Raw genomic sequence first — 57,671 nt, forward strand, 5'->3', positions numbered from 1 at the left:
CCAGGTCCCGACGCACATGATCACGGAGTCCTCGGAGCAGCCGATCGTCGGCATCTGGTCGACGACCCAGCGCAAGAACGCCCAGGGCCACTTCGAGCAGGTCTCGCGGCTCGGCAGCCCCCTGGTCAACGAGGTCGTGAACCCCCTCAAGGACAAGGACAAGTTCAACGCGTCCGCGCCCTGGGAAGACGCCCAGTTCCTGAAGAACGTCACCAACCCCGAGCTGCCGAAGCTCATCGAGGCGATCTACAAGATCCCGGCGCCCGACGAGCCGCGCAACGACCTCGTCGACGTCTTCCTCAAGGGCGTGAAGGGCCTCAACCAGCCGCCGAAGGTGACCCCGTCGGAGATGCTGCGCCTGAACACCTCGATCGAACCGGCCGCCGAACCCAAGCGGCTCGGTGTCCTCGACGGCGACAACGCGGGCTTCCCCAACGGCCGCCGCCTCACCGACGACGTGATCGACGCATCGCTCCAGGTCGTCGAGGGTGAACTGCTCGGCGCCAAGAACGACTTGGGCGACGCGGTCGACAAGAACGACAAGGACTTCGAGAAGGCCTTCCCGTACGTCGCCCTGCCCACCGAGGGGTCCCGCGGCCCGCTCGCCAAGGGCACGGACGGCGAGACCGACGTCCGCAGCCAGCTCGGCGACGCCCTCCAGCCGGCGGGCGCCTCCGGCAGCACCGACAACATGGCCCTGATCGCCGGATCGGCGGGCGCGGGCGCGCTGGGCATCCTGCTGATCGGCGGGGCCCTGATGTGGTGGCGCCGGATGCGGGACCGGGCCTACTAGGCCCACGACAGAGCCGGCGCGGCCCGCGAAGTACTCATCCCCCACGGCGCGGGCCGCGCCGCCGCATGCGACGACAGCCGATCGAGGAGAGGGCATGGCCCCGCAGACGAACGACAGCGAACCCCACCAGCCCGTCCGGCGTTTGAGGACGAGGCCGTCCAGGCCGACGGGGGTCCAGGGGGCAGAGTCCCCTGGCGGGGTCGAAGGGGCGGAGCCCCTTCAGGATGGGACGGGTAGGGGCGGCGGGGGCGAGAAAGCCCGCGAGCAGCGCATCGCCGCCGTACGCCGCGTCGCCGCGGCCGCCCGCCGCAGCAGGGCACTCCACCTGGCCGGATGCTCCGCCCTGCTGGCCATGGCCCTCACCGCCGGCTCCATCGCCCTCAGCGCGGCCCGCGACAGCGACAACCAACGCGTCGTCCCCGCCTCCGCCGCCGTCTCCCCCGGTCTCCTCGCAACCGGCGACCTGGACACAGGCATCTCCTCCCTCCAGGCCCACCTCCGCGACCAGCCGAAGGACTTCACCAGCTGGGCCACCCTCGGCCTCGCCTACGTCGAGCAGGCCCGCACCAAGGGCGACCCCTCCCGCTACCCCCAGGCCGAACAGGCCTTCAAGCGATCACTGGAGCTGAGCCCCGACAACGACCAGGCCCTCGCCGGCCGCGCCGCCCTCGCCGCCGCCCGGCACGACTTCGAGGACGCCCTCAAGTACGCCGACCAGGCACTGAAGGTGAACCCCTACAGCGAGCGCGCCCTGTGCACCCGCACCGACGCCCTCGTCGAACTGGGCCGCTACGCCGACGCCGCCAAGGCCGTGAGGACAGCCGACGACCGCCGCCCGGGCATCCCGGTCTTCACGCGTTACGCGTACGTCCAGGAGCTGCGCGGCGACGTACGGACCGCCGAGCGGGTACTGGAGCAGGCCCTCTCCTCCGCCACCACCCCCGGTGACATCACCTACGTCGCCACCCAGCTCGGCCAACTCGCCTGGAACCAGGGCGACCACGACGCCGCCCTCACCCACTACGCCCGTGCCCTCGCCGCCGACGAGAACTACGTCCCCGCCCTGGAGGGCCGCGCCCGCGCGCAGGCCGCGAGCGGTGACCGGGACGGCGCGCTCAAGGGTCTGAAGGACGTCGTCGTCGGCTACCCCCTCCCCGGCCCCCTCGTCGAACTCGGCGAGTTGTACGAGGCCGCCGGCGACAGGGCCAAGGCCGACGACCAGTACGCCCTGGTGAACGCCTGGACGGCCCTCGCCCGCGCCAACGGCGTCAACGCCGACCTCGACACCGCCCTCGCGGCCGCCGACCACGGCGACAAGGCCTCCGCGCTGCGCGCCGCCCGCGCCGAGTGGGACCGCCGGCGGACCGTGCACACCGCGGACGCCCTCGCCTGGGCGCTGCACGTCAACGGCAAGGACGAGGAAGCCCTCCCCTACGCCCGCGAGGCCACGGCCACCGGCTACCGCAACGCCGCGTTCCTCTACCACCGCGGGATCATCGAGCGCGCCACGGGCCATGCCGAGGACGCCCGCGAGCACCTGCGGGCCGCGCTGGAGCTGAACCCGGGCTTCTCCCCGCTGGGCGCCCGTGAAGCCCGTACGGCGCTCAAGGACCTGGAGGCGGCCGAGTGACCCCCCGTCGTCTCTTCGCCTCCGCCGCGGCCGTCCTCACGACGACCTGCGCGCTCGCCCTGTTCCCCGCCGGCTCCGCGAGCGCACACCCCCTCGGCAATTTCACCGTCAACCGCTACGACGGGCTCGTGGCCGCCCCCGGTGAACTACGCGTCCACCATGTGGAGGACCTCGCCGAGATCCCGGCGACCCAGGCCAAGCCGGACATCGAGAAGTCGGGCATGACGGCGTGGGCCCGGCAGCGGTGCGCGGACGCCGCTCGGGGCAGCGAGGTCACCGTGGACGGCCGTACGGTCGAACTGACGCTGAACAGCAGTCACGCGCGCGTGCGGTCCGGTCAGGCGGGGCTCGACACCCTCCGCGTGGAGTGCCGGCTGACGACGCCGCTCCCGGAGGACACCACGGTCGCCCTCGGCTTCCGCGGCGCGGGCGCGGAAGCCGGCCCCGGCTGGCGGGAGATCACGGCGCGCGGGGACCGTATGACACTCGCCGCCTCCGACGTACCGAAGGAGTCGGTCTCCCGCGAACTGACCGGGTACCCCGAGGAGTTGCTGTCCTCCCCGGCCGACACCAAGAGCGCGTCCCTGCGCGTGCGTCCGGGCGGACCCGCCCTCGCCGAGGCGGAACAGGGCACCCCCGCCTCCTCCGTCCTCCCGCGCGGCGCCGACCGCTGGACGCGGGCCCTGGACGGCCTGGTCTCCCGCCAGGACCTCACCATCGGCTTCGCCGCCCTCGCCCTGGTTCTCGCGATCTTCCTCGGCGCGATGCACGCGCTCGCCCCCGGCCACGGCAAGACCCTGATGGCCGCGGTGGCGGCGGCCCGCGGCGGCCGGGCCCGCATGAAGGACGTCCTGCCCCTGGCCGCCTCGGTGACGGTTACGCACACCCTGGGCGTGGTCGCCCTGGGCCTCCTGGTCACGGCCGGTTCGGCGGCGGCTCCCTCGGTGATCACCTGGCTGGGAATCGCGAGCGGTGCCCTGGTGATCGCGGCGGGCGCGACGCTCGTACGACGGGCTTGGCACGTCCGGAAGCACGGACACGGGCACGGACACGGACACGGACATGACCACCCGCACGGGCACGGACACGGACACGGACATGACCACCCGCACGGGCACGGACACGGACACGGACATGACCACCCGCACGGGCACGGGCACGGACATGACCACCCGCACGGGCACGGGCATGCTCACGACCACGAGACCGACCACGCCCCCGAGCGCCAACGGGTCCTGGTCGCCGCGCACGCCCACTCCGCAGCGGAGGCCCCCGCACCCGCGGCCGGTCACGCACAGGACCACGACCACCACCACAGCCACCATCACGAGCACGAGCACGACCACAGTCACGCCCCCGCCCCCGCCGCCAGCCACACCCACGGCTCCCTCACCCACACCCACAACGGCTTCACCCACACCCACTCCACCGCCCCCACCCTCCGCGGCACGATCCTTCTCGGCTTCGCCGGCGGGCTCGTGCCCAGTCCTTCCGCGGTCGTCGTGCTCGTCGGCGCGGCGGCGCTCGGGAAGGCGTGGTTCGGGCTGCTGCTCGTCGTGGCGTACGGCGTCGGGCTCGCGCTCACCCTCACCGCGGCCGGGTTCGCCGTCGTGCGGCTGGGTAGCGGAGTGACGAGGGTGCTGGACCGGCAGCCCCGCTGGATGGCCCACCCCCTGACGGTCTTCGTCCGCAGGACCGCACCTCTGGGATCCGCGGTGCTCGTCGTACTGATCGGGGCCGGATTGGTTCTCCAGGGGGCGTCATCCGCCCTCGGCTGAGCTACTTTTGGGTAGAAATCGTGCGGAGTGGAGATTTCACACGGATGCGATGGGGGGACGCCCGTGTCCGAAGAATCTGGCAGTGAACGTCTGATCGCCGGCCGCTACCGCCTTCTGTCCCCGCTCGGCGAGGGCGGCATGGGCACCGTGTGGCGGGCGCGCGACGAGCTGCTGCATCGCGAGGTCGCCGTCAAGGAGGTGCGTGCGCCGCACGGGTTGGCGGGCGCGGAGGTCGAGCGGATGTACGCCCGGCTGGAGCGCGAGGCGTGGGCGGCGGCGCGGGTAGCCAACCGCAATGTCGTCACGGTGTACGACGTGGCCACGCAGGACGGCCGGCCCTGGATCGTGATGGAGCTGGTCCGCGGTATCTCGTTGGCCGAGCAGTTGGACGCCGAGGGCCCGCTGAGTCCACAGCGTGTCGCGCACATCGGCGCCGAGGTGCTGGCCGCGCTGCGGGCGGCGCACGAGGCCGGGGTGCTGCACCGGGACGTGAAGCCGGCCAACGTGCTGTTGTCGAACGACGGCCGGGTCGTGCTGACCGACTTCGGTATCGCGATGGTCGAGGGCAGCTCCGCGCTGACGATGACCGGCGAGGTCATCGGTTCCCCCGAGTTCCTGGCCCCGGAGCGGGCGCTGGGCCGCACGCCGGGGCCGGAGTCCGACCTGTGGTCCCTGGGGGTGCTCCTGTACGCGGCCGTGGAGGGCAACTCCCCGTTCCGCCAGAACACCCCGCTGAGCACGTTGCGAGCGATCGTCGACGAGGAGCTGCCTCCGCCCCGCCGGGCCGGTCCGCTGGCCCCCGTGATCGAGGGGCTGTTGCGCAAGGACCCGGCCGCGCGGCTGCCGGCCGACCGGGCCGAGCAGGATCTGCGGGTCATCGGGGCGGGCGGCACGCCCCGGGCGGACGCCGTGCAGGCGAGCCCGTACACCCCGACCGTCGCGGCGTTCCCGGCTCCGGCGCAGACCGCCCCGCCGGCGGCGGTTCCCCATCCCGCGCCGACCGGGCCCAGTACCGCGGCCGCCCGCACGACCCCCGTCCGCCCCGACCGCAGCCGCCGCACCGCTCTCACCCTGATCGCGGGCATCGCCATCCTGGCGCTGGCCGTGGCCGGGCTGACGTACGCCCTCCTCAACCGCGGCGACGGCGGGGGCGAGGCGAGCGGTGACGACACGACCAGCCAGACCGGGGGCGGGACCTCACCGAAGGAGACCGAGGACGAGAACACCGGGGGTGGCCAGAGCCCGACACCGAGCCCGAGTCCGAGTCCGAGCGACAGCGACACGCCCTCCTCGGCCCCGCAGTCCGTGAAGGTGACGCTGGTGGGCGCGAACCTGGAGTACTCCGGGTCCTGTCCGCCGGCGAGCGGCGACGCCCCCGCCTTCACGGCGACGTTCACCGTGGGGCGCCTGCCGGCGCAGGTGAGCTATCGCTGGGTGTCGAAGGACGGCGACGTCATGGACCAGGGCTGGAAGACCCTGTCGTTCCCGGAGGGGGGCGGACGGACCAAGCAGGACCGGGCGTTCGTGACGACGTACGACGACAGCGGGACGTTCGAGAACGAGATCAGCGTCGAGGTCCGCGACCCGGTGGAGACGAAGTCCGACTCGGTGCCGTTCTCGGTGACTTGTGTGACGGAGACCCCGACGGGCGGGGTCTCGCCAACGCCTACCGAGTCGCCGAGCGCCTAGGCCGTGTCCGCGACCTGGGACCTCAGGCCACGGCGTCCAGCACCGGCAGATAACCACCCGACTGGCCCGCGGCCGTCGGGTGGTACGACTCCGGGATGTTGAGCCAGTTCACGGCGTGCATCCACGAGCTGCCGGAGCACAGCTCGTGCCCGGTGAAGGCCGGCCGCACATCGGCGAAGGTGAAGCCGTGGTCCAGGGCGCGCTTCTCGGTCGCGGCGTCGATGTAGTCAGCGGCGTCGTTGAGTGCCCTGCGCTTGGTCTCGGACAGACCGAGGCACCCGGACACGCCCAGCTTGTAGAAGCGGGGGTAGCCGAGCACGACCACGTGCGCGGACGGGGCCTTGGCGCGGATGGCGGAGTAGACGGCGTCGAGCCTGCCGGGGAGCGACGAGTCGACGAACGCCTTCGCGGTGTTGATGCGGTTGACGCAGGCGCTGTCGCCCTGGAGCACACAGGTCGTCATGATGTCGGCGAAACCGGCGTCGTTGCCGCCGATGGAGATGGACACGAGTGCGGTGGCGGGGCTGAGCGGGGCGAGCTGACCGGCGGTGACATCACCCGTTTGAGCGCCCGAGCAAGCCGTGAAGTCGAAGGACGAGGGTGAGTTCGCGGCGGCCCAGAGGTACGGGTACGCCTTCGTGCTGCGCTTGCAGTCGCCGCTGGCGCTGATGTAGCTGCCCGCGCCGAGGCCTGAGGAGTAGGAGTCGCCGAGGGCCACGTAGCCGCCGATCGCGGCGGTGTCGGCGGCCTGCGCGGAGGCTGCCCCGGTGAAGGCGGTGCCGACGGCGAGGAGGAGTGAGGCGACGTATGCGGAAAGTCGGGAACGTCTCATGGAACCTCCCTATAGCAGGATCTCTGCCATAACCGTCGTACCAACTACGCGTGTTGACGGGAAGTGTCCATGCCAAGACTTTTCCCCTCATCACGGCGCCCGCCCCGCGGATTCGCCCGGATTTGATTTCGTGCTCATGACAGGATTGTTGACAGGTCGTCAACTCCCTTGTCCATCACCGCGAGAGCACAGATCCTTTACTTCGGCCCAGGAACGGGAACGCGACGTTCCAGGCCGTGCGTGCGACCCCACGCACGCACCCCCCCCACATGTGCGCATCACCCCCCATGCGCACCGCCTTGAGGAGGACTCCCTCGTAATGGCACAACTGCGTAGCAACAAGTTCCGGTTCGCCGCGATAACCAGCCTGGCAACCGCCGCCCTCGTCGGCGGACTCACCTCCCTGCCCGCCCAGGCCGCCCCGGCCGAGGGCAAGGTCCTGGCCGGCGGCTCTCCCACGGCGATCAAGGACAGCTACATCGTCACGCTCAAGCGGACCGCGGGCCTGAAGGCCGCCTCCAGCGCGGGCAAAGACCTGATCAAGGAGTACGGCGGGGCGGTGAACAAGACGTTCGGCGCCGCGCTGAACGGCTACTCCGCCACCCTCTCCGCGACCGAGGCCAAGAGACTCGCCGCCGACCCGTCGGTGGCGTCCGTCGAGCAGAACCAGAGGGTCCGCCTGGCCGACACCACCCAGTCCAGCGCCCCCTGGGGCCTGGACCGCATCGACCAGGCCGCGCTTCCGCTTTCGGGCACCTACACCTACCCGGACAGCGCGGGCAGCGGTGTGACGGCGTATGTCATCGACACCGGTGTGCGCATCACCCACCAGCAGATCAGCGGCCGTGCCTCCTACGGCTACGACGCCGTCGACGGCGACACCACCGCCTCCGACGGCAACGGCCACGGCACCCATGTGGCCACCACCATCGCCGGCACCACGTACGGCGTGGCCAAGAAGGCGAAGATCGTCGCGGTCCGGGTGCTCGACAACGCCGGCTCGGGCACCACGGCGGGCGTGATCGCGGGCATCGACTGGGTGACCGCGAACCACTCCGGCCCCTCGGTCGCCAACATGTCGCTCGGCGGCGGCGCCTCCAGCACACTGGACACGGCCGTGCGCAACTCCATCGCCAGCGGCGTGACCTACGCGATCGCGGCCGGCAACAGCAGCGCCAACGCCTCCTCGTCCTCCCCGGCCCGCGTCACGGAGGCCATCACCGTCGGCGCCACCACCAGCACCGACGCCCGGGCGAGCTACTCGAACTACGGCTCGGTCCTGGACGTCTTCGCCCCCGGCTCGTCGATCACGGCGGGCTGGTACACCAGCGACACCGCGACCAACACCATCTCCGGTACGTCCATGGCGACCCCGCACGTCGCGGGCGCGGCCGCCGTGTACCTGGCGAGCCACACCTCGGCCACCCCGGCCGCGGTCGCCTCGGCCCTGACGAGCGGCGCCACCGCGAACGCGGTCACCAGCCCCGGCAGCGGTTCGCCCAACCGGCTCCTGAAGCTCGTGCCGTAACCCCGCATCGCACGATGTGAACCCACCGTTCCCCGGAGACGCCCGCCGTCTCCGGGGAACGCCCTGTTCCGGGGGACGTCTTGACGGCCCCCACGGAGCTGAGCCACATTGAAGCCCGGCATCCGGCGCGTCGGGGGGCAAAGTCGCCAATGCAGACCATAGGTGTCAAGACAGCTGCGTCCGAGGACGCCGAGCGTGCGCGGTCAGGGCCGGGGAGGGACCTGAGGCCGCTGCTCGCGGGCGCCGCGACGGCTGTGGGGGGACTCGGCGCGGTGCTCGCGCTGGTCGATTCGGGCTCGCCGCTGCGCGGGCCGTTCACGCTGTTCTTCCTGCTCGCGATGCCGGCCGGGGCGATCGCCGCGGCGCTGCGCGGGCTGGATCCCTTCGGCCGGACCGTGGCCGCCGTGGCGGGCGCGGTCGTCGTCGACATGCTGGTGGCCCAGGGCATGCTGGCCGTGCACCGGTGGTCGGTGCTCGGCGGGATCGCGGCCGTTACCGCGATCAGTGCCCTCATTCTCCTGCTGGTTCTGGTGCGGCGGCTGCGCGGCCGTACGTCGAGAAGGCGGACTGACTGACGTGGACATCAGCGTGTACCGCCCCGGCGAGCTCAGCTCCGCCGACCGAGCGGCCTGGACCTCTCTACAGTCCAAGGCCCATCTCCAGGGTTCGCCCGAGCTGGGCAACCCGTTCCTCGCGCCCGAGTTCGCGCTCGCGATCGGCCGCTGCCGGCGCGGGGTGCGGATCGCGGTCGTCCGGGAGGGCGGCGAGCCGGCCGCGTTCTTCCCGTTCCAGCGCACGGCGGCCGGCGTCGGCCGGGCCATCGGTCTCGGCGTCTCGGACGCCCAGGGGGTCGTGCACCGGCCCGGGTTCACCTGGGACGCGCGTGAGCTGCTGAAGGCGTGCGGGCTCGCCGTTTGGGAGTTCGACCACCTGGTGGAGGGCCAGACGGCGTTCGAGGCGGAGGCCTCCGGCAGGTTCCCGTCCCCGGTCATGGACGTCGACCAGGGGTACGAGGCGTATCTGAGCCAACTGCGGGAGCGCTCACCGAAGTTCACGCGGACGACGCTGGCCAAGGAGCGCAAGCTGGGCCGGGACCACGAGGGCGTGCGGTACGTGCACGACGAGCGTGATCCGGCGGCCCTGCGCACGCTGATGGCGTGGAAGTCCGCGCAGTACCGCAGGACCGGCCGCAGCGACCGCTTCGCCCAGGAGTGGATCACGCGGCTGGTGGAGCAGTTGTTCCACACCCGTTCCGAGCCGTTCGCGGGGATCCTGTCGGTGCTGTACGCGGACGGCAAGCCGGTCGCCACGCACTTCGGGCTGCGGGGCGAGCGGGTGCTGGCGTGCTGGTTCCCGGCCTACGATCCGGCCTTCTCGAAGTACTCGCCGGGTCTGGTGCTGCATCTGCGGATGGCCGAGGCGGCCGCCGCCGACGGCATCGCCTACCTGGATCTCGGCCGGGGCCAGAAGGAGTACAAGGACTCCCTGAAGACACGCGAGCTGACGGTGTCGGAGGGGTGGGTGACCCGGCGTCACCCGGTCGCGTTCGGACACCGGGCACGGCGTGCCCCGGTCCGGGCGCTGCGCAACACCGTGCAGGCACGGCCGGAGCTGTTCGAACCGGCGGACCGGCTCCTGAAGCGCATGGGGAAGATCCGTTCGGGACACGGGTAACTACCGGTCAAACCAACAAAAATGTGAGGGCTCGTTCCAGCTCTTGCCATACAGGCTCAATCATCAATACCGTCGTACATCTCACCCGCATCGGACTGTCGGCAGCGGCTCCAGGGGAGGGCTCAGGGACCGCGACAGTCCCGGCGCGGGGCGCGGTAGGGGGGTGCTCGGTGAAGGTGCTCGCACTTGTCGTCGAGTCGTGCCGCGCGACCGGCTGCGCATTTTCCAGCGGCCGGCCACACATGCCAGCTCACCGCACGCGCACGCAGAGCCACTCTTTCGTGCCGTGAGATGAGAGAACCCCCCTTTCGAACCGGACATACAGCCGGGCCGCCCAGGGGCGGGCGGTCCACCGGACGAGAGGGACTGACTCATGAGTTCTGTGCTGCGCCCGGCGGTCGCGGACCAAGATCCGTCACCGGCCGGCAAGTATCGGCCCGTCTCCACACACCTGGCCATCGCGCCGCCGGTGAGCGTGGTGATCCCGGCCATGAACGAGGCGGAGAACCTTCCGTACGTCTTCAAGACACTGCCGGACTGGATACACGAAGTGGTCCTGGTGGACGGCAACTCCACCGACGACACGGTCGAGGTCGCCCGTGGGCTGTGGCCGGACGTCAAGGTCGTGCGGCAGCGCGGCAGGGGCAAGGGGGATGCCCTGACCACGGGGTTCGCGGCGGCCACCGGTGACATCATCGTGATGGTCGACGCGGACGGCTCGGCCGACGGCAACGAGATCCTGTCGTATGTCTCCGCCCTGGTCTCGGGCGCGGACTTCGCCAAGGGGTCCCGGTTCGCCAACGGCGGCGGCACCGACGACATGACCTTCATCCGCAAGCTGGGCAACTGGGCGCTGTGCACGGCCGTCAACCGCAAGTTCGGCGCCCGCTACACCGATCTCTGCTACGGATACAACGCGTTCTGGCGGCACTGCCTGGACAAGATCGAACTCGACTGCACCGGCTTCGAGGTGGAGACCCTGATGAACATCCGGGTCGTCAAGGCGGGGCTGAAGGTGCAGGAGATCCCGAGCCACGAGTACCTGCGCATCCACGGCACGAGCAATCTGCGGGCCGTGCGGGACGGGTTGCGGGTGCTCAAGGTGATCCTGCGGGAGCGCTCCAACCGGCGTGCGCTGCGCAGCCGCAGGAACCCCTCCCCGATGCTCGACTCGGTCCGGGGAGAGGCGTCTTGAGCGGTCCCGACATCTCCGTCGTGATCTGCGTGTACACCGAGGACCGCTGGGAGGACATCCTCGCGGCGGTCTCCTCGGTGCGGGCGCAGTCGTATCCGGCCCTGGAGACGCTGCTGGTCGTCGACCACAACGCGGCGCTCCTGGACCGGCTGACCAAGGAGTACAAGGAGTCCGGGGACGGCGCGAGGGAGGTCCGGGTGCTCGCCAACGCGGGCCCGCGCGGCCTGTCCGCCGGCCGCAACACCGGTATCGCCGCCTCCTACGGCGAGGTCATCGCGTTCCTCGACGACGACGCGGTGGCCGAGCGCGACTGGCTGCGGCACTTCGCGGCGGGGTACGCCGACCCGTGCGTGATGGCCGTCGGCGGGCGCACGGAGCCGATCTGGGCATCGGGAAAGCGGCCGGACTGGTTCCCGGAGGAGTTCGACTGGGTCGTGGGCTGCACCTACCGGGGCCTGCCGCGCGGCCGGGTCAAGGTCCGCAACGTCCTCGGTGGCAACGCCTCCTTCCGGCGTACGGCGTTCGACTTCGCGGGCGGTTTCGCGACCGGCATCGGGCGCGACGGCGACCGGCTGCCGCTGGGCTGCGAGGAGACGGAGCTGTGCATCCGGCTGACGCGGGCCCGGCCGGACGCCGTGCTGCTGATCGACGACCGGGCGGTGATCCACCACCGGGTGCCCGAGGCGCGTGAGCACTTCGGATACTTCCGTACGCGGACGTACGCCGAGGGCCTGTCCAAGGCGCTCGTGGCCCGAAGTGTCGGCGCCGACAAGGGACTTGAGTCCGAGCGGCGTTACACCACCCGGGTCCTGCCGGCCGGGGTGGCGCGCGGGTTGCGGGATGCCGTACTGGCCCGGCGGGGCGGTGCGGGACGCGCGGGCGCCATCGTCGCGGGGGTGCTGACGGCGGCCGGTGGGTACGTCGTGGGGAGTGTCCGGGCGCGACGGGGCGACGTCACGTACTCGGTCGCGGGCATGGAGGGAGGCAGCAGATGACCGGCGGACGCGTACCGATTCTCATGTACCACGCCGTCTCCACCTCGCCGAACGACGCCACCGCCGAGCTGTCGGTGGCGCCGGAGGCGTTCGCGGAGCAGATGGCGCTGATCGGCGACCTGGGCCTCACACCCGTGAAGACCGCCGATCTCGCGGCGCGCTGGCGCTCGGGCAAGCCGCTGCCGGAGCGGCCGGTGCTGATCACCTTCGACGACGGCTACGAGGGCGTGCACCGGCACGCCCTGCCCGTGCTCGCCAAGCACGGCTTCCCGGCCACGCTGTTCGTCTCAACGGGCTGGCTGAAGGGCCCGCACGACAACGGCGGCGGCCTGGACTCCATGCTCGACTGGGACCAGGTGCGCGAGCTCGCCGAGGCGGATGTCGAGATCGGGGGGCACAGCCACACGCATCCCCAGCTCGACCAGCTCCCGGACGACGGGCTGCGCTCCGAGCTGATCCTGTGCAAGGAGATCATCAGCGACGAACTCGGCACCGTCCCGGCCTCGTTCGCCTACCCGTACGGCTACTCCAGCCGCCGGGTGCGCGAGGCGGTGCACGAGACCGGGTACGCCCAGGCGCTCGCCGTCAACAACGGCCTCGCGCGGCGGCGACAGGGGCCGTACGCCCTCACCCGCCTCACCGTGCGCCGCACCACCGGTGTCGAGGAGTTCGGGCGGATGGTCGAGGGCCGTGCCATCGCCCGCACCTTCGCCAGGGACCGCGCACTCACCAAGGGGTATGCCGTGGTCCGCAGAGCACGACAGGTCCGCCGGAAGGCCATCCGTTCCCGTGTCTGACACGACGACCACGACCGAGCCCGCATCGACCGACGCGACGGCGCCCGAGCAGTCGGGGCGCCGCCTTCGCCTGCCCGGCATGGGCGGGGCCTCCGGGGGCAGTCAGCTGTTCCGCAACGCCTACGCCCTGATGATCAACACAGGCATCTCCGCCGTGCTGGGGCTCGGCTTCTGGCTGGCCGCCGCCCGCTACTACTCCGAGGCCGCGGTCGGTCAGGGATCTGCCGCTATCGCCGCGATGAAGTTCCTCGCGGGGCTGACGGCCGTGACGCTGACGGGCGCGCTGGCCCGGTTCATCCCGGTCGCGGGCCGAGGCAGCGGCCGTCTGATCTTCCGGACGTACGCGGGCAGTTGCGTCGTGGTGGCACTTGCGGCCGGCGTCTTCCTGCTGACGCTGGACCTGTGGGGGCCGTCGTACCGGTTTCTGAACGGGGCGGCGGGCGGGCTCTTCTTCGTCGTGGCAGTCGTCGCCTGGAACCTGCTCACGCTCCAGGACGGCGTGCTGACCGGGCTGCGCAGTGCGGTGTGGGTGCCGGTCGGCAACACCGTGTTCTCCGCGGTGAAGCTGGGCCTGCTGGTGGCCTTCGCGGTGGCGATCCCGACCGCCGGGGTCTTCGTGTCGTGGGTCGCGGCCATCGCGGTGTCGGTGCTGCCGCTGGGCTGGCTGGTGTTCCGGCGGCTGGTGCCGCGCCATGTGCGGGCGACCGAGGAGCACACGCGCCCACCGTCCCTGCGGGAGATCGGCAGGTTCCTTGCGGGCGACTACACCGGCTCGCTGTTCTCCCTCGCCGTGGTCTATCTCATCCCGGTGATCGTGGCCGCGCAGGTCTCCGCCGAGGACAACGCGTACTTCTACATCACGGCCACGATCGGCGGCACGGTCAATCTGCTGGCCATCAACATGGGCGCCTCCCTCACGGTCGAGGGATCCCACGACCCGAGGCGGCTGGCCGCCAACACCCGGGCCGCGCTCAGGCGCATGGCGCGGATCATGGTGCCGGTCGCCGCGGTCCTGTTCTTCGGGGCGCCCTGGATCCTGGGCGTCTTCGGCCAGGGCTACGCGGACGCGGCGACCCCGCTGCTGCGCTGGTTCGCGGTCGGCGCGCTGCTGCGGGTCGTCATGGAGACGTACTTCGCGGTCCTGCGCGCGCAGAGCCGCACCGCCGGACTGGCCTGGCTCCAGGGCCTGCTGTGCGCGTCGGTGCTCGGGCTGACGCTGGTGCTGCTCCCCCGTATGGGCCTGACCGGCGCCGGCGTCGCCGAGATCGTCTCCCTCTGCGTCATCGTCGCCATCGCCGCGCCCAAGCTGTACCGGACCGTGCGGGCGTCCTCGGCCGAGGTGCCCGAGGACGCGGCACCCGACGGTGATCTCGCCGACCTGGGGGCGCGCGAGGTGCCCGAGGGGGCGCGCAGGCGGGGGCCCGGGTGGGCGCTCGACACCGACACCCTCGCGCTCGGCATCCACGTCGACTTCGACCACCTGGAACGCCGGCCCGACGTCCGCCCGGGGCCCGGTACGCCGCCCACGGGCACGCCGCCGGTACGCCCGGACCACCGGCCCGCCTGGGCACGCAAGCCGGAAGTCGGGCTGCCGGTCGAGGAGCGCCGGCCGGGCTCGGAGGCGTCGCTGGGGCCCGTCGAGGTGGACGCGCCGTTCGAGGCGGACTTCGCCATGCCGGGCGCGAGCGACGAGGCCGTACCGGAGGAGCGCGACGAGGCTGCCGTACGGGAGGAGGCCGTCGCGGGGCAGGAGTCCGCCGTACGGGAAGAGCCGCCCATGCACGAAGAGGCCGTACGACAGCCCGACGCCCCCTCACCCACCTGGCGGGAGCGGCTGCTGCCCACCCGCCTCGGGGTCGTCCTCGGCTGTCTGCTGATCGCCGCGCTGCTGCTGTACTGGGTGCCCGCGCTGCGGCTCGGCGAGGCCGACCTGGACGGGATGGGCGGGCTCGGGATGGTCTCCGTGCTGCCGCTGCCCACGCTGGTCGGGGCCGCGCTGCTGGCGGTGGTGTTCGCCTCGCTGCTGTGGCTGGGCCGCGAACACCGGGCGCTGCTGCTGGGCACCCTGCTCGCGACGGTCGTGTCGCTGCACGCCCTGCCCGCGCTGATCGAGGTCGAGCCGCGGTTCGCCACGGCCTGGCAGCACCTCGGCTTCCTCGACTACATCGACCGCACCGGGTCGGCCGTGCCCGACCTGGACGCGCGCTGGAGCTGGCCGGGGTTCTTCGCGGTGGCCGCGTTCGTCGCGCAGGCGTGCGGGGTCGGCGACCTCACCGAGGTCATCCGCTGGTGGCCGCCGGCCATGCAACTGCTGTACCTGGTGCCGATGTTCCTGCTGGTGCGCTCGATGCGGGCGAGCTGGCGGGCCAAGTGGACCGGCATCTGGGTGTTCGTGCTCAGCGGCTGGGTGGGCCAGGACTACTTCTCGCCGCAGGGCTTCACGTATCTGCTGTATCTCGTCTTCGCGGCGATCCTGCTGGTCTGGTTCCGGGCGCCGCATGTGATCTGGACGAAGCGGCGGCCCGGCGAGGTCGAGGTCGAGCCGGCGAACCGGCGGCAGCAGGCCGTGCTGCTGGCGGTCGTCATCGGGCTGTTCGCGGCGAGTGTCCCGGCGCACCAGCTGACGCCGTTCGTGATACTGGGCGTGCTGACGGGGCTCGTCCTGATCGGCAGGTCCGAACTGCGCGGCCTGCCGATCCTGTTCGGCGTCATGGTGACCGTCTGGATCGGCTTCATGGCCGAGCCGTACTGGTCCGGCCACTTCGACGAACTCTTCGGCGGGGTCGGCGGCGTCGGCGGCAACGTGTCGTCCTCCGTCTCCGGCCGGATCGAGGGCGGCAGCTCCACCCACAAACTCGTCCTCTACACGCGCGTGCTGCTGGCCGGCTCAGTGATGGCCTTCGCCTGCTGGGGCTGGTGGCGCCGCCGCTTCCACCACTACCGGGAACGCTCGCTGCTCGTCCTCACCTTCGTGCCGTTCCTGGGCTTCGGCATGCAGTCGTACGGCGGTGAGATGGCGCTGCGGGTCTTCATGTTCGCCCTGCCCGGCGCGGCGCTGCTCACCGGTCTGGCCTTCTTCCCGCGCACCGGCGTCACCGCGAAGGAGCGCGACAAGGACCGGGTGAGCCTCGCCCCGCTGGCCGCGCTGATGGCGGGCCTGGTGCTGATGGGCGGCTTCCTGGTGGCCCGTTGGGGCAACGAGCCGTTCGAGCGGATCCGGCCCGGCGAGGTCGCCGCCATGGAGTACGTGTACGCCCATGACGATCCGACCGTGCGGCTGCTGTGGCTCAGCGACGACCCGGTGAACGTGGTGACGCCGTCGATGCCGTGGGGCTCGCGGGACATGGAGAAGGTGGAGTACCTGCCGACGCCGGCGCCGGCCGACCCGGTGCTGGTGTCGGGGCTGGTCAAGTCGCTGAAGGACGCGGGCCCGAACTCGTATCTGATGATCAACCGGGGTCAGGTCACCTATCTCCGGATGGACGTGGGCTATTCGGCGACCTGGGAGTCGCGGCTGATCCGGAACCTGGACGAGCGGCAGGAGCTGAAGAAGGTCTTCGCCAACGCCGACGTGACGATGTACGCGCTGCGGAAGCAGCCGGCCGGCGAGGTCGCGAAGGCCGATCCCGGGCCGATCGGGCCGCAGGTGACCTGGACGCCCTGGTCGGTGGTCGGGGGGCTCGCGGCGCTCGCGTTGATCGTGCTGCTGATGGCCCGCGAGATCGTCCGGGTGGCGATGGCGCCGAGCGTGCGGCAACTGCGCTGGTTGCAGAGCAGCTTCTGGTTCTCGCTGCCGCTGCTGGCGGTGCTGCTGGCTTCGCTGGTGCAGCGGTTCCTGACGATCAAGTAGGCGATCAACCAGGCGATCAGGCGGAGGTGAAGCGGCTCAGCGCTTGAGCCACTTCACCTCGTACGCCTGGAGCTCGGCCTTCTCACCGTCGATCGTCGCGCTGGTCTGCCGGTCCAGGGTGTTCACGACCAGGATCGCCTTGTCCGTGGCCAGGACGCGGACGTCGGGCTGGTCCACGGACACCTTCTCGTACTCGGTGCCGGGCCGGAACTCCTTGCCGAACCGGGAGAGCAGGTCGTACATCGGCAGCTTCTCGCCGCCGCTCGCAGTGTCGGTCGGCGTCCACAGGCAGCCGGCGCATTCGGTGCCCTTCTCCTCCTCCGGGTTCCAGTAGAAGGCGGAGGAGGCACCGCCCTTGGCCAGAGCGATCATTCCCGCGGCCTGGACGGCGACGCGGCGGGCCTCGGACCAGCCCTTGCGGTCGTCGTTGCCGTCGGCGGGTTCGACGTAGTACTCGGCCCACCACAGCGGCAGCCCGCCGGTCTGCTTGCGCACCCACTGACCGACGGCCGTGAACTTGTCGGTGGCCGTGAACTCGTCCGGCAGCAGTTCGTCGTCCCGGGTGTAGCTGGAGCCGTCCACGACGACGAAGTCGGCGCCCGCCTTGTGCTCGTTCCAGTACGCGAAGGCGTCGACGGTGCGCTGGTCCAGGGCGCCCCAGGGGCCCTTCAGAGCCGTGGAGGCCTCCGCGGCGCGCGGGTCGACGCTGTCCATCACGAGGTACGGCCCGCCGACCATGATGTCCGGGTTGACCTTCTTCAACGCCTTGTGGACGAGGTTGTAGAGCCGGGTGTAGCCCTCGTGGTCCCAGCGGGCCTCGGCGTCGTTCCAGAAGCCCTTGAACTCGTTCCACACGACGAAGTGGCGTACGTCGGGATAGCGCTTGGCGACGGTCACGGCGAGCGCGGCGAAGTCGTCGAAGTGCTCGGGCTCGGGCGCCGTCTCCAGGGCGGCCTGGCTCCAGTCGGTGTCGTCGACACCGGCCTTGCCGCCCTTCATCCAGTCGGGGGCGCAGCACAGGGTGACGACCGGGGTGCTGCCGGAGGCGCGGACGAAGTCGATGCGGCGGTCCATCGCCTCGAAGTCGTAGCGCCCCTCGACCGGTTCGGGGTTGTCGGCGCCCCAGCCCATGATGTGCTGGATCTGCGGCAGCCCTCCGGCGTCCGCCAGCCGTCCCTCGACGCGCTTCACGGCCGCGGCGGCGCCCTCGTCGGCGCTGTACTGGGTGTGGGTGAACCCCCAGCCGACCTCGGGGTTCGTGGCGTCCGGCGTGGCCGTCGGGCTGCCGTGCACCTTGTCGCCGTCGCGTGTGGTGCCCTCGGTGCTCGCGCCGTTCCCGGGCAGCGTGTTGAACAGGGTCACCACCAGGGCCAGAGCGGCCACGCCCACACCGAGCAACGCGGTGAGCCGCCACCGCCGTGCCCCCGAATTCCACCCATGACGTCCCATCAAGGACAACGGTATCGGCGGTGACAGCCGCTCGGGCGAGTTTCGTCACTCTGGACCGCCCGCGGTACATGCCGGGGAAACCGGGTGCACCGGGCCGCCGTGTGCCGGATCATGGCCGCATGTCTGCGAACCCACACGACGCTCTGCCGATCCGGCTCAACGTCGACGACAGCGACTCGCCGTCCGACGTCGTCGACGCGCTGTTCCTCGGCCGCTTCGCGACGGGCGAGCAGCCGTACTCGCACGCGGCGAACATCGACCGTGTACGGTCCGGTGCGACGCTGCTGCCGCCGGGCGCCCGTGTGCTGCGCGCCGCCCGCGACGACGACCGCAGCGCGACGCTGGCGGAGGGCGACGGCTGGACGCTGCTGATCTCCCGCTGGAACCGCGGCGCCGACGTCACCGTGACCGCGACCAGCGAGGAGCTGGCGGCGCGGGTCCTGGGCGAGGCGACGGACGGCGCGGCGGACGAGCCCGAGCCGCAGCCGGAGAACGTGACCATGGGTTTCTGGTACGTCTCCCCCAGGCGTGGTCCGCACCGCACGACCCGGCAGATCTCAGCAGGCACCTGGGACGAGGTGCGGGCCAACTACACCGCGCCGGTCGCGGACGCGATGGACCGCCTGATGAAGACCACGCCCGAGGACATCGCGGGCCGTCTGCTCCTGCTGCACGGTCCGCCGGGCACCGGCAAGACGTCGGCGCTCAGGACACTGGCCCGCTCCTGGCGGGACTGGTGCCAGGTGGACTGCGTCCTGGACCCCGAGCGGCTGTTCAGTGACGTCGGCTATCTGATGGACATCGCGATCGGCGAGGACGACTCGACGGGCAAGGGCCGCTGGCGGCTGCTGCTCCTGGAGGACTGCGACGAGCTGATCCGCGGCGAGGCCAAGCACACGGCGGGCCAGGCGCTGTCGCGGCTGCTGAACCTGACGGACGGCCTGCTGGGGCAGGGGCGCAACGTCCTGGTCGGGGTGACGACCAACGAGGACCTGGAGCGCCTGCACCCGGCCGTGGTCCGCCCGGGGCGCTGTCTGGCCCGGATCGAGGTGGGGGCGCTGACCCGCCCGGAGGCGACGAGCTGGCTGGGCACGGAGGAGGGCATCGGCCGCGAGGGCGCCACGCTGGCGGAGCTGTACGCGCTGAAGCGGGGCACGTCCCCGACGTCGTTGCCGGACCCGAGGGACGGGGCGGACGCGGGGCTGTACCTGTAGTGCTTTGATGGGGGTATGACCCTGTTCGTCGGCACATCGGGGTGGCAGTACCGGGACTGGAAGGACGTCCTGTACCCGGCCGACGTGCCCATGCGGCTGTGGCTCGAGGAGTACACGGAGCACTTCGCCACGGTCGAGATCAACAACGCCTTCTACCGCCTGCCGACGCGGGAGAACTTCGAGGCGTGGCGGGACCGGGTGCCGGGGGACTTCGTGGTCGCGGTGAAGGCGAGCCGCTACCTGACCCACATCAAGCGGCTACGGGACCCCGAGGAGCCGGTGAGCCGGCTGATGACCCACGCGGAGGGCCTCGGCGACCGCCTCGGGCCGGTCCTGCTCCAGCTTCCGCCCACCCTGCGGGCGGACACCGAACTGCTGGACGCCTGTCTCGCCTGCTTTCCGGCGTCGACGCGGGTCGCGGTCGAGCCGCGGCACGACAGCTGGTGGACTCCGGAGGTCCGGGAGGTGCTTCAGGCCCGCGGTGCGGCCCTGTGCTGGGCCGATGTCGAGTCCCGTCCCGTCACCCCGCTGTGGCGGACCACCGACTGGGGCTACGTCCGCTTCCACCAGGGCCGCGGCCGGCGCTGGCCGCACTACGGCCGCCAGGCCCTGGACAGCTGGGCCCATCGCATCGCGGACACCTGGTCCGACGACGAGGACGTGTACGCGTACTTCAACAACGACCCGACGGGAGCGGCGGTCGAGGACGCGGTGACGTTCGCGAAGGCGGCACGGAGGACGACGGACCTGGTCGTCACCCGCACCCCCTGAACATCCCCACCCGCCGAACCGGCTCACCCCTGCCCGTAAGCCGCCCGCAGGGCATCCCGCACGGCCGCCAACGCCTCGGCCTCCGCGAGCCCGAGCCGCCGTGCCCGCTCCACGTACGTCTGCGCGGCCGACGCCAGCTCACGCTCGGCGGCCGAGCCGGCGGCCGCCACGAACGTGCCGTTGCGCCCCCGCGTCTCGATCACCCCGTCGCTCTCCAGGGCCCGGTACGCCTTGGCGACGGTGTTGGCCGCCAGCCCCAGCGACTCGGCCAGCCCCCGCACCGTCGGCAGCCGGTACCCCACCGGCAGCACCCCCGACCGCGCCTGCTCGGAGATCTGCGCCCGCACCTGCTCGTACGGCGGCGCGGAACTGTCATCGATGTGGATCTTCAAGGTCACGCGGCGATTGTCCCGCACCCCCCGGAAATTGAGAGGCACCCCGGCTCATCTCCCCGTAGCGTGCGCCGTGATGACTATCACCGTGCGCCCCCTGCGTCCCGAGGTCCGAGCCGACGTCGAGGGCTTCTCCCACGTCCGGCATCTGGCGCTCCCCTTCTTCCTGGTGACCCCGGAGTCCATCGCCTACGACGTCGCCCACACCCACCGGGACGCCCACTACCGGCCGCTCGTCGCGGAGGAGGACGGCGAGGTGATCGGCACGGCTCAGGTCGGGCTCGTCAACGACAGCCCGGAGCCCGGCCAGGCCTACGTCAACGTGTACGTCCACCCGGAGCGCACCCGCCGCGGCGCGGGCACGCTGCTGGTCCGCACCGCCGAGGAGTACCTGGCCGAGCGAGGCGCGACCAGGCTGTTCGCCTGGATCCTCGACGCACCGGGCAACCGCGCCTTCGCCGAACGGCACGGCTACCGCGAGGCCCGCTCGGCGCACTTCCTCCGCCTGGACCTGGCGCACGGCACACTGCCCCCGCTCCAGACCCCGCCCCCGGGCGTGGAGCTGCGCACGGCGGCCGACTTCGCGGACGATCCGCGCCCGCTGTTCGAGCTGGACGCGGAGGCGACGTCGGACGAACCGAGCGACGTCGCCTACGAGTTCACGGACTACGAGGCCTGGCTGGAGGAGACCTGGAACCATCCCCTCCTCAGCCGCGAGCTGACCTCCGTCGCCGTCGTCGACGGCCGCCCCGCCGCCTTCAGCGTGGCCCGCACGGACGGTGGCACCCGGTACGGCACCGTCATCACCGGCACCGCCCGCGCCTTCCGCGGCCGGGGCCTCGCCAAGCTCGCCAAGAACGACTCCCTGCACCGCGCCCGCGCCGCCGGCTGCACGGAGGCGTTCACCGGCAACGACGCCGGCAACGAACCCATGCTCGCGATCAACAAGTGGTTCGGGTACGAGATCTGCGCGACGGAGGTGCGCTATGTCCGCGAACTCGGCTGACCAAGGGCGTCCGCTGGACGTGGTCCTCGTCAAGGCCGGCCGGACGAAGATCCGTTACGCGGCCGAACCACTCTCCGACGACGGCACCCGCATCGCCGTCCGCGCCCCCTGGGCCGGCGCCGGGGTCCGCGACTTCGGCTTCGTCCGCTTCGAGCCGGGCGACGTCTTCACCGAGTACTACTGGCGCGACCGCTGGTACGCGGTGAAGGAGGTCCGCGCCGCCACGGGTGCCCTGAAGGGCTGGTACTGCGACGTCACCCGCCCGGCCACGCTGTCCGGCGCCGAGCTGGTCGTCGAGGATCTCGACCTGGACCTGTGGTGCTCCGCCGACGGCACGGACGTACGCCGCCTGGACGAGGACGAGTTCGCCGAGAGCGGCCTGGAACGGACGGATCCGCAGGCCGCCGCGGCTGCCGTGGCGGCGCTGGACGCCCTGGAGGAGCTGGCCCGCGGATCCGGCTTCGGCGAGCTCCTGGCCTAGGGGGTGTCCGCAGAAGTCCCGTCGTCCGCCCGGAGGACGGGCCCTGCGGCGATGGGGGTGCCCCCTCTGGGGGAGCGTGCCAGGCGTCGCGGGGCAGGCGGGACCTTGCGGACACGGTCCAGGGGGTGCCCTGGTCAGTCCACCACCGCCACGGCCGCGTACCGCTCGTCGTCGACGTCCTTCCCCCACAGCCGCGCGTCGTCGGACAGCCGCTCCACGCGCACGTCACCGGACAGCGGTGCGAGAAGTGCGGTGAGCCGGTCGGCCGCTATGCCGACCGACGGCGCCGTGCTCCCCCACACCCCCTCGACCAGCACGAACCGTCCTCCGGGGCGCAGCAGCCCCCGCCAGTGCCGCAGGACCCGGCCGGGGTCGGGCAGCGTCCACAGGACATGCCGGACGAGCACCGCGTCGAACCGCTCCTCTCCCACCGGTGGCGCCGCCGCGTCACCGACGAGGAACGCCGCGTCGCGCCCGGCCAGCTTGGCGCGGGCCAGGTCCACCATCACCGGGGAGCGGTCCACCCCCGTGACCCGGTGCCCCTGTTCGGCCGCGAGGAGCGACAGGCTGCCGGTGCCGCAGCCGAGGTCGAGCACGTCGCAGGCGCGCTCCGGCAGCCAGGACCGCAGCCGGGATGCCCAGGCCCGGCGCACCTCGGGGTCGCGCAGGCCGTGGTCCGGCTCGTCGTCGAAGTCCGCTGCGGCCGCGTCCCAGTCCACGGCCATGCCCGCCTCCGTGATGGCGTGTTCACCGTTGGGCCAAGAGTGACACCCGCCACTGACAGTCGGATGGTGACAGCCGCCACTGACAGGACCAGCGGCGATGAGGAAGTCTCCCCGCAAGGGTCTACCTCCACAAGAACGAGGAACTCGGTAGCCCCTGAAGGAGGCAGCCATGCGCCGTATGACCGTGCAGAAGCCCCTGAAGAGGAAGTCGGACGCTCGCCGGGTCCGTGAGGAGGCGGACGAGTCCCCCTCGGGACGACCGGAGGTCCGCAAGGACATCGCACGAACCTGGTGGCCGGAAGGCTGAAACGGCCCTGTCGGCCCTGAGACACGTCAGTCGAGCCGCTTGCGGTAGTGAACGCGGTCGTACGGCCCGTCCATGCGCCGCTCGATGACCTCGTAGCCGTACTTCGGGTAGATCTTCTGGTTCTCCCACATCAGCGCGTTCGTGTAGAGCCTGACCTCGGGCAGGCCGAGCGCACGCGCGTGTGCGTCCACGAAGTGCAGCAGCCGTCGCCCCACACCCTTGCCGTGCGTGTCGGGGTGGACGGCGATGCTGTCGAGGAACAGATGGTCCTCGTGCGCCTCCAGCACGACGAGGCCGATCACGGGATCACCCGTCACGAACACCTTTCCCGCCGCCACGTTGGCCGCGTGGTCCGCCTCCATGGGCACGGGCGCCCGTCCGATGCGCTCGATATAGGGGTGGTAGGCGGCGTCGGTCACGGCCTTCACGGCTGCTACGTCGGCGGCGACCGCCGCCCTGATGTCGTCGTCCTTCATACCGCGACGGTACCTACCTGATCGCAGTCTCAGCACTCCCTTAAGGCGACCCTAAAGATCGCCATCACCCGCCTTCAGCAGGCGATTTCACGGTGTCCTCGGGCTAGCTTCTGATCGCCCCCACGGGATTCACCCCACGCGTCAGAACCCCCTTGAGGAGATCTTCCATGCCCGCACGCCGCAAGGCCGCCGCCGTCGCCACCTTCGGTATGGCCCCGCTCGCCCTGACCGCCCTCGCCACCGCGCCCGCGTCGGCGCACGGTTCGATGGGCGATCCGGTCAGCCGGGTCTCGCAGTGCTACGCGGAGGGCCCGGAGAGCCCCAAGTCCGACGCGTGCAAGGCGGCGGTCGCGGCGGGCGGTACGCAGGCCCTCTACGACTGGAACGGCATACGCATCGGCAACGCGGACGGCCGCCACCAGGAGCTGATCCCGGACGGCAAGCTGTGCAGCGCGAACAGTGGGGAGTTCAAGGGCCTCGACCTGGCCCGCGCGGACTGGCCGGCGACGAGCGTGAGCAGCGGGTCGTACACCTTCAAGTACCGCGTGACCGCCCCGCACAAGGGCACCTTCAAGGTCTACATCACCAAGGCCGGCTACGACCCGACGAAGCCGCTGGCCTGGAACGACCTGGACCTGGCGAACCCGGTGGCGACGGCCACCGACCCGGCGGCCTCGGGCGGCTTCTACACGTTCTCCGGCACTCTGCCCGAGCGCTCCGGCAAGCAGCTGCTGTACGCGGTCTGGCAGCGCTCGGACAGCCCGGAGGCGTTCTACTCCTGCTCGGACGTGGCATTCGGCGGCGGCGACGCCGGCAGCACCGGCGACTCCGGCTCCGGCTCCGGCTCCGGCTCCGGCTCCGACAGCGAGGCGGCAGCCCCCGTCCCGAGTGCCTCCGCGCCCTCCGAGGAGCAGATCGAGGCCGGTGCGGACCAGTCGACGGTCGAGCACAACGGCCACGGCGACCAGGACGCCGGTACGTCGGCGGAGCCGGTCGCGGCGGCCGGGGAGGAGGAGTCCGGGTCCGCCCCGGCCAACCGGCCGAAGGCCGCCGGAGCCACCGAGAACCTCGCCGAGACGGGCGGGGACAGCGGCACGGCGTATCTGGCGATGGGCGGTGCGGCGACGCTCGCGCTCGGTTCGGCGGTCCTGTTCGCGTCGGTGCGCCGACGGGCGGCGGGCAGCGGACGCCGCTGACGCGGGGCTGCGGGGTCTGACCGGCGGCTCAGGCCGGTCAGACCCCGGTGGTGTTCAGCCGCTCAGTCGCTCAGCCGACCACCGACGCACAGGTGGTCGGCGTCGCACGTGCCGGGTCGAGCGCGTTGGTCACCTCGTGGAAGGCGATCCGGTCGGTCAGCCCCAGGAGCGCGTGCTCGGACAGGTCGACCGCGCACTTGTCCTGGATCAGGACGTTCTTCACGTCGGGCCCGTTCAGGAACTGGGTCCGCCACGGCGTGACCACCTCGTCGTACTTGGTGGCGATGACGGTGTAGCGGACGCCGGGAACGGTGTCGCCGCCCGCGTTGAGCTTGGTCATGAAGTCGGATCCCACGACCTGCTGGGCGAGGGCGGGGGTGGCGGTGGTGAGCAGGTCCTCGGCGCCGGGGAAGTACGGCAGCAGGTTGGTGAGCCCCGCCAGGGTGGTGCCGTGGTTGTTGGGCGCGATGCCGACGAGGGCGTTCACCTTGGCGGCACCGCCGAGGAACTTGAGGTAGTAGCGGGGCATCATGCCGCCCTGCGAGTGACCGACGAGGTCGGCCTTCGCGGCACCGGTGGCGGCGAGCACGGTGTCGATGTAGGCCGACAGCTGCCCTGCCGACTTGTCCATGGGGCCGAGGGCGTGGAAGAAGGGGACGCCCGGCAGTTGGCCGTAGTCGAGGGAGAAGACGCAGTAGCCGCGGTTCACCAGATAGGGCGCGAGTCCCAGCCAGTTGTCGACGGAGTTGGCGAAGGTGCCGTGCACGAGGACGACGGGGCGGGGATGGGCGGCGGAGGGCTTGCAGGAGTAGTCGTTCCAGCCACTGTGCGAGGTCGCCGCCTGCTCGGCCGCCTGGGCGGTGGTGGCGGGGACGACGGCGACCGCGGTGGTCAGCAGCAGCGCGGCCACGGGTCTGAGCGCTCGTTTCCAGGGCAGCATCGTGTGATCTCCTTGCGGCTCAAGGGAGGTGCGACGGCCTTACGCCCTGTGATCCGGATCACGAGGATGCTGTTCACTCGTCAAGTTACGGGTGAGTAGCACACGTGTGAAGTTACGCGTCAGTAAAAACTTCCAGTGATAGCCGGCGATGACCGGTCACCAGGAGGGCCGCAGGGGGCCGTTGGGCGCGAGCCGCAGCAACTGGCGGTACAGCGCGCGGACTTCACCCTCCCCCACCAGCGCCGTCCACTCGCGCACGACGTCCGCGGCCGCCTCTTCGGCGGCCCGCGTGCACGCCCACCCGCGCTCGGTCAGCACGATCAGCCGAGCACGCGCATCCCGCGGATGCGGCCGCCGCTCGACGTACCCCTTGCGCACGAGCTCGTCGACCAGCTGACTGGCGGCCTGCTTGGTGACCCCCAGGTGAGCCGCGAGATCGGTCACCGTCGCACCGTCCGGCGCGAGCCGGGTGAAGGTGAACCCGTACGCCGGCCGCCCTTCGAATCCGCGGGCGATGACGCCGTCGTTGATGCGCTTGGTCAGATCGCCCGCGGTGGCGAGCAGGGCGGCGGTCAGGGCCAGGGCCTCGGAGTTCTGCACGCCTGCATTGAAACACCCTTGACGAAATGGTCAAGCGGCTTGACCATATAGTCAAGTTGCTTGACCACACCGGAGGCCGTCCATGCCAGTCGTCCGCTCGTCCGACGCCGTCACCCACGAAATCCACGGCGCCCGCTTCGTCTCGTACGCCACTCCCGGCACCGGCAGCAAGGAACTGTGCGCGTGGCGCGGCGAGATACCGGCGGGGACAAAGGGGCCCGCCCACACCGTCAACCGGGAGGAGATCCTCCACCTGCTCGACGGTGAGCTGCTGATCACCCTCGACGACCGCACCGACCGGATCACGCCCGGCGACACCCTGATCATCAACCCCGGTGCCACTCTGACCGTCGAGAACCCGACCGAGCGGACCGCCGTCACCTGGGTCACCACATCCATCGGCCTGACGGCGGAGTTGGCCGACGGCACGCGCATCACGCCACCATGGGCCAACTGAGCTCTGAACGGCGAGCGAGCGCCCCCGGCATCACCGCATTCGGCCCGAACTTCGCCCGCGCGCGGTCCGCGACCTCCTCGATGCTGCGGGCCTTCTCGTCGAGCGGGTCGAAGGTGAGCTGGTAGGCGGCCTGCTCGGCGGGGTCGAGCCCTTCGGCGCGCAGGGCCAGGGCCCGCACGCGGGCACGCTGGAGGCCGAGGGCCTCGTACATGCCGTACGCCGCCCTGGTCAGCGCCGCCGAGTGGGCCGTCGGCTCCTTCAGGGTGCGGCTGCGGGTCGTCGAGATGGGGGTCCCCCCGCTCGAGCCTGTTCGAGAGTGGGGGAGGTCGGCATAGCGGGCGGTGAGGGTCAGGGTGCGGCAGACCTTGTCCAGGGCGCGCAGCCGGGCGCCCAGTTCCTCGGCGGCCGAGAGCAGGGCCCGGCGATGCCGGTCGGGGTCCAGTTCGTCGCGGGTGAAGGGCCGTTCGGTGGCCAGCGAACGCGACACGGCGTTCGGGACGACCCGTCCCCGGTCGGTTCCGTTCGCCTTCTCCCGCAGCTCACGCCCGGCCTTCGCACCGACCAGACGCTGGAGCGTCGACAGCGGCGCACCGGCCACCAGGCCGAGGCCGTACTCGCACAGGGTGCGGGCGGTCGCGGCACCGACGCCGGGCAGCGCGGCGACGGGCTTGTCGGCGAGGAACTCCGCGATGGCGTCCGGACCCTCGGGGACGGCACAGGTCACCCCCGGCCGGGCGTCCCGCAGTGCCACGCGGGCCAGCATCGGCCCCGGCCCGGCGCCGATCGCGCAGTCGATCCCGTGATGGGCGAGGGCCCGCACCCGGATCACCGACGCCACGGGACAGGGCGACGCGGCGGCCTTCAGAGAGAAGACGCATGACTTCGGTCATTGCACCGATGTTGGTACGGCACAACACCGCGTCCGGATCGGCGATGTCTCCAACCTCCGTGGAAATGCTCTCGCTTCCGGTGAGGCGGATAGGCGCCTCGGCGAGTTCGAGCCAGCGGTTGGCTTGTTCGGCGAGGAGAGGGCCGAAGCGGAAGGAACGGGTCAGAGTGAGGGCGGTGGCGTCGAAGTCGGTCATTACGTCGCGTGCGCCGCGCCAGCCGTAGATGGCTTGGGCAGAGTCGCCGACCATGACGAGTTGGGCGTGGTCGCGCTGGGTGTTGAAGACCTCTTCCAGGACCGGGTTGGTGTCCTGCGCTTCGTCGAGGAAGAGGAAGTCCGCCTCGATCTTGGGCTCAGTCAGGGCCCACATCTTCAGGTAGTGGTCGTGTTCGAAGCGAACCACACCCCGGTCTGGGTTTTGCAGGTCGGTCCAGGCCTTGGTCGCGAACGGCAGGACAGCGGCGACGAGTTGGGTGTGCTCGGCGTGTGTCGTCATGCGACGGATGTGCGGAACGTGCTGGCATGCCAGAGCGCGGTCGGCGGAGTGGCAGAAGCGTGTCACGGCACGTAGCACGGCGTGGGAGAGCGTCTTGTGGCTGATCTCGTGATCGCCGATGCGGAGGGGCTTGGTGATGCCGAGAGCTTGGCCGGTCTTCCATGCGGGCTGGCGAGGGCCGTTGAGTCGGTTGGCGTAGCGGTGGCCGAGTGCTGCGTATGCGGTCGCATGGGCCGTCTTGCACATCACCGTACGGGGAAAGCGCGTGGCGGCGTCGCAGGCGATGTCCTTATTGAAGGCGAGGTAGCGACCGCGTCGTTTGGTGCTGGCGGCGAGCATCGCGAGGGTGGTGGTTTTGCCGGTACCGGCTCCCGCTTGCAGGACAAGGTGGTGTCCTGCTTGGAAGGTGTCGGTGGCTTGGACCTGCTCTTCGGTCGGGGTGGGCACAACGGCTCCTCAAGAGGGAACGGTGGAGGATTTGTCGCTTGGCGGGCGGCTGTGACAGCTGAGGAGAATGCTCGCTGCGCAGAGCAACAGCTCGTCCGGGGTGTGCTGGACCAGAAGCCCTTCCAGATGGGTTGTCAGGCGGCGAGTTCGATCCTCTTGGTGCCGGGCGACGGCAACAGTCACGGTCTGACTCAGGAAGTCCCGGGGTCGTTGACCGCGGGCAGCCGCAGCCCGACGGATGATGGTGCGAGCCTTGTGGCTGAGGGAGAAGTTCACCAGGACGCAGCCCTGTTGGTCCGGGTAGTGGGTGGTGATCGAGCCGATGGCGAAGTCCTCGCAGTGCGCGCCCAGGAGTCTTCGCACGCTACAGAGTCAGAAGTCGGGTGCGGTCGGTGTTGCTGGCCAGGGCCGCAACGCGAGACGCACGACGCAGTTCACCGTCGGTGGCGGGGCAGGTCAGGCTGATCTCGATCGCGTGGTGGGCGGTCACAGCTGTGTCGTCTTCCTGCTTCGGCCGGTGGGCCCTTGACGTCGAGTGAGTGTTGGGAGCCGGGTGTGGATGTGCTCGTGGTGGACGAGCGGGTCGAAGGTCTCCCACTCGGCTACCGCCACGTCGGCGGCCGTAGGAATGGCGGCGTGCTCGGGGCAGCGTTGAGCCCTCCACCGCAATTGCTCGGCATAAGGCAGCCCCGTGAGCACGTAGACGGCCATGACAGCGCCGAGCAGCGGAAGTTGGCCGTGTGCTGCGGTGGTGGGCAGAAGAGTCCAGACACCCGCCGGGGCGTCGGGTGGGAGCAGCGGACTTGTGCAGCGGTGGCGCCGACAGGTCTGGGCGACGCACTGGATCTCGTCCACCGGGCGTGGGGCGAGGTATCGGACGTAGAGAAGTTGCACGACAGGACGGGTCGGCCTACAGGTAGTCATCGGTGAGGCTTTTGTGCTCGGCGGGACGGAAGGGGGGACGAACGCCCCGCTGTCGATCAGGCGGCGGGTATTGACCGCCAGGACGCGGCGCAGTCCTGCCAATTCAGGTGCCGCCGGAAGGGCGTCGCTGGCAGGACAGAGCATGGCGTGCGGCAATCGGCACCAGCCGCTGCCGTCGCTCGCCGGGTGAGCGACACCGCAACTTACGTGCCAATGACATGCAACGAGGACTTTCTCCGCCGGCAACTCGTGAGGGTGCAGTCGGACGGGCCGCCCGGCGGTGCGGTGGTACCACTCGATGAGGTTGCCGCAATCCCGGCAACGGTCACTCTGGCCGCATCGCAACAGACGGCTGGCGCTGTCGCTGCTTACGCGCAAGGAACGCCTCGCGCGGGCCTGGACGAGGCTGCCGTCCCAGCGGCGGGAAGAGGGGGGTGTGAAGCGCATGCGGGCGAACCTGCCAGCCAACACGCCGTCCGACCGGCGTCACGACCGCAGGAGTCCCCCGGACTGCCGCATCCGATGAGACTGATGTTTGAGAATGCGATCACACGTTCGCACCGAGTCACCGATACGAGCGGTTGGCGATTGCCTCCCGAGAGCCGTCAGCCGCCGGCCTTTTCAGGGGGCTCGTGTCCGTTGCACAACGTCGCAAAGAGCTCGTCGAGCGGGGTGCCCAGAGCATGCGCGAGGGCGTGCCAGGTGTTCAGGGTCCCGATCGTGCGGCCCTGCTCAATCTCGATAAGCGTCCGCCTGGCAAGGCCGCTTCGGGCCGCAAGCTCGTCGTAGCTCCATCCTCGGACCGCCCGCAGGCGCGCGAGCTCCAAGCGGAGTGCCTCGAAGTCCGGATCAGGCGGAAAGATCGTCACCCGACCATCCGACGGGGCAGACCCCTGCCCTGTCAGTGCAGATCTCTGCCCTATTTTCCCAGGTGGCGGCGCGGGCGGGAGGGCAGAAGTCTGCACTACCGTGTGCCGCCGCCACTCCCTCGGGAGCGGACAACGGCGCCGAACGGACTGGGAGGAGCGCGCCTCATGAGGCTTTGCACAACACGCCCGACAGCGCGGCGTACCTGGACTGTGGAGCTGCGGCCCGGATCCGGCGGACCGCAGCTCGTGTGTCAGCAGTGCGGCCACCGAGGCGCGCCCCGCACTGCCGTATCCGCACGCACCGCGGCACTCGAACACCTGGCTGGCCACGCCCGGCGTAACGCCTTGCCGTCACACTTGCGCACCTGCCAGTGCCACGAACGAGGCTGCCGTTGGCACCCCCGCCACCGCGGCTGCGCCGGCCCCATCCGTCTACTTCTCGCCCGTGAGCGGGGCGGGCGGCTCTGGCGGCTTGCCGATGCCTGTACGGCCTGCGCCTCGGCGACGACACAGGCCGCCATGGTTCCGGAAACTTTCCTGCGTGCGGCTGTGACGCCACCAGACGGCACCTCGCGGCGCCGTAAACGACGGCCTAACGGGCCGGGCGACCAGATCCAGGTGCGGGAGATGCTCAGCTACTTGGCCGCAGCCCTGCCGAGTCACACCGGGGCTGCGGCCCGGCTACTCGCCGTGCAATGCGCCTTGCGCATGGACTCCGAGGGTGAGGCCCGGCTGCCGACCGGGGTCCTGCGCAGTCTTCGCCTCGACCGTAACCCGCTCCCATGGAGCGAACTGGAGCAGACCCGGTGGCTCCACAGGACGCCGGCCGCCCCGGGCCCTGCCGACAGAGCGGTGGTCGCCCAGATCCTCGACGGCGCGCTGTTTGTCCAGCGCCCCGCGCGTCCGGACCGCAGGAGAGCCGCTGACTGGGCGCTGCGTGTGGCAAGAGGCGTCTGCGCGGGCGCCGACGACCCGACCCTACGACTAGCCTCACTCTGCCTCGCAGCGCACACGGACTCCTCGGCCGGTCATGGGTGCGCCGAGATGGATCGGATCGCGCGTGAATGTGGACTCGCGCCTGCGGCCGTGCTCCATTTGCTCGACCGGTTGGGGGCGTCCCTCGCCTTCTGGAGCGTGACCCTTGACTCAGGAGATCTACGTTGGGAACTCCTACCGAAGGCCCACCAGCGCCAGCGCCAAGCCTGCCGATCTGACGCCGAGGTGAACCCCGGCGGCTGACGTGTCCTGCCCAGGGGTCGAGCGGTTACTGAAAGTGCCGTGCCTGCACGGGGGCGATTCACCCAATTGCCCTGCCTGGGCGGGGCGCTATGGGGACAGCACTCATTTCGGACAGTGCCCACCCCCCAAGGAATCGCCTCCGTGTTCGAATCCGGGTCGCTGACCGGCGCTGATGAGGTTAGAGTAATCGAACGAGCGTACGATGAACATATCGAGCTTATGGCCGAAAAGGGGTGGAGTGATGGAGGTACGGCATGACGGGCTTCGCCCATCTGCACGTCGCGTCCGGTTACTCCGCTCGCTACGGCGCCGCCCACCCGGAGCATCTCGCCGAGCGGGCGGCCGAGCGGGGCATGACGGCGCTCGCGCTCACCGACCGGGACACGGTCACCGGGGCCGTGCGGTTCGCGCGGGCATGCGCCGGCGCCGGGGTTCGGCCGATCTTCGGAATCGATCTCGCAGTGGAGGCCCTTGCGCCCCCGCCGCCCGCCCAGCGACGCCACACCCCGGCGCGCGGTGGAGCGCACGTCATCGAGCCGCCTCTGCGGTTCGTGTTGCTCGCCCAGAACCGGACGGGATGGGCTCGGCTGTGCCGCATTACGTCGGCCGCCCATGCGGGTGCCGTGTCCGGAACGGCGCCGGTGGTGCCGTGGGAAGCGCTGCGCGAGTACGGCGGCGACCCCGGCCTGACCGTCCTGCTCGGACCGCTCTCGGAGCCGGTGCGGGCCCTGGCGGTGGGCCGGGAAGACGTCGCGATGAAGCTGCTGGCGCCATGGAAGGAGATCTTCGGGAGGGAGGTCCGACTGGAAGTCGCCGCGCAGAAACGTTTTGGCACAGATCCGGGATCCCTGCGCCTGGCCGCCCGCACCCTCGCGCTGGCCGATCACACCCGCACTACCGCCGTACTCTCCAACGCCGTCCGCTACGCCGACCCCGACCAGCATCGCCTCGCCGACGTCCTGGACGCCGCACGGCTGCTGCGCCCCATCGACCGGCGCCACCTGGACAGTGGCCAGCGGTGGCTCAAGGACGAAAGGGCGATGGCAGTCATCGCGCAGATGGTCGCCGAGTGCGCCGGAGCTGGCATCCGACGGGCACGCCTCCTGATGGCGGACACCGCCGCCACGGCGGCCGCGTGCACCGTCGACCCCGCAGCGGACCTCGGCCTTGGCACGCCCCACTTCCCTGAACCGTCGCTCTTCGGCGCCGAGCCCGGAACGGGCGGAGCCGCACAGTTGCTGCGTCGGCAGTGCGAGGCAGGCATGACCCGACGTGGCCTCGACCGCGACCGGGCGGCGCTCGACCGGCTGGACGAGGAACTCGACGTGATCTCCAAGCTGGACTACAACTCGTACTTCCTCGCCGTCGGCCAAGTGGTGGCCGACATCCGGGCCAAGGGCATCAGGGTCGCCGCTCGCGGCTCGGGCGCGGGATCGATGGTCTGCCACGTGCTGGACATTGCAACCGCCAACCCGCTCGACCACCGCCTGCTGTTCGAACGCTTCCTGAGCGTGCGCCGAGCCTCACTGCCCGACATCGACATCGACGTGGAATCCGCCCGCCGGCTGGAGTGCTACGACACGATCTTCGAACGGTTCGGCAAGGAACGGGTCGCGGTCACCGCCATGCCCGAGACCTACCGGGCCCGCCGCGCCCTGCGCGACACCGGCCTCGCCCTCGGCATCGCGCCCGCAGACGTCGACCGGATCGCCAAAAGCTTCCCGCACCTGCGCGCCTCCGACATCACCAGCGCCCTCGCCGAACTGCCCGAACTGCGGCAACTGGCCGCCGAGGCACACCAGTACGGACCGCTGTGGGAGCTCGCCGAGGGCCTCGACTCCTTGGTCCACGGCATGGCCATGCACCCCTGCGGCGTGGTCATCAGCGACGCCACCCTCCTGGACCGGCTGCCGGTGCAGCCCACCCCACAGGGCGACTACCCCATGGCCATGGCCGCGAAGGAGGAGATCGAGGCGCTCGGCAACATCAAACTCGACGTCCTGGGCGTACGGATGCAGTCCGCCATGGCCCACGCCGTCGACGAGATCGAACGGACCACCGGAAACCACATCGACCTCGACGACCCGCGGCAGGTGCCGCTCGACGACGTCTTCGCCTTCAAGCTCATCCAGGAGAGCCAGACCCTGGGCGTATTTCAATTGGAGTCAGCCGGTCAACAAGATCTTTTGTCTCGGCTGCAGCCTCGCGATCCGCAGGACGTCATCGCCGACATCAGTCTCTTCCGCCCCGGTCCGGTCGCCGGAGGTATGCCCGAGCGGTACATTGCGGCCCGGCACGGTGGCGCGCCGTCCTATGCGCACCGGGACCTGGAGCCGGTACTCGCTGACACCTACGGCGTGACCATCTGGCACGAGCAGATCATCGAGACGCTGTCGGTGATGACCGGCTGCGACTATGCGCTGGCGGAGATCGCCCGGCGGTCACTCGGCGAGAAAGATCGGCTGCCCAGTATCAAGGACTGGTTCCACAGCCAGGCACGCGCGCGCGGCTACAGTTCGGCTGTTCGGGACGAGGTATGGAAGACCATCGAGGCCTTCGGCGCGTACGGCTTCTGCCGCGCCTTCTTGGGGCACTTCAGATCTGTCTCAGCGGCTGCCGCGTAACTCTTTCGGGTGACTGCGGTGCGGGTTGCCTCCCTGCTTCTCTACTGCTCATGGATGTCGCAGGGGAGGAGCAGGCATGCACTTGTTTGCAGTTGACTCGGAGGTGGCCCGAGCTCACTTAGACAGCCCGCTGTTGTCTGGTGAGGAGGCAGCAGCGTTGCTCGAGTACCGCGCGATCTCGGATGGCACGCCGGTCTTCCTGGACGACGAGACGATGATGCCGGTGGAACCCCTCTGTTCCTGGGGCCGCGGACTGTCCTATGCGGATCTGGCTGAGGGCACGCTCAAGGAGTACGGCCGCATCTTGGCTCGCTTCGCTCTTCATCAAGAGAAGCGTGCCGGGGACGTGGTGGCAGCCACCGAATCGGATGTCGTGGCCTACAAGCGGTTCCGGACCGAGGAGCAGCGCAGGCCGGTCGGTGTATCGGCGTGGTCGAAGGAATCGGGGCTGCTCGATCAGTTCTTCGGGTTTCTGGTCGAGCGCGGGTATCTGGCTCGTCGACCAGTCCGGGTGGCTTCCAGAGGGCGTAACGCGCTCACTCCGCGGCTTCGGCGAACCATGGACATCCGGCACCTGACGTTCGAGCAGTTCAGGTACTTCCGCGACGTCGGACTCGGCGGCCAGCACCCTGACTCCCGGGTCAATCGTTCATTCCGGGGCAGCGCTCCGCATCGAGGACGGGCTGCGGCTGATCTCGCTCTGGGAACAGGGATGCGCTGGCAGGAGTGGGCCACTCTACTGCTACCGGAACTGGGGTTGGGGCTGGGACGCCCCGGGGAGGCCTGCGAGTTCACGGTCCAGGCCTGCGCGAAGTACGGCAAAGCGCGCACGATCTATGTCCCCGAGGATTCCATCGACACGGTGGAGACCTATTTCCTGTTGGAGCGTCCCGAACTGGCCCAACGGTCAGCGGCGAACCTTGGTCGGCGCAAGCGGGACATGTTTGTGGTGTCACGGGTCGAGTCCGAGTCCGGCGTCCTGCGCGGGGTACTGGACGGTGTGAACCGCGAGTTCACGATGGCTGCGATGCCGCCGAAGCTGCGGCGGATCACCGTGAAGGAAGGGGAATTCGGCCTGGAGGCGCTCACGGTGTTCATCTGCCGAGGTGGTCTGATGCCAGGGGCGGATTCCTGGAAGCGCTACCGGCACGCCGCCTGGCGGAGAATGGTGGAGTTGGCGGACGAGACGACACCGCGCTTGCCGGCGAAGAGGTGGCGCTGGCATGACCTGCGGCATACATACGCCCTCCAGTTGCTGAGCTATCTGGAGCGACAGTTGGACGGGTACGAGGCGGAATATGAGGCCCGTGCCCGACGGCACCGCTCCTACCTCACGGGCCATATTCGCTACAACCCGTTGCTGATTGTCAGCCGCCGACTGGGGCACTCCAACCCGCAAACCACTTATGCCTACCTCGAGTACACGGACGACCTGGTGCACGAGTTCGAGGAGGCCTTCGGCGGTTGGCTGGGGGAAGCGGGTGAGGAGGCTACCTATGCGCAGATCGCAGCGCACGCCTTCAAGGTGGATCTCCCCGCGTTGAACGGGGGCTTGTGATGGCCCGGCGCCGCTACAGCGAAGAGGTGCTACGGCAGGCTCTTGATTCCCCCCCGGACCTGCGGGGCGCCTGGGCTTGCGGGTCGTCAGTTGCATAACAGAGCACGGTCGTGAGGGGCTTCACTTTGTCGCCCCAGGGGAATATCGCTGCTCGCGGTTGGTTGCCCAACTGGCAGATGAATGGGTCGAGTACGTTGCAGCGACCAAGATCTCTCGTGGACCTGTGGCGACTTACAGCCGTGCGATTGATCGGTTGGGAAAGTTCGTGGATGCCACGCCGGAAACATCTGACCCTGTGGAGTCGCTCTCGTTGGAGAGCGAAAGTATGGTCCGGCTGTTGGCCAGGTGGGAGCGGAGCCTGCCCGAGAGGTACTCAGCGGGGTCGAAGTGGCCCAAATTTCTCGCTGACGCAGTGCGGTTGCTGATCGTACGGAGGGACGACCATGCGGAGCGCGACGTGGATGGAGGCTTAGCTCAATTCGCCCGAGGCAAGACACTGATCGCCGCTGGCGAGTCCGCGGAACGCGATGAGTTCACCCTCGTGGAAAAGCGTGCGATGGTACGTGCAGCGTGGAATGCGGTGATCGCGCTGGAGAAACGACTCGCTGAGGGCTGGGCCATGGCTGGACAGGGCCGCCACCCTGACCGCGGCAGCTGGTTAAGTATTCCCGATCTGCTTTGGGGGCTGTCATGCGGAGAGATCGACCTCAGGGAAATTAGCGCTTCCTTGCCCGTTCTCCGGAAATGGCCTCCAGAACTTCAGAAACTGGTCCAGTACGACGACGGCACCCCCATCTACCCGCAAACGGCAAAGCTCAGGCTCAATTCTCAATTGGTGGCGCAGCTGTATCCTACGACTCAGGACCTCCATGCCTTCCGCGTTCTCCTGGTCGACACGACTGGGCATGCGTCGGAGGAGGTGACCTCTTTCGGTGAAGGCGACGTGGAATTCCTGCCCCACGGGGTGCGGCTGACCTTTGTGAAGAAGCGGGCCGAACTGGTGCGGCACCGAGCCTTCCGTGACACCGCCGCGGAGAGCGGCGGAGACGAACAGGCGAGCACGTACGACATCACGGATGGTCCGCGACGCGAGGCCAGTGCCGTGGTGCGACGCCTGCTTGCCGTGACAGCGAAGGCCCGAGAGAAGGCCCCTCACCTCCCGCACACCCTGTTTGTAGCGGCCAGGGTGCGTGCAGGTCACTCCTTGGTCTTCGACCACTGGGTTCCCAACGGAGGGCCGGAAACAAGGTTCGAAGGTTGGCTGGCCTCGGTCGGCGTGGAGGTGATCGGAGAGAAACACATTGGACGGCTGCGTAAATCCACCAAGGTGGAGAAGGCTATCGCTTCAGGAGGGCGAATCAGTGCGGCTGCTGACGACCACCTGGAGGAGACCTTCGCAGGCCATTACGCCCAGGGAACGACTTTACGCGTCCTGTCCGGGCGGGTGATTGCCACAGCCCAGGACCACTGGTTCCACAAGGCAGTCCAGGGACCGACCGTAGTCGCTGCGGACGCTGAGGGCGCGCTGAAGGACACAGAGGCACTGAAGTCGCTGGGGCTGGAAGAAGACCAGGCTGAAGGCATCATCCGGGGGCAGCTCGACATGGGCGTCTCGCATTGCAAAGACCCCTACGACTCGCCGTTCAGCCCTCGGGGAGAACTATGCGCGGTGGCACCCTTGCGATGCCTGGAATGCCGCAACGCCTGGATCCTGCCAGGTCAGTTGCCGCAACTGCTGTTGTTTGAACGGCACTTGGAGAACCTGAAACGCCGCATGCCACCGAAGAGCTTCACGGCCCTGTGGGGCCAGAGCTACGTGAACCTTCGTGCGGTGCTGGCCGCTCGCAGCGACCAGGAGCTCGCTCTCGCCCGGAAGAGCATTGAAGCCGCCCGAGCAGAGCTGAATCTACCGCTGACGGCACAAGTGGAGTTCGATCAATGACTATTAACGATCCCGCCGGGCGTCTCACTTCGCTGCTGTTCAGAGACGACGAACCGGTCTTGCAGGGCCGTGCCCTGTTGAGCGCGGCTCGTCGCCCCGGAGCCCGAGTCCCGCTCTTCGGAGACACTGATTCCTGGGACTGCAACGGAGTGCTACGGCGCCCCGCCAATCTCAAAGCCAATGAGTGGCAGGTTCCCTTCACGGTGGAACTGGCAGAACCGTTCTGGAACCTGCTGGCCAGAGAGATGGCCATGGTGATGGCCAATCCACAGCACGAAGCGCTACAGAAGGCGGGCATTTACCTGGGTGACACCCCGGCCTCGGTTAGTACCTTGCGAGGGGCGGTCTACCAGCTGCGTGCCGTGATCAACTGGGCCGACGACGCAGGGCTCCCGCCGAATCCGCGGGGGTGGACAGCGACTGACTTGAAGCGCCGTGTGAAGACTCTGGACGCCTCGCTGAGCGCAGCCAGTGTCATTGGAATCGTGTCCTTCATCCGCAGGATGGTGCGCATGAGCTCGGCGCTGAGCGGCGGATGGCCGGCAGAGGAACCTTGGCCGGGGAAAAGCGCCAAAGCTGTGGCCAAAGCAACCAGAACCGATGTGGTCTCGACCAAGCCCATCCCGCCCGAGATCTGGTTCACTATGGTGCGCGCAGCATTTGCCTATGTCCACACCTTCGCCCCCGATGTACTCCGCGCGATCCGGCGCCGGGATGAACTCCTTCGATCGGCGAGGGCATCCATCATTGACGCCTCACACACTCTCGATACCTGGCTGGCCAACCCAACCAACCAGGTCCCGGTCCACTACGCACGGGACTTGCCCGCAGGTCATCCACCGGCCGTCAACTGGCCGCTGATGACGCTGCTCCTGGGAATCGTCCCGACGCTTCAAGGAGCCGTCTTCGGAGCGCGCCAAAGTGCCCTGGCTCGGAGTAGGCGAGCGGCGGTGCTCGAGGCGGTGGAGCAGGGGCGGTACACACACCAAGGGCTGGTCGAGGATCTCGCCCAAGTCACTCGATCCGACGGCAGTACGGGTCCTTGGCACCCAGGCATTCAGCAAGGCCACATCGAGTACCTTCGGACTGCACTACGCAACGCGGCGTTTGTACTGGTCGCAGCATTGTCGATGATGCGTGACTCCGAACTCCATGAGATCGGGAGGGGGTGCATCGTCGAGCACTGCAACACGCCGGCCGTTGCCTCCACTCTGCAGAAAGGCCATCCAAACCGGCCCCGGAAGCACTGGTGGATCACAGAGCCGGTAGTCGAGGCCATCGAACTCGCCGACTCCCTCTCCCTGCACGCCGAGCGAGTCTTCGCCCCGTTCAAGCGACCCAAGACCAGCGAAGCCATCGACGGCGCCTTGATGATCGATTCCTTCACTCGCTTCGTTAACGCTCATGCCGCATGGTCCGGACTGGACCCAATCCCCGCCGGCAGGGTCAGACCGCACATGTTCCGTCGCACCATGGCTATGCTTACCGACCAATTTGCTGGCTCCGAGATTGCCTTGGGTATCCAGCTCAAACACATCGCTACCCGGGCCTTGGCCAACCGCTCCACTCGTGGATACGCGGCCCCCGACGAAGCCTGGGCCAAGCATCTGGAAGGGGCGATCGAAGCTGCTAGGTTTCGCCGACTCCGGACTCTGTACAACGAGCACAAGGACGGCAAGACGATCGGATACGGTCCTGGCGCCGACCGCGTCAAGCAAGCCTTCGACGACATTGAGGACACCGTTCGAGCTCGGGGAGGCGACTCCCGCGTCGAGGAGGACCTGCTGCGCAAGGCCCGGATCACCATCCGATTCGGAGCCTTGAACAACTGCCTCTTCGACCCGAGCAACCCTTCAGGCGCGATCTGCCTGGAGAACACCGTTATCCCCGAAGGTCACACAGGCCCGCTGGACTGGCGCTGTCGTCCCGACCGCTGCCACAACTCCATGATCGGCATCGAGCATGTCCCCATCTATGACGCGCACCGCCGCGAACAAATTAAGTTGCTGGAGACGCCAGGGCTGCCGAGCCTTCGCAAGGACCTGATTTCCCGCGAAGTCGAACGCGCCGAGGCCGTCCTGAAGTTGACCTCGCAGGAGGAGACATGAGTGCCGACGCCCACGCGGTCGATCGCGTGTCCCCGAGGACCGCGCAGGCTCTGGAGTCCGCGATGGAGAGGCTCTTCGCCGGTAAGCCTCAACGCACCGATGGCCGGTTGACGAAAGAGAACCTCTGGCGGGAGGCCCAGGTCAGCCGGGCGACCATGAACCGGGCCACGGGCATCCTCGCTCGGTGGGACGCGCACGTCGCCCACCATGGGAAAACCACCCCCGGCGAGGCGCGCCGCGACGAGGATATCACCCGCATCCGCCGGAAACTCGCGGACAAGACCCAGGAATGCACCGCGCTGAAACGCAAGCTCCAGGCCGCTGCCACCGCCATCGCCGCCCTCCACCATGACAACCAAGCTCTGCGTGACGAACTCGGACGGCGTGGGGGAACCGTAGTTCCGCTGCGCCGAGATTGAATCCCTGACAGGAGGAGTCCCAACAGCAGCCATGGCCGGTAGGCCGGAAATCAGTCAAAGGCGTGGATGATGGAATCAATGATTGCGCGGATTCCGTTCCAGTCTTCGTCGTCGGCGCTGTTCCCGGCCTGTGCTGCCGCCGCCTTCCGGCGGAATCGCTTCTGCGCGGCCTTTTTGTCAGCGCCAGAGAGGGCACCCTGGCGGCGCCCGAGGCGGGCGACCATGCCACCCCAGTGGACGGGCATCAGCGTGCCGTCGGCGCGGGTCAGCACGTCCTGGCCGAAGTACATCTCCAGTGATCCCGCCGCCCCATTGACATCGGTCGGCGTGAGCACGCCGGTGTCTGGGTCGACAGCAGGGTAAGCGGCGAGAAACTCCAGCGGGGGGTAGTGGAGCACGCGGCAGGACGAAGGATGCTTACGAGCTGTGAGGTTGGCGAGCCCGTCGTGACCGGCTGTGTCGTTATCGGCGATGGCAACGAAGCGGTTGGCTACGCCGGCCACGATGAAGGCGTCCACGGTCTTCACCAAGGCGCCGACGTTTCGTTCGGCCGGAGCCAGACGGAAGTTCATGAAATTGACGAAGCCGACCAGATGCGGGTGCGTGACGCGCATCCCCAGTTCAAGCAGGTCCGCATCTGTGCTCCCCTCGGTCAGCACGAGTAGAGGCGCGTTCTGGGCGACCTCGGCCAGTTGCTCGCTGCGAGCTTGACTGGCGAGAGGCTGGTGCGGGTCCACGCTGATGCCCTCGCGGTCGAGCTCGGACAAGTCCAGACCAGCCAGCGCCTGCGCGGGGCTGCACTCCAGCAGCACCCTCACGAGGTTCCGGATCTCCATGTGCCAACTGAGCCCATCGATGACCATGCTCAGCTTGGGCCAGCGGTCAAAGAACTCCTCGTGGCCCCAGGAGGAGCCGTCGGTAGCGAGGATGGCGCGAAGCTCGTCCAGGAAGTCGGCCCGACCTGGAACGGGATGCGGGAGCCGGTCGGAAGGAGGCTGCTCGGCGAGCGTGTCCAGCGCGGTATCGAGGTCCGCGGCTGCGCGACCGGATGTGATGCCCAGAGCATGAAGCCGCTCGAGCAGGACGTGAACGGTCGTGAGATAGCCGCAGCTAATGGCGGACTCGCCGTCGGCAGCGTGGAGGCAGGACTGGCGCTCGGACTCTGCGAACAGCGCTGCGACTTCAGGGAAGTAGCTGTAGCCGGCAGGCAGGAACCTGTGCCCGCCCACCATGACCCAGGAGTAGTCCGCCATAACTTCATTCTCACGGCTGTTTTCATGGCCGACTGCATTCGTTGTCGACTTTGACAGCTTCTGGCACCCGCCTACAGTCGACGCCGCCCGGAGCGATCATCCCGCATGGGGCAGGTTTAGGAGGGCACTTGAGGTATTCACTGGGCAACGAGATCCCACGTTGCGTTGAACCACTTCCGCCAGTCGTCCACCTTCTCGGAGGCGGGCGAGTGCGGGTCGTCGTCCTTCGCGTCGTAGGTGAACGAGGCTCCGATACTTAGCAGGTCAATCGCTTCCACGGCCTTGGCGTGCGCCGTCAGGTAGACCGGACGCCTGACTGGCACGTACGGCGCGGACAGTACCGCCGAGTTGTTGATCAGGTACAGCATGAGCGACGGCGTGAACCTCACCCGGCGGATCTCGATGTCCACGTCCGGCACCAGTCTGTCGGACCTGAGGCCATGGATCTTGCTCTCGATGTCAGCCGTGCTCATGCGTGTGATGTCGAGGTGGCGTTGCCACACCGCCGCGTTGTCCTCGTCGTTCACGGCCCTTGGATAGAACTGGTCCGCTAGATCCTCGTGCGGCGGGCGCATTTCCGACCTCCTCATCCTCAGGGCCGGATCTGGGCGACGACAGGGCGTGGCCTACCAGCGCGTACCGGGTCCGCCCCGCAGCTCCGCACCTGGGTGGCAGCCTGGCCTGCCGCGCTGCACACCGAGCCGAGCCGTTGCGATCCTCGTCAAGGCCGACGTAAAGCAACGGCAGTAGGTCTAGAGCCGCACGCCGAGCCGGAGCGCCTCTGAGCTGATCCACGCCGCTCGTCGGCCCGCCTCCGCGGCACGGTCGTACGCGGCACCATTCAAATGACTCGGAATGGGGAGCGGGCGCCCCCAACTGTCCAGAAGCAAGCGCGCTTTCCACGGCAGCGGGTACAGGTCTGCGGAGGCGTAGCAGTCGTCCCACGAGATCCAGTGGCCTCGCGGAGGGCAGACACGGTCCGCGTGGACGGTGGCGAGAAGACGGTGTGCATCCTCGCCACCGAGGGCTTCCTCGTGCTGAGGACTGTCCAGCATGCGGCTGACGAACTTGGCGGCGCTGACTCGGCGGTTGTTCATGAGTTCTCCCGAACTGTCAGGCCCCGCGCCCAGTGGCAACGGTACGGCCGTTTCTACAGCCGAGTTGAGTGATCGCGCTCACACTTCGCGCTCGTCGCAACCATGAGACGAGTGCTGTCGCCCACCAGGGTGATCGTCGATCCACGACAGGCCACCGAGGTCTAGCTGAAGTCGGGCGCGGGTCACGGCGACGTAGGCCAACCGGGCGTCGGCGTCTCGGACGGGTTCGGGGATCGGGTGCCCTTGGTCGTCGAGCTCGTCCGTGTCCTTGGGTGGAGGGAAGTCGTCCGCGATTCTGACGCTGGACCATTCACGGCCCTTCGCCTTGTGGGCGGTGGAGACGGTTACGTCGGCGCAGGATTCGTCGCTGAGCCGATCCACCGCATTGAGGATCGCCTCCGTACCGTGCTGATCGATGAGATCGACCAGCGGCTGCAGATCCTTGCCTGCAGGGTCGTATGCGGCATAGTCCTGGAGATCGCCCCAGGAAGCGAAAAGCACAAGCTCCGGATGGGCGGTCCGGCGTCCCTCCGGATGGGCGGTCCGGCGTCCCTCTTTGAGGTCCCGGGCGGCCAACGCCAGAGCACGGAGGGTCTGTCCGCCGCCGACGAGTGCGACGCTGTGGTTTTCGGCGAGCAGGCGCATGACCTCGGCCATGGCTCCCACGTTGGTGCGGCTCAGCACCGCCTTCGGGTGGGTGACGGTCCCGATGTCCGTGGTGATGGTGTCGGTGCCGGACAGGCGGATCGGGGCGTCGGCGATGGCCAGCCAGCGGTTGGCCTGGTCGGCGAGGTGCGGGCCGAACCTGAACGAGCGTGTGAGGGTGAGGGGGACGCCGTCGAAGCGAGACATCACGTCCCGTGCGCCTCGCCAGCCGTAGATGGCCTGGGCGGAGTCGCCGACCATGACGAGCTGAGCGTGGTCGCGCTGGGATGCGAAGACCTGTTCCAGCACGGGGTTGGTGTCCTGAGCCTCGTCGAGCATGAGGAAGTCGGCCTCGATTCTCGGGTGCCTGAGAGACCAGATTTTCAGGTAGTGGTCGTGTTCGAAACGCACGACCCCTTTCTCGGTGTTCTGGAGGTCGGACCAGGCCTGGGCGGCAAACGGCAGAACGAACCCGACGAGTTCACTGTGCGACGACTGAGACTCCAGTCGCCTAAGAGGCGGCACGTGATGGTCAGAGAGAACCCTGTCGGCGGAGTGGCAGAAGCGGGCCACGGTACGCAGCATCGTGTGGGAGAGCGTCCTATGGCTGATGGTGTGGTCACCGATGCGGACAGAGCGGTTGAGGCCCAGGCCCTCGCCGATTCTCCAGGCGGGTTGGCGGGGGCTGTTGAGTCGGCTGGCGTACCGGTGGCCGACGGCTGCGTATGCCGTGGCGTGGGCGGTCGTGCACCGCACGGTGTGCGGGAAACGGGCAGCAGCGTCCCGGGCGATGACCTTGTTGAAGGCGAGGTATCGGCCGCGGCGTTCCGTACTGGCGGCGAGCTGGACGAGGGTGGTGGTCTTGCCAGTGCCGGCGCCGGCCTGGATAACCAGGTGGTGCCCGGTGTGAAAGGCGTCTGCTGCTGCGGTTTGTTCGTCTGTGAGCGTGGTCAACAAGAGCTCCGCATGTGTGGAGGCTGGCAGTTCGGCGGCGGGGCGAGCAACTGCTACCGCTTCGAAGGTGCGCCAGAGCGGTGGGGACGGCTGAGGACGTCGGCCGCGGCCAGCAGAAGGTCTTCCGCGGTGTTGTCAGTGAGCAGACCCTCCAGCCGATCCGTGAGATGCCGGAGGCGTTGGCGCTCATGACGGTCGACGCCTGTGGTCACTGCCTGGCTCAGAAAATCCTGGGGTGTCTGTCCCAGAGCTGCTGCCTTGTGCCGGATGATCCTGCGGATGGCGTGGCTGACGGCCACGTTGAGCAGGATCTGGCCCCGCCGGTCCGGGTAGTGGGTGGTCATGACATCGATGGGCAACTGCACGTCCAGCAGGCCGCGGAGGACACGGAGAGCCCGGCCAGGGCTCTTGGCCTGCTGAACTACCAGGAGCCGGGTGAAGTCTGCGTTCGTGGCCAGCGGAACTCGACGGCGAGCCCGCTGCAGTTCGCTGGCTGTGGCCGGCAGGGTCAGCGTGATCTCGACGGCGTGGTGGGGTGTCACTTCTGATCCGTGGTTCGAGCGGTGTTGTTGGGCCGGGCACGCCGGACCAGCGTGGGCAGACGGTTGTAGATGTGCTCATGGTGGAGGAGCGGGTCGAACACCTCCCACTCCGCCACCGCCATGTCTCCGGCCGTAGGGACGTCGCCGTGCTGCTGACACCGCTGGGCCCGCCAGCGCAACTGGTCTCCGTAGGGCAGACCGGAGAGGTCGTACACGGCCATGACCTCTGCAGGCAGGGCGAGTTGGCCGCAGGGCCTCGTGGCCGGCTTCAGGGTCCAGGTCCCGGCGGGTGTGTCCGGGGTGAGCAGCAGATTGCCACAGCGGTGCCTCCGCCTGGTCTGAGCCACGCACTGGATCTCGTCGACAGGCTGGGCGGCGAGATAGCGAAGGTACAGGAGCTGCACGATGGGACGGCTCGGGCGGCAGGTGGCCGGGGCCGAGTCCTCCGAGTCGGAGGAAGTTGTCGACGACGGGGTGAAAGTGCCGGCGTCGAGCAGGCGGCGAGTGTTGAGGGCCAAAGCGCGGCGGAGCGGTACCAGTTCGGGCGACGCGGAGGTGGCATCGCGGGTGGGGCACACGACGGTACGCGGCAGACGGCACCAACGTGTGCCGTCGTCCGACGGGTACGCGACGCCCGAGCTGACGTGCCAGCGGCAGGCGACGGGAATGCGTGAGGTCGGCAGCTCCCGGGGGTGCAGGCGGATGGGCTGGCCGTCACCGCGGAGATACCACTCGATCTGGTTGCCGCAGTCACGGCATCGGTCGTTCTGGCCGCAGCGCAGGAGTCGACTGACGCCGTCGGGTGTGACGCGGAGGGAGCGTCGCGTCCGGACGGCGGTGCCATCTCAGCGGCACCTCGGAGGCGGAGGTGCGGAGTGCATGTGGGCGAACCTGCCAGCCAACACGCCGTAACCGACGTGTCGCTGCTGTCGTGTCCCTCGGCTAGCCGAACTGGTGGCAACTGGCGTACGAGTTGGCACTCACGTGTTCGAGCGCGCGTCGCCGGTTTGGGTGGTCAGTGAAGGCTGCTTCGGGCGGAGCTCACTCCTGGGTCTCCCCGGGCGGCTCGTGCCCGCGGCACAGGTTGCCGAAAAGCATGTCCAAGGGGGTGTCCAGGGCGTGAGCGAGGGCGCGCCAGGTCTTCAAAGTGCCGACGGTGCGGCCTTGCTCGATCTCGATAAGGGTGCGTCTGGCCAGGCCGGTGCGGGCGGCGAGCTCGTCGTACGTCCACCCTCGCGCCGCCCGCAGGCGCGCCAGCTCCAGGCGTAGCGCCTCGAAGTCCGGATCGGGCGGCAAGATCGTCATCCCACCATTCGGCGGTGCAGACCCCTGCCCTGTCAGTGCAGACCTCTGCCCTATTTGTGCAGGTGGCGACGCGAGCGGGAGGGCAGATGTCTGCACTACCGTGTGCCGCCGCCCCCTCTCGGCGGGTGTCGGCGCCAAACACGATGGGAGGAGCACGAGCCCGATGAGGCTCCGCACAACATGCCCTGCGGGGCGGCGTACCTGGACCGTCGAACTGCGCCCGCAGACCGGCGGGCCAGTACTTTTCTGCGAGCAGTGCCCGGCGGGCGGCAGGCCTCTAGCCGCCGCATCCGCCCGCTCGGCCGCCCTGGCCCACCTCGCCCGGCACGCCCGCTGCGACGTCCTGCCGGTGCACATGCGCACCTGCCAGTGCCACGAACGCGGCTGTCGGTGGCACTCCCGACACCGTGGGTGCGCCGGCTCCATCCGGCTACTCCTGGCGCGGGAGCGCCGTGGACGGGTGTGGCGACTCGCCGACTCCTGCGCTGCCTGCGCTGCGGCCACGGACCATGCGGCCGTCGTACCCGACACGATCCTGTCCGCGTCAGTGCTGGCAGCATGCGAATCCGGTCGCGGCCGGCGCGGACGGCTGCCTCGCGGACCGGGCGAACAGACCCGGGTGCGGGAGATGCTCAGCTACCTTGCCGCCGCGCTGCCGGACGGCACCGAGGCTTCTGCCCGGCTCCTCGCCCTGCAGTGTGCCTTGAGGATGAACGCGGTGGCGGAGGTCCGTATCCCGGCAGGACTGCTGCGCGCTCTCCGCCTGGGCAATCGCACAGATCCTTGGCGGGAACTGGAACAAGCCCGGTGGTTGAGCAGGTTCCCAGGCCCGGCGGACAGTGGCGGCACTGCGGTAGTTGCCCGGTTGCTCGATGCCGGACTCCTTACTCAGTCCCCAGCGCGGCCCGACCGCAGGCGAGCTGCTGACTGGGCCTTGCGATCAGCTCTGCCTGGTCGGGCGGCTGAGGGTGGACCGCTGCCCCAACTGGTTGCCGTGTGGCTTACTGCGTACACAAGTCCAGAAAGAGGTGATGGACTCATGGAATCGGACCGGATGGCGCGTGACTGCGGGTTCGACCTGTCTGCTCTGCCGGACGTACTCCGGCAACTTGACGCAACAGGGCTCCTCAAGTCCTTGGACGTATGTCCTGACTCCGGAGACCTGCGCTGGAAGCTGGCAGAACAATGGCTGCCCCGCCAGGGTGACCACGGCGCACCGTAAGACGCCTAGCCTGCACGGATCCCCCGTGTGCGGGCAGCGAACTGCTCCCGCTCGAAGCGGTAATCCGGGGGCGTCGGTGGCAAGTTTGAGCAGTTCGGGGAGCAGCAAGAGGACCTCCTAGCGGGGTGCGCGCAGGAAGACCAGGTGCGTTTCGGCGTATGCGAAAACCCCGGCTTACGGAGCCGGGGTTCCACGGCGCCTAGCTTTCCTGTGTCCCGTTGTCCGAGTCGGGCAGCTCGTCGTAGGCGGCGAGTCCCGCCAACTCCACGAGTGACGCCAAGTTGGTGCCTGCTGCCTGGATTTCCTCCGCGCTGTTCAGCCGGAGCTGGCACCACGGACAACTCATACTCACGGCTGTGAAGGCCATCTTCGGTGAGGCCGGATCAGGCTCAGCCTTCACGATCGCCTGACGCTCACAGGCGGGACAACCATGGGTGCCGGTCACGGTCACGACGACTTGGTCAATGTCAGGGTTTGCATCCTGGAAGAAGACGCTGAAGCCGGACTGCCCAGGCACTCGGAGCTTGTACGGCAGGGGCAGTCCCTTGAGGCGATCATCGAGACCATGTCGAGCTTGCCTGATGCGGAGCTGGACATCCCGTTCGATGTCGCCCCGCCGCTTGTCCACGGCTACGTTCATCGCGCTCGTCCAGCGACCCCAGAAATTCTCCTCAGGAAGGTCGATGTCTTTGAGCAGAGCTGCGATGTTCTTGGCGAGTGTTGGGAGCAGGGTCTTCGCCTGATCGCCGATGGTTGTATGGGCGGTGCCGTTGCGGAGTTCGATCAGCAGGTCGAGCTCGGAATCAGGTGGAAGCAGCCCCAACGTGCGGAGCCGCTTGATGGTGTCCTTGGCGCCGACGGTGCGGACCTTGTCCGCGCTCATCTCTAGGTGGCCACCGAGGTACAGGAGCATGTCGGGGTTCCCGTTGCGCATCTCCAGGAGGTACACCGGGTTCTTCGAGACCAGCACCGCCTTGGCGAGCCGCTCCACGGCAACACCGCCATGGAGAGCGAACTCGTCGTACTCGCCGCGCCCATGGTCGTCCATGGCTCTGTGGGCGGCCTTCTTGGCTCCTTCAAGGAAGTTCTCGAAGGAGAGGGATTCGTCCATGGACGGACGGTAACCGCCCCTGCACTACAGGCTCGATCGAATTGAGAGGCCCGGTCCTTCCGCTGACGCCTCAGCATCACTCACAGGCGTGGAAACCAACGGCCGCTTTACCTCGCTGAGAGGGTCGGCGAAGGCGTCGAACTCGCTGGTCCTCTTCATGGCGAGCGGAGGTCAGGAGAACGTCTCCCGTACGGGCCGCAGCGGCTGGACGTAGGGAGAGAAGTTTCCGTGCCCGATTTCGTACCGCAGCCCCTTGGGACCGGTGGCCAGGACCTCGCTGCTGGCGCCTGTCGCATTGCCGGCCGCGTCCCCTGCAGCTGCCACGCTGCCCGGCCTTGAGGCGCTCACCTGGTGCTGGCCGACCGCAGGCTGTGCCTGTGGCAGTGCCGGAGCTGCGCGGCGGGTCACCTTTCCGCCTGTGGCCGTAGCGTTGCCCACAGGGCTGCCTGCTGCGGCCACGGCTCCCGGACCGCCCGCCTGCACAACATGACCGCTTGGGCCCGCCCGCCGCACCTCGAAGTAGACACTCAGAGCGCAGCCCAGGAAACCGGCGCACCCCCCGCGACGCTTGCGACCTTGTCTGCCGAATCCAGGTCTGCCCAGAGCGCCACGGACGCCAGGGCGAGGCCGGCCACGGAAAACCCTGCGGCCAGTACCCGTAGCACCACGTGCCCCATGAAACCTCCGCCTTGGCACTCAGGCCCACCCGACACCGTCGTCCGTCATCCTAGAAGGAGCTCCACGGTGCGCTTTGCGGCGTGAACGGAGCCCGCCCGCTCAGTGCGGCCGCCCCGAAGACGCTCATCCCTGGGATCGACCTGCAGTGCCGATCATGTCGGCCTCCCCCTAATTCTGGAAACGCTGTGCGACGCCACCGTTGTGGGTGACGATGGCAGCATGTTTCTCGACGCACGCTACGGTGAGCCGTGCGGCAATTGATAGCACAATGCCACCGAGGAGCACATGAACGAGCCCGTTGGGTCGGACGCTGCCGCTCGGTCCGAAGGTGAGCCAGTATCTGGACCGGGGGCCGCTTCCCAGGATGCGGCCGTCGAGGTCGCGACCGCCGCGGCCGGTGAAGCTGAGCGAGGATCGAGTACCTACGCGACCGGCGGTGGCGGCGTTTCGTTCGCGCACCGCGTCGCGGCTGTCTATCTCGCTGGCATGTTGACTGGCGAACGACGGGCGGAGGTCTCTGAGCTGCCGGTCCGGAGGGTGGCGTTCCAAACCGGTCCGGCGCACCCGGTGGATGATCTTCTGATCGAATGCGGCGATGAGGTAGCCGAAGTCATCCTCGCCGTGGCATGTCGAGCAACGCCGAACTTCGTCCAGAGCCACGGCGACACTGTGAAACTCGTCGGGTCGCTGCTCGCCGAGGTCGAGAAGTTCGACACCGACACTCACCAGGTCGCCGTCGCGACCGCCGGTCGGTCCGATCAATGGGACCAGCTTGCAACGCTCTGCGGCATCGCGCGTGCTCATGCCGACCCCGAGTCGTTCCAAGCGTCCATGGACGTCGATGGCCGCTGGTCGAGGCCAGTGCGTAAGCGCCAGGAGCATTTCCTGGAGATGGTCGAGAAGGCCGTCGGAGACGACACAGCGCCGGAAGAGGTCCTGCGGCTGGCGTGGCGGCTGCTTGGCCGGTTGCACATCCTCGGTTTCGCGGTTCAGAGCCCGGGTGAACGTGACCGTACGGCGGTCGCGACATCGTTGGACGGCGTGGCCTCGCCCGCCGCCGACGGGGTGGCGGTCCGGGACCGGCTTGAGGTTGAGGCAACCCGCTACGACGCGACCGGCGCCATAGCGGACCTCAAGGTGCTCCGCCGTGACATTCACGTGGTCTTGGACTCGGCCGCGACTCGAAGTCGGCGGGCGTGGTCGGTGCTTGCGGACCAACGCAAGTTGGCCGTTGCGGGTGTGCGGACCACTATCGGTGACGAGTCATCTGGCGGACCGGTCGAGATCTCGTTCGCCGACCGCCGCGAACAACTCGCTGAGGCCCTGCGCGAGGCCGGTACCAGTGCTTCGGCTTTGCTGGTATCCGGCGAGTCAGGCATCGGTAAGAGCGCATTGACGCTGTCGGCCGTTGCCGAGTTGGAAGCCGTGGACCCCGCCGGGTTCCAAGGGGTCGTGGTCAACTTCCGCAGCCTGCCACAGTCGAGCCTGGAGCTGCGTACTGCGCTCGGGATGTCGATGGAGGACGTGCTCGCGGAATTGTCGGCACCTGCTCGGGTTTTGGTCATCGACGCGGCTGATGCTGCTCTGGAGCGGTCTGCCGGCCTGTTGAGTGACCTGGTGCTGACAGCGGCTGCGGCTGGCGTTGGGCTCGTAGCGGTGACATCCGACATGGCATCGGATTTCGTGCGGGAGCAGGTAGAGCTGGGGTTCACGAAGCCCATTTCATCTTTCGCGATGAGACCGTTGGGCGACGAGGACATCTCGATCGTCTCAGACCACTTTCCGCTTCTACGCACGGTCCTGCGAGACCTGCCCGCGAACTCGCTGCTGCGCAGGCCTGTTGTGCTGGACCTTCTGGCTCGGACAGGGTCGGAGCCAGACAGCTCACTGGGTGAGTGGGAGTGCCTTGAGCTGGTGTGGAGCAGGCTTGTTCGGGGCGATGGACGCCCCGGTGTCGGTTCGGCGGAGGCACGCGAACGGACATTGCTCGCGGTGGCCGCGACGACGCTGAAGCTGCCCGAGGGCCGCCGACCTGACGCAGGCGTCGATGCTGCAGCGGTGGACATGCTGCGTCGGGATCATCTGCTCGCGCCGGCGAGCCCGTACCGGGGCCAGCCGGAATTTGCACACGACGAAGTCCGACGGTACGCGACCGCCATCCTTCTCGTCCGTGGCCAGAGCCCGACCGAGTTGCTGCAGGCAGCTGGGGCGCCCCGGTGGGCGCTGTCGGCTACTACTCTTGCGTGCAAGGGGCTACTGAAAGCACCCGACGCTCGGCCCGTCCGGAAGTTCGCCGAACTGTACTCGCAACTGCGGATGTTCGCGGCAGCACATGGACCCCGGTGGACGGACGTCCCCGTGGAGGCGGTTTTGGAGACGCCGTTCGCGTATCAATGTCTGAAGTCGGCGTGCACGGATCAGTCGGTCGGCCTGGTGCTCGGCGACGTGGTTCGAGTCGTTCAGCAAAGGCACAAGGTCAACGGGCGGGTCGACCGTCTGATCACGAACCCCATTGTGCGGATTCTCCTCGATGACCAAAAGCCGTGGGACGTCTCGAAGGAGTCGTTCGAGCTGCTTGCGGACTGGCTGCAAGCCCTGTCTCTGGCAGACGTTCCAGCTGGCAATGAACTGCGAAGCCAGCTGCGGGACCGTCTCCTTGCCTACTGGAACTCGCTCTCTCTACGCGAAACCAGCGGGGGCCAACTGCCCGGGTCGAAGTCACAGCATCGCCAGCGCCGACGCACGCTGGATCACCACCTGACCAATGAAGAGTTCGTCGAAACGTTGGCGCTGCTCGGACCGGACATCGACGATGCTATCGAAGCGTGCCTTCGGGCCATCGCCGATGACGCACCAGCGTTCCTGGCTCCGGCTGTGGACTCGCCGTTGAGCGCCCGAGCCTTGGCCCAGAAGGACCCGGAGCTATTGGCGACGTTGATGGCGGCCTATTACATCGACGACGAGCCAAGCTGGCATCGAGATGAGGGTGTCCGGAGGCATCAGGGCCGGTGGAGCGGTATCGGACCACCGTTCTTCCAGTACTACTTCGGCGGGTTCTGGCAGCTGTTTCAGACAGCGTCGTTGTCGACTTCGGTGCGGGTGTTGAACAACATCTTGAACAGCGGTGCGCGGGCGCGCGTAGCAACGCTGTCTCGGCATAGTTCGCCTGACGTCTTCGCTGGGCCCGCCGGCGCCCGGAGCCAAGACGCCGACGGCGAGACGGAGAACGGAGAGGGTGGAAACCGCGGTGCGATTCTGAACCTTGACGGCACTGCCCGCCTGTACGTCGGCGACAGCCACGTGTGGTGCTGGTACCGGGGCACGTCGGTCGGTCCGTACTCGGCGATGAGTGCGCTCCAGGCGATGGAACGCCTTGCCGACATGTGGTTGAGCCAGGGTGTGTCACCGAGAAGGGTTGTCGAAGTACTGCTGAATGGCTGCGAGAACCTCGCAATTCCGGGGATGCTGTTCGGTCTGCTCGTGCGCCATATGGAGGACGTCGACACTGACCTAGACCCGTTCCTTGCTGAACCGGTCGTATGGGAGTTGGAGTTCGGTCGTACGACGAGGGAGTACTCAGGGCTGCGTGCCGCAACCGAAGGGCTCGCTAACCTCGAACGCCGCCAGTGGACACCGCGTGAGGTAGCCATGCGGTTGATGATGCGCGGTGGGCAGGAGCGTGCCGAGGCTTTGAAGAAGGTCGCCGACAAGCTTGTCGAGAACGGCGACCGTCTCGGCATTAGCCAGGAGGCGACGAAGAACTGGGCCGCCAGCCTGGACTGGGACCGGTACCGAATCAAGCAGCATGGCGATGAGATGTACATCGAGGTCGAACCGCCGCCTGAGCTGCGAGCCGCACAAGATGCGCACGAGGCTCACCAGGAGGTCGTGCAGACCAGCTTGCGGCTGCAGAATCGGTACTGGGGCTCGTCCAAGCAGGACGCCGAGTACGTGCCGCCCTCGTCGAAGGAGATCGCTGCGGACCTGGCGGCAGGCCGCGCCTTGCTCGAGTCCGATGGAGACCTGATGCCGAACCGGCCTGTGGACGCCGTTGCCCACGTCGTCCGAGCAGCCGTCGAACGAGCCGCCGCCGGCGATATGGAGGCGCTGGGCAACGAAGGGCAGTTCGCAACGGAGCTCGTCATCGGAATCGCAGCGTCGTTCCAGGACGTTGAGGATCAGCGTCACGAGGACCAGTACTTCGACCTTGGTGCCGACCGAGCCGCGGCTCAAACCGTGCCCGCGTTCCTCACACCCGCACTGGCAGCGCCCCTGGAAGCTGCCGGCGGTACGACCGAAGATGTTACCGAGGCCGGTCTTGCGATGGCAGGCAAGGCGTCCTTGGAGACACGGCTGTACCTGGCGCGTGGATGCGATGTCATCTGGGTGGCTCCATGCCATTCCGACCCTTGCATCCACCGGACTGCGTTGAACTGGTTGCTCGAGACCGCCCGTGGCGCAGAAATCGGTCCGTGGGACCAGGGCGGCCAGCGACGGCAGAACGTTCAGATTGCGGGCGACGTTGCCGAACGACTTCAGGAACTATCGGGTGACTCCCTCGACATCGCGGTTCTCGACGCAGCCATTCGCGGACTCGGCGTAGCCGCGTCGACAGACCACTGTTGCACCGACGACGCAACCACGCTCCTCGTCGCGTTCCTCGACGTCGAGCGACGTGCCATGGTCGCGCAGGAGAATGAGGGCTGGACCGCGGACGACCGCGGGACGCACACCCTCGTCGCCGCACGGGCCCTGCTCGAAGGCTTTGCGAAGAACAGTGACGCCGGACCGGTGCTCGAGCACCTCGACGTCCTTCGCGCAGATGCGGGACTGATGTCCAATTTCCTCCACGGTCTTGCCGCAGCAGGCGCAGAGAACGAACGGCTGGCCGAAGCTGCACGAGGTGTCTGGCCATCTGTGCTGCGCCACGCCGTTGACTACCTGAGTGACGACCCGAGCCCCTACCGCGACCATCACTGGGGCGACTGGGCTGCTGCTGCCCTGCTACCGGACCCTCTTCCGTGGGCGCAAGGCCTGTACAACGAGGTTATCGGTGGACCCATCGACTGGGTTCGCGCTGAAGACCTCGTGGAGTTGATCGACGATTGGCTGCCGGTCGCTCGAGGGGAGGCCAAGTCCGTCGACGCACTCATCGGCGTCCTGCGGAAGCTCCCAGAGGAAGTGCAGGCTACCCGAGGCGTGCGCTGGGTCTCCGACCTATGCATTCAAGATGAACATGTCACGGTCAATCGCTCATGGTCTTCTAACAGCTGGCTCAAGGGAATCCGCAGAACGGCGGAGGAACTCGGCACGTTGGACGAGTGGCAGATGCTCGTCGACACCTTGGTCGTCGCCGGAAACGAGGGATTGGCGCCATACAGCAGGTGATGGCTCAGGGGTCCTGCCTGATTCTTGGTGAGACTTCCGGACCTGTGACCAAGGCTGCTGCATTAGGCGGCGGTACCTCGTCGTCGTAGGTATGGCGGGGCGGGGTAGGCCAAGGCGCCTGCAGGTGAGCGGCTGTTGGACCGAATCGCGACGGGGGCGCTGACGCAGGCGTATGATCGCCGCCTTCGCCTCCCAGGGAACCCCGGCGACCCAGACGGTGCCGCACTGGCCGGCGTTCACTCTCCGAAACCGGCCTGCATGTCCTTCGACGTGGAACCGCGCCTGATCCAAGGCCCCCTCAGGGACGCCCGCCGCAAGGCGTGGGACGACGCGAACCCCTTCGCCCTCTAACGCCACCGTTGGGACCACCTATCCGCGGTGGTCCCAACGCGTAAGGGATCAGGAATCGCGAGTTCGCGCTCTTGGCGCTGGCCGTGCTGCTGAGTCAGCCGGGCTGCACCACGGCTCGACCGTGACCCTCAGCCAAGCCTGTCGGCACCAGTTCTAAGCCGTGGTCAGCTGTGTACCCAGGTGCCGCTTCTAGGGGCCTTCTTGGTCGCGATCCGCACTTCTCCGTTGATGATCAAGATCGTGTGGTGCGACCACCCGGCGCAGCAGTCGTCACAGACGGTCTTGATCCAACCTGCTGGGGCATCGTTGCGTCGCCTACGACGCCCGGGTTCCCCACAGAACTAGCAGATGGTCTCGGACTGCTTCTCGGCTTCAGTGAGAACGCCGCGCATCTCCGCGAGCGCAATAGCGGAGGCAGCCGTGACATGGATCCGGACCCCGCCGAGCTTCTCCTTCAGGTCCTCGATCTGGTAGCCAGGCTCAAGGCTGAGGAGCCGCTCGTGTAGCCGCAGAAGCAGCGGGTGCCAGCCCGGCCCGACCACGTGTAGTCGATCCGGCAGTTGCCGTCGCGGCGGCCCACTTCTGGCATGGAGTTCTTGCATGTTTCCATTCTTGCTTTCCTCCGAACTCACCGCTCACCGTCGGACGGCCGAGCTGCATGAGGAGGCAGGTCGCTGCGGGGCGACGGGTCTCTGGGAGAACGGTGGCCGTACTCCAGGTAGGGCCTTTCCTCAGGATGCCTGTCCACTCGTGTACGTCGCCAAGCCGTATCGAAGGAGAGGGCGCCGTCGCTGGCCTGTACAAGGCGCCACGCATGCCAACTGGTCCGGGGCGACAGCAGCCACCGCAGTACAAGCGTACTCACCGGCATCCCGCCGTCTGGTAGGCAGAGCGCGGAGCCGCCAGCCTGGTCACGCGTCACCCGCCATGACTGACGACGCGTGCCCGTTGAGTAACGCCTGTGCTTTCAAGGCATGTTGAGGGCGCTGGGCGCTCTCCATGCCTGCGGTCAGCAGCGTGTAGAGCATGCGCTTCTGACTGGGCTCGGGGAAGCTGGCCAGGAATTCGCGTAGCACCTCAAGGGCCTGATGCTCGACCGTCCGCTCGTGCTCGGGCCGGTACCGGGCGAACGCCTCTGCCACTTTGTTTGCGTCGCTGAGAACGGTGGAGAGCTTGGACCAGTCGGCGTCGTCCTGTTCGATCCATCGCACCAACAGGGCGACGGGGTCGGCTAGTTCGGAGGCAACCGCTTCGGCCGCCTGCCGGCGCAGGATGTCGATCACAGCCTGTTGTCGCTGCGCGGACAGCAGAGCAGCGACGGCGGCCTGGTCGTCGGGCGGCAGATCGAGCGCGAGCGAGGCCCGAAACTCGACAGGCGGATCTGTGGACAGCGAGCGCTTCGTGCGTAGGTGTTCCGCGACGACATCCCGCGCTGTGGCGAGATCCGCCGGATCGCACCCCACGGCGACATCGGCCGCCGCCTTCCTGAGAATCCTACGGACGGCCGCTGCGAGCTCCTCGCTCGCGGCCGGATAGGGCGGCTCGGTGAGGATCGTGGCCGTGATGCGGGCGACGAAGCCGATCCCGGGACGCGAACTGCGCAGCCGGACCTCGAAATCGGTCAGGCCGCGCCGCACTGCCCTGCGCATACGGCGGCGCGACCAGGCTGAGGAGGCCACGGATCAGGACTCCACAGGAGCGGACTCGTAATTGAGGCGCGCCGCCGAAAGAGCCGCGGGCAGTCTGAGGTCCTTGCGCAGCTCGATGACGGCCTCGTCGTTGGCCACGCCGGGTTCGCCGAAGATGAGCGCCGAGATCGGCGTGGAGTACAGGTGCTGTACAACGATTTCGTTGAGGATCTCTGTCACGAGTTCACGCGACACCTCTGTCGTCTGCCGGAACTGCGCCCAGGCGGTCAGCAGCTCACGGCACTCGGCGTCGACCCGGTCGTCGGCCAGCGCCACGTTCCAGCCCTGGATGAGCGCCTCTTTGACGTCTTCCTTCTGCTCCGCGGCTGCCAGCATGACCTGTAGGACGTACGGATCGATGCGGGGATCCAGGAGCGAGAGAAAGGCCCGGTGGCCGGCCAGGTGCTTCTTCTCGGTGGCCCACTTGATGACGGTGCTCCACACGCGGGGCAGCTGACCGTCACGCGCGGCGATGCCCCGCAGCGCCCGCTGGGCCACGAGCACGGCGCCATCGGTGTTGGGCCGGTCGAGGATGTGCCGCAGCCGTACGAGGGCCTGGCGTGGGTAGTGGTCCGCGAAGTCTCCCTGGCAGACCAGAGCGACGACGGTCGCCACGGCTTCCGAAGACTCTTGCGCCGAGTCCAGCAGCAGGGAACGCACCTCGGCGCCCAAAGTGTCCGCCTCGGCGGCGACCGTGAGGACGCGAGCGATCAGCTCCAAGTGCTCGGCGCTGCTGTCGCCGTTGTCGATCCAGGCGTGGATCTGCTTGATGACGCGAATGTCGTTCTCCGCGACGGCCAGCTCCACCAGGAGGTCGCCGATGGGAGCGAGCCGATCGGCCCCGGGTCCCTTGGGAGATGTGATGGTGTCGAGCCACGTCAGCAACGGCAGGTGGATGTCGGCACGTTGTTGCCAGAGGTGGAGCAGGACGGCTCGGGCGTATCCGCGCTGGTGGTCGAGCGTGACGGTCCGACCGGTGACCTTCGCGCCCAAGGCCTTGAGCCGGGTGGTCAGATCGGGCCCGGTCAGGATCGTCCGAACGCTGGTCTCCCGGGGCTCGTCCAGGAGCATCCTGGATCCGTCCTGGATGGTCAGCGCGTCCTTGTTGTTGAGGAACAGGCTGGAGACGAGCAGCGCGCGGTCCTCC

Annotated in this window: 46 protein-coding genes and 4 pseudogenes (2 of these 50 cut by a window edge); 25 read left to right on the forward strand and 25 right to left on the reverse strand. The window is 68.6% G+C overall.

All coding sequences use genetic code 11. The annotated features are described in order from the left end of the window. From KUM44_RS09930 to KUM44_RS09945, 4 genes are all read left to right on the forward strand, one after another. Positions 1-793 carry the 3' portion of a DUF4331 domain-containing protein gene (locus KUM44_RS09930; RefSeq protein ID WP_217207433.1) on the forward strand. 743 nt of this gene lie to the left of the window's left edge, so the window shows 793 of its 1,536 coding nt (coding positions 744-1,536); its start codon lies beyond the left edge, outside the window; its stop codon occupies positions 791-793. A 94-nt stretch (positions 794-887) separates the two neighbouring features. Then, positions 888-2,423, forward strand: coding sequence for a lipopolysaccharide assembly protein LapB (locus KUM44_RS09935; protein ID WP_217207434.1), 1,536 nt, complete (start codon positions 888-890; stop codon positions 2,421-2,423). Continuing rightward, positions 2,420-4,201 (forward strand): nickel transporter, encoded by a 1,782-nt coding sequence (locus KUM44_RS09940; protein WP_217207435.1) that lies wholly within the window; start codon positions 2,420-2,422, stop codon positions 4,199-4,201. Before KUM44_RS09935 ends, KUM44_RS09940 begins: the two co-directional genes overlap by 4 nt. Positions 4,202-4,264: 63 nt before the next feature. Beyond that, positions 4,265-5,890: a serine/threonine-protein kinase gene (locus tag KUM44_RS09945; protein ID WP_217207436.1), complete on the forward strand. Its 1,626-nt coding sequence runs from the start codon at positions 4,265-4,267 to the stop codon at positions 5,888-5,890. A 22-nt stretch (positions 5,891-5,912) separates the two neighbouring features. Here the strand turns inward: KUM44_RS09945 and KUM44_RS09950 are convergent, their stop codons facing one another. Further along, complete coding sequence (locus tag KUM44_RS09950; RefSeq protein ID WP_217207437.1) at positions 5,913-6,722, reverse strand: SGNH/GDSL hydrolase family protein; 810 nt, start codon at positions 6,720-6,722, stop codon at positions 5,913-5,915. A gap of 319 nt (positions 6,723-7,041) precedes the next feature. On the opposite strand from KUM44_RS09950, the gene KUM44_RS09955 reads away from it, so the two are divergent. The 7 genes from KUM44_RS09955 (at position 7,042) to KUM44_RS09985 (ending at position 16,761) form a co-directional block, all read left to right on the forward strand. Further along, a complete protein-coding gene (locus KUM44_RS09955) occupies positions 7,042-8,250 on the forward strand; it encodes a S8 family peptidase (protein ID WP_217207438.1) in 1,209 nt (402 codons plus the stop codon). A gap of 272 nt (positions 8,251-8,522) precedes the next feature. Continuing rightward, entirely contained in the window at positions 8,523-8,825 is a 303-nt protein-coding gene (locus KUM44_RS09960) for a hypothetical protein (protein ID WP_308402555.1), read from the forward strand. Position 8,826: 1 nt separating this feature from the next. Then, complete coding sequence (locus KUM44_RS09965; RefSeq protein ID WP_217207439.1) at positions 8,827-9,924, forward strand: GNAT family N-acetyltransferase; 1,098 nt, start codon at positions 8,827-8,829, stop codon at positions 9,922-9,924. Between the two features lie 373 nt (positions 9,925-10,297). Continuing rightward, positions 10,298-11,119, forward strand: a complete 822-nt coding sequence (locus tag KUM44_RS09970) for a glycosyltransferase family 2 protein (RefSeq protein ID WP_217207440.1) — start codon at positions 10,298-10,300, stop codon at positions 11,117-11,119. Then, complete coding sequence (locus KUM44_RS09975; RefSeq protein WP_217207441.1) at positions 11,116-12,114, forward strand: glycosyltransferase family 2 protein; 999 nt, start codon at positions 11,116-11,118, stop codon at positions 12,112-12,114. Before KUM44_RS09970 ends, KUM44_RS09975 begins: the two co-directional genes overlap by 4 nt. Continuing rightward, on the forward strand, positions 12,111-12,911 hold the full coding sequence (locus KUM44_RS09980) for a polysaccharide deacetylase family protein (RefSeq protein ID WP_217207442.1): 801 nt from the start codon (positions 12,111-12,113) through the stop codon (positions 12,909-12,911). Before KUM44_RS09975 ends, KUM44_RS09980 begins: the two co-directional genes overlap by 4 nt. Beyond that, positions 12,904-16,761, forward strand: coding sequence for a lipopolysaccharide biosynthesis protein (locus KUM44_RS09985; RefSeq protein ID WP_217207443.1), 3,858 nt, complete (start codon positions 12,904-12,906; stop codon positions 16,759-16,761). Before KUM44_RS09980 ends, KUM44_RS09985 begins: the two co-directional genes overlap by 8 nt. A 36-nt stretch (positions 16,762-16,797) precedes the next feature. Here KUM44_RS09985 and KUM44_RS09990 read toward each other — a convergent pair whose 3' ends face one another. After that, the gene (locus KUM44_RS09990) at positions 16,798-18,210 is read right to left on the reverse strand and encodes a xylan 1,4-beta-xylosidase (RefSeq protein ID WP_217207444.1); all 1,413 of its coding nucleotides are present in this window, start codon (positions 18,208-18,210) and stop codon (positions 16,798-16,800) included. Between the two features lie 119 nt (positions 18,211-18,329). Between KUM44_RS09990 and KUM44_RS09995 the strand changes: the two genes are divergently transcribed. Both KUM44_RS09995 and KUM44_RS10000 read left to right on the forward strand, forming a co-directional pair. After that, a complete protein-coding gene (locus tag KUM44_RS09995; RefSeq protein WP_217207445.1) occupies positions 18,330-19,424 on the forward strand; it encodes a DUF5925 domain-containing protein in 1,095 nt (364 codons plus the stop codon). 15 nt (positions 19,425-19,439) lie between these two features. Then, positions 19,440-20,195 carry a DUF72 domain-containing protein gene (locus KUM44_RS10000; RefSeq protein WP_217207446.1) on the forward strand — a complete coding sequence of 252 codons (756 nt, stop codon included), beginning with the start codon at positions 19,440-19,442 and terminating at the stop codon, positions 20,193-20,195. A gap of 23 nt (positions 20,196-20,218) precedes the next feature. Here the strand turns inward: KUM44_RS10000 and KUM44_RS10005 are convergent, their stop codons facing one another. Further along, positions 20,219-20,593, reverse strand: a complete 375-nt coding sequence (locus KUM44_RS10005) for a GntR family transcriptional regulator (RefSeq protein WP_217207447.1) — start codon at positions 20,591-20,593, stop codon at positions 20,219-20,221. 70 nt (positions 20,594-20,663) lie between these two features. Here KUM44_RS10005 and KUM44_RS10010 point away from each other — a divergent pair, with 70 nt between their 5' ends. Together KUM44_RS10010 and KUM44_RS10015 are read left to right on the forward strand one after the other, a co-directional pair. Next, complete coding sequence (locus KUM44_RS10010; protein WP_217207448.1) at positions 20,664-21,593, forward strand: GNAT family N-acetyltransferase; 930 nt, start codon at positions 20,664-20,666, stop codon at positions 21,591-21,593. Continuing rightward, the gene (locus tag KUM44_RS10015; protein WP_217207449.1) at positions 21,574-22,074 is read left to right on the forward strand and encodes a DUF402 domain-containing protein; all 501 of its coding nucleotides are present in this window, start codon (positions 21,574-21,576) and stop codon (positions 22,072-22,074) included. The genes KUM44_RS10010 and KUM44_RS10015 overlap by 20 nt, the downstream gene beginning before the upstream one ends. A gap of 134 nt (positions 22,075-22,208) precedes the next feature. On the opposite strand, the gene KUM44_RS10020 is transcribed toward KUM44_RS10015, so the two are convergent. Further along, a complete protein-coding gene (locus KUM44_RS10020) occupies positions 22,209-22,799 on the reverse strand; it encodes a bifunctional 2-polyprenyl-6-hydroxyphenol methylase/3-demethylubiquinol 3-O-methyltransferase UbiG (RefSeq protein ID WP_217207450.1) in 591 nt (196 codons plus the stop codon). A gap of 169 nt (positions 22,800-22,968) precedes the next feature. Here KUM44_RS10020 and KUM44_RS10025 point away from each other — a divergent pair, with 169 nt between their 5' ends. After that, on the forward strand, positions 22,969-23,106 hold the full coding sequence (locus tag KUM44_RS10025; protein ID WP_217207451.1) for a hypothetical protein: 138 nt from the start codon (positions 22,969-22,971) through the stop codon (positions 23,104-23,106). A gap of 26 nt (positions 23,107-23,132) precedes the next feature. On the opposite strand, the gene KUM44_RS10030 is transcribed toward KUM44_RS10025, so the two are convergent. Beyond that, the gene (locus KUM44_RS10030; protein ID WP_217207452.1) at positions 23,133-23,582 is read right to left on the reverse strand and encodes a GNAT family N-acetyltransferase; all 450 of its coding nucleotides are present in this window, start codon (positions 23,580-23,582) and stop codon (positions 23,133-23,135) included. Between the two features lie 167 nt (positions 23,583-23,749). Here KUM44_RS10030 and KUM44_RS10035 point away from each other — a divergent pair, with 167 nt between their 5' ends. Further along, positions 23,750-24,778: a lytic polysaccharide monooxygenase gene (locus tag KUM44_RS10035; RefSeq protein WP_217207453.1), complete on the forward strand. Its 1,029-nt coding sequence runs from the start codon at positions 23,750-23,752 to the stop codon at positions 24,776-24,778. 70 nt (positions 24,779-24,848) lie between these two features. Here the strand turns inward: KUM44_RS10035 and KUM44_RS10040 are convergent, their stop codons facing one another. Together KUM44_RS10040 and KUM44_RS10045 are read right to left on the reverse strand one after the other, a co-directional pair. Then, entirely contained in the window at positions 24,849-25,718 is an 870-nt protein-coding gene (locus tag KUM44_RS10040) for a triacylglycerol lipase (RefSeq protein ID WP_217207454.1), read from the reverse strand. Between the two features lie 156 nt (positions 25,719-25,874). Next, complete coding sequence (locus KUM44_RS10045; RefSeq protein WP_217207455.1) at positions 25,875-26,318, reverse strand: MarR family winged helix-turn-helix transcriptional regulator; 444 nt, start codon at positions 26,316-26,318, stop codon at positions 25,875-25,877. Positions 26,319-26,400: 82 nt separating this feature from the next. On the opposite strand from KUM44_RS10045, the gene KUM44_RS10050 reads away from it, so the two are divergent. Next, positions 26,401-26,775 (forward strand): cupin domain-containing protein, encoded by a 375-nt coding sequence (locus KUM44_RS10050; RefSeq protein ID WP_217207456.1) that lies wholly within the window; start codon positions 26,401-26,403, stop codon positions 26,773-26,775. Here the strand turns inward: KUM44_RS10050 and KUM44_RS10055 are convergent. The 5 genes and pseudogenes from KUM44_RS10055 to KUM44_RS10070 form a co-directional block, all read right to left on the reverse strand. Further along, entirely contained in the window at positions 26,753-27,613 is an 861-nt protein-coding gene (locus tag KUM44_RS10055) for a hypothetical protein (protein ID WP_308402556.1), read from the reverse strand. The two genes, KUM44_RS10050 and KUM44_RS10055, sit on opposite strands and share 23 nt — an antisense overlap. Further along, a pseudogene (locus KUM44_RS10060) lies at positions 27,552-28,607 on the reverse strand (UvrD-helicase domain-containing protein); the annotation flags it as partial. The gene KUM44_RS10055 and the pseudogene KUM44_RS10060, both read right to left, overlap by 62 nt. A gap of 486 nt (positions 28,608-29,093) precedes the next feature. Beyond that, positions 29,094-29,501, reverse strand: coding sequence for a hypothetical protein (locus KUM44_RS47145; RefSeq protein ID WP_308402568.1), 408 nt, complete (start codon positions 29,499-29,501; stop codon positions 29,094-29,096). A gap of 93 nt (positions 29,502-29,594) precedes the next feature. Continuing rightward, positions 29,595-29,978 (reverse strand): annotated as a pseudogene (locus tag KUM44_RS47150) (DUF6083 domain-containing protein); the annotation flags it as partial. 158 nt (positions 29,979-30,136) lie between these two features. Beyond that, positions 30,137-30,400, reverse strand: a complete 264-nt coding sequence (locus tag KUM44_RS10070) for a helix-turn-helix transcriptional regulator (RefSeq protein WP_217207458.1) — start codon at positions 30,398-30,400, stop codon at positions 30,137-30,139. A gap of 1,493 nt (positions 30,401-31,893) precedes the next feature. Between KUM44_RS10070 and KUM44_RS10075 the strand changes: the two are divergent. The 5 genes and pseudogenes from KUM44_RS10075 to KUM44_RS10095 form a co-directional block, all read left to right on the forward strand. Beyond that, positions 31,894-34,221 (forward strand): annotated as a pseudogene (locus KUM44_RS10075) (PHP domain-containing protein); the annotation flags it as partial. 199 nt (positions 34,222-34,420) lie between these two features. Continuing rightward, on the forward strand, positions 34,421-35,821 hold the full coding sequence (locus KUM44_RS10080; protein ID WP_254389307.1) for a hypothetical protein: 1,401 nt from the start codon (positions 34,421-34,423) through the stop codon (positions 35,819-35,821). Between the two features lie 412 nt (positions 35,822-36,233). Further along, positions 36,234-37,763 (forward strand): hypothetical protein, encoded by a 1,530-nt coding sequence (locus KUM44_RS10085; RefSeq protein ID WP_254389308.1) that lies wholly within the window; start codon positions 36,234-36,236, stop codon positions 37,761-37,763. 203 nt (positions 37,764-37,966) lie between these two features. Continuing rightward, positions 37,967-39,871, forward strand: a complete 1,905-nt coding sequence (locus KUM44_RS10090; RefSeq protein WP_308402557.1) for an integrase — start codon at positions 37,967-37,969, stop codon at positions 39,869-39,871. Then, positions 39,868-40,290 (forward strand): hypothetical protein, encoded by a 423-nt coding sequence (locus KUM44_RS10095; RefSeq protein WP_254389309.1) that lies wholly within the window; start codon positions 39,868-39,870, stop codon positions 40,288-40,290. Before KUM44_RS10090 ends, KUM44_RS10095 begins: the two co-directional genes overlap by 4 nt. Positions 40,291-40,340: 50 nt before the next feature. Here the strand turns inward: KUM44_RS10095 and KUM44_RS10100 are convergent, their stop codons facing one another. The 4 genes from KUM44_RS10100 to KUM44_RS10115 all read right to left on the reverse strand — a co-directional run bounded on the left by KUM44_RS10100 (position 40,341) and on the right by KUM44_RS10115 (position 44,239). Next, positions 40,341-41,543 (reverse strand): hypothetical protein, encoded by a 1,203-nt coding sequence (locus KUM44_RS10100; RefSeq protein WP_217207461.1) that lies wholly within the window; start codon positions 41,541-41,543, stop codon positions 40,341-40,343. Positions 41,544-41,680: 137 nt separating this feature from the next. After that, positions 41,681-42,070, reverse strand: a complete 390-nt coding sequence (locus KUM44_RS10105; RefSeq protein ID WP_217207462.1) for a hypothetical protein — start codon at positions 42,068-42,070, stop codon at positions 41,681-41,683. Positions 42,071-42,295: 225 nt separating this feature from the next. Next, positions 42,296-42,640, reverse strand: a complete 345-nt coding sequence (locus KUM44_RS10110; RefSeq protein WP_217207463.1) for a hypothetical protein — start codon at positions 42,638-42,640, stop codon at positions 42,296-42,298. 78 nt (positions 42,641-42,718) lie between these two features. Continuing rightward, a complete protein-coding gene (locus KUM44_RS10115; RefSeq protein ID WP_217207464.1) occupies positions 42,719-44,239 on the reverse strand; it encodes a UvrD-helicase domain-containing protein in 1,521 nt (506 codons plus the stop codon). A gap of 80 nt (positions 44,240-44,319) precedes the next feature. Here KUM44_RS10115 and KUM44_RS10120 point away from each other — a divergent pair, with 80 nt between their 5' ends. Beyond that, a complete protein-coding gene (locus KUM44_RS10120; RefSeq protein ID WP_217207465.1) occupies positions 44,320-44,787 on the forward strand; it encodes a hypothetical protein in 468 nt (155 codons plus the stop codon). Here the strand turns inward: KUM44_RS10120 and KUM44_RS45260 are convergent. From KUM44_RS45260 to KUM44_RS10145, 6 genes and pseudogenes are all read right to left on the reverse strand, one after another. After that, positions 44,778-45,185, reverse strand: a complete 408-nt coding sequence (locus KUM44_RS45260; protein WP_254389310.1) for a hypothetical protein — start codon at positions 45,183-45,185, stop codon at positions 44,778-44,780. The two genes, KUM44_RS10120 and KUM44_RS45260, sit on opposite strands and share 10 nt — an antisense overlap. Before the next feature lie 144 nt (positions 45,186-45,329). Continuing rightward, a pseudogene (locus KUM44_RS45265) lies at positions 45,330-45,563 on the reverse strand (DUF6083 domain-containing protein); the annotation flags it as partial. A 259-nt stretch (positions 45,564-45,822) separates the two neighbouring features. Next, positions 45,823-46,086 carry a helix-turn-helix transcriptional regulator gene (locus KUM44_RS10130; protein WP_217207466.1) on the reverse strand — a complete coding sequence of 88 codons (264 nt, stop codon included), beginning with the start codon at positions 46,084-46,086 and terminating at the stop codon, positions 45,823-45,825. A 1,421-nt stretch (positions 46,087-47,507) separates the two neighbouring features. After that, entirely contained in the window at positions 47,508-48,419 is a 912-nt protein-coding gene (locus tag KUM44_RS10135) for a hypothetical protein (RefSeq protein WP_217207467.1), read from the reverse strand. Between the two features lie 171 nt (positions 48,420-48,590). Beyond that, the gene (locus tag KUM44_RS10140) at positions 48,591-48,743 is read right to left on the reverse strand and encodes a hypothetical protein (RefSeq protein WP_217207468.1); all 153 of its coding nucleotides are present in this window, start codon (positions 48,741-48,743) and stop codon (positions 48,591-48,593) included. Positions 48,744-49,265: 522 nt separating this feature from the next. After that, the gene (locus KUM44_RS10145) at positions 49,266-49,757 is read right to left on the reverse strand and encodes a hypothetical protein (RefSeq protein WP_217207469.1); all 492 of its coding nucleotides are present in this window, start codon (positions 49,755-49,757) and stop codon (positions 49,266-49,268) included. A 9-nt stretch (positions 49,758-49,766) separates the two neighbouring features. Between KUM44_RS10145 and KUM44_RS10150 the strand changes: the two genes are divergently transcribed. Beyond that, complete coding sequence (locus tag KUM44_RS10150) at positions 49,767-54,485, forward strand: ATP-binding protein (RefSeq protein ID WP_217207470.1); 4,719 nt, start codon at positions 49,767-49,769, stop codon at positions 54,483-54,485. Between the two features lie 692 nt (positions 54,486-55,177). Here KUM44_RS10150 and KUM44_RS10155 read toward each other — a convergent pair. The 3 genes from KUM44_RS10155 to KUM44_RS10165 form a co-directional block, all read right to left on the reverse strand. Further along, on the reverse strand, positions 55,178-55,438 hold the full coding sequence (locus KUM44_RS10155; protein WP_217207471.1) for a hypothetical protein: 261 nt from the start codon (positions 55,436-55,438) through the stop codon (positions 55,178-55,180). A gap of 309 nt (positions 55,439-55,747) precedes the next feature. Then, a complete protein-coding gene (locus tag KUM44_RS10160; protein ID WP_217207472.1) occupies positions 55,748-56,515 on the reverse strand; it encodes a hypothetical protein in 768 nt (255 codons plus the stop codon). Positions 56,516-56,518: 3 nt separating this feature from the next. Further along, positions 56,519-57,671 carry the 3' portion of a hypothetical protein gene (locus KUM44_RS10165; protein WP_217207473.1) on the reverse strand. 935 nt of this gene lie beyond the right edge of the window, so 1,153 of the gene's 2,088 nt are visible here — the last part of the coding sequence; its start codon lies beyond the right edge, outside the window; the stop codon is at positions 56,519-56,521.

The sequence above is a fragment of the Streptomyces sp. AC550_RSS872 genome, from assembly GCF_019049285.1.
In the GTDB taxonomy this organism is placed as follows: domain Bacteria; phylum Actinomycetota; class Actinomycetes; order Streptomycetales; family Streptomycetaceae; genus Streptomyces.

Bases quoted from the DNA above. Each gene is read 5' to 3' on its own strand.
- KUM44_RS09935 (WP_217207434.1), top strand. From the start codon at position 888: ATGGCCCCGCAGACGAACGACAGCGAACCCCACCAGCCCGTCCGGCGT.
- KUM44_RS09950 (WP_217207437.1), bottom strand. From the start codon at position 6,722: ATGAGACGTTCCCGACTTTCCGCATACGTCGCCTCACTCCTCCTCGCC.
- KUM44_RS09955 (WP_217207438.1), top strand. From the start codon at position 7,042: ATGGCACAACTGCGTAGCAACAAGTTCCGGTTCGCCGCGATAACCAGC.
- KUM44_RS09970 (WP_217207440.1), top strand. From the start codon at position 10,298: ATGAGTTCTGTGCTGCGCCCGGCGGTCGCGGACCAAGATCCGTCACCG.
- KUM44_RS09980 (WP_217207442.1), top strand. From the start codon at position 12,111: ATGACCGGCGGACGCGTACCGATTCTCATGTACCACGCCGTCTCCACC.
- KUM44_RS09990 (WP_217207444.1), bottom strand. From the start codon at position 18,210: ATGGGACGTCATGGGTGGAATTCGGGGGCACGGCGGTGGCGGCTCACC.
- KUM44_RS09995 (WP_217207445.1), top strand. From the start codon at position 18,330: ATGTCTGCGAACCCACACGACGCTCTGCCGATCCGGCTCAACGTCGAC.
- KUM44_RS10000 (WP_217207446.1), top strand. From the start codon at position 19,440: ATGACCCTGTTCGTCGGCACATCGGGGTGGCAGTACCGGGACTGGAAG.
- KUM44_RS10010 (WP_217207448.1), top strand. From the start codon at position 20,664: ATGACTATCACCGTGCGCCCCCTGCGTCCCGAGGTCCGAGCCGACGTC.
- KUM44_RS10015 (WP_217207449.1), top strand. From the start codon at position 21,574: ATGTCCGCGAACTCGGCTGACCAAGGGCGTCCGCTGGACGTGGTCCTC.
- KUM44_RS10020 (WP_217207450.1), bottom strand. From the start codon at position 22,799: ATGGCCGTGGACTGGGACGCGGCCGCAGCGGACTTCGACGACGAGCCG.
- KUM44_RS10025 (WP_217207451.1), top strand. From the start codon at position 22,969: ATGCGCCGTATGACCGTGCAGAAGCCCCTGAAGAGGAAGTCGGACGCT.
- KUM44_RS10030 (WP_217207452.1), bottom strand. From the start codon at position 23,582: ATGAAGGACGACGACATCAGGGCGGCGGTCGCCGCCGACGTAGCAGCC.
- KUM44_RS10035 (WP_217207453.1), top strand. From the start codon at position 23,750: ATGCCCGCACGCCGCAAGGCCGCCGCCGTCGCCACCTTCGGTATGGCC.
- KUM44_RS10040 (WP_217207454.1), bottom strand. From the start codon at position 25,718: ATGCTGCCCTGGAAACGAGCGCTCAGACCCGTGGCCGCGCTGCTGCTG.
- KUM44_RS10050 (WP_217207456.1), top strand. From the start codon at position 26,401: ATGCCAGTCGTCCGCTCGTCCGACGCCGTCACCCACGAAATCCACGGC.
- KUM44_RS10095 (WP_254389309.1), top strand. From the start codon at position 39,868: ATGAGTGCCGACGCCCACGCGGTCGATCGCGTGTCCCCGAGGACCGCG.
- KUM44_RS10100 (WP_217207461.1), bottom strand. From the start codon at position 41,543: ATGGCGGACTACTCCTGGGTCATGGTGGGCGGGCACAGGTTCCTGCCT.
- KUM44_RS10110 (WP_217207463.1), bottom strand. From the start codon at position 42,640: ATGAACAACCGCCGAGTCAGCGCCGCCAAGTTCGTCAGCCGCATGCTG.
- KUM44_RS10130 (WP_217207466.1), bottom strand. From the start codon at position 46,086: ATGACGATCTTGCCGCCCGATCCGGACTTCGAGGCGCTACGCCTGGAG.
- KUM44_RS10135 (WP_217207467.1), bottom strand. From the start codon at position 48,419: ATGGACGAATCCCTCTCCTTCGAGAACTTCCTTGAAGGAGCCAAGAAG.
- KUM44_RS10155 (WP_217207471.1), bottom strand. From the start codon at position 55,438: ATGCAAGAACTCCATGCCAGAAGTGGGCCGCCGCGACGGCAACTGCCG.